General features: G+C 55.1%; 38 protein-coding genes. 11 read left to right on the forward strand and 27 right to left on the reverse strand.

Going from position 1 to position 40,612, the window contains the following annotated elements; translation table 11 throughout:
* On the forward strand, nucleotides 1-1,262 hold a 1,262-nt coding region (locus PKO02S_RS32470), incomplete at its 5' end, for an acyltransferase (protein ID WP_164821555.1).
* Between the two features lie 159 nt (nucleotides 1,263-1,421).
* Here the strand turns inward: PKO02S_RS32470 and PKO02S_RS19445 are convergent.
* From PKO02S_RS19445 to PKO02S_RS19480, 8 genes are all read right to left on the reverse strand, one after another.
* A complete protein-coding gene (locus PKO02S_RS19445; protein ID WP_127585509.1) occupies nucleotides 1,422-2,645 on the reverse strand; it encodes an alpha-helical endospore appendage domain-containing protein in 1,224 nt (407 codons plus the stop codon).
* Nucleotides 2,646-2,780: 135 nt separating this feature from the next.
* Entirely contained in the window at nucleotides 2,781-3,707 is a 927-nt protein-coding gene (locus tag PKO02S_RS19450; protein ID WP_127585510.1) for an MBL fold metallo-hydrolase, read from the reverse strand.
* Nucleotides 3,704-4,537, reverse strand: coding sequence for a hypothetical protein (locus PKO02S_RS19455; RefSeq protein WP_127585511.1), 834 nt, complete (start codon nucleotides 4,535-4,537; stop codon nucleotides 3,704-3,706). The genes PKO02S_RS19450 and PKO02S_RS19455 overlap by 4 nt, the downstream gene beginning before the upstream one ends.
* Nucleotides 4,497-4,964, reverse strand: coding sequence for an alpha-helical endospore appendage domain-containing protein (locus tag PKO02S_RS19460; RefSeq protein WP_127585512.1), 468 nt, complete (start codon nucleotides 4,962-4,964; stop codon nucleotides 4,497-4,499). Before PKO02S_RS19460 ends, PKO02S_RS19455 begins: the two co-directional genes overlap by 41 nt.
* 19 nt (nucleotides 4,965-4,983) lie before the next feature.
* Nucleotides 4,984-5,307: an alpha-helical endospore appendage domain-containing protein gene (locus PKO02S_RS19465; protein ID WP_127585513.1), complete on the reverse strand. Its 324-nt coding sequence runs from the start codon at nucleotides 5,305-5,307 to the stop codon at nucleotides 4,984-4,986.
* Nucleotides 5,308-5,538: 231 nt separating this feature from the next.
* A complete protein-coding gene (locus tag PKO02S_RS19470; RefSeq protein ID WP_127585514.1) occupies nucleotides 5,539-5,838 on the reverse strand; it encodes an alpha-helical endospore appendage domain-containing protein in 300 nt (99 codons plus the stop codon).
* Nucleotides 5,839-5,933: 95 nt separating this feature from the next.
* Complete coding sequence (locus PKO02S_RS19475; RefSeq protein WP_127585515.1) at nucleotides 5,934-7,313, reverse strand: glycosyltransferase family 2 protein; 1,380 nt, start codon at nucleotides 7,311-7,313, stop codon at nucleotides 5,934-5,936.
* Nucleotides 7,314-7,319: 6 nt separating this feature from the next.
* Nucleotides 7,320-8,408, reverse strand: coding sequence for a glycosyltransferase (locus PKO02S_RS19480; RefSeq protein WP_127585516.1), 1,089 nt, complete (start codon nucleotides 8,406-8,408; stop codon nucleotides 7,320-7,322).
* Nucleotides 8,409-8,560: 152 nt separating this feature from the next.
* Here PKO02S_RS19480 and PKO02S_RS19485 point away from each other — a divergent pair, with 152 nt between their 5' ends.
* A complete protein-coding gene (locus PKO02S_RS19485; RefSeq protein WP_246067138.1) occupies nucleotides 8,561-9,733 on the forward strand; it encodes a glycosyltransferase in 1,173 nt (390 codons plus the stop codon).
* Between the two features lie 292 nt (nucleotides 9,734-10,025).
* Here PKO02S_RS19485 and PKO02S_RS19490 read toward each other — a convergent pair whose 3' ends face one another.
* Entirely contained in the window at nucleotides 10,026-10,697 is a 672-nt protein-coding gene (locus PKO02S_RS19490; RefSeq protein WP_127585517.1) for a helix-turn-helix domain-containing protein, read from the reverse strand.
* A 170-nt stretch (nucleotides 10,698-10,867) separates the two neighbouring features.
* A complete protein-coding gene (locus tag PKO02S_RS19495; protein ID WP_373865223.1) occupies nucleotides 10,868-12,343 on the reverse strand; it encodes a SulP family inorganic anion transporter in 1,476 nt (491 codons plus the stop codon).
* A 316-nt stretch (nucleotides 12,344-12,659) separates the two neighbouring features.
* Between PKO02S_RS19495 and PKO02S_RS19500 the strand changes: the two genes are divergently transcribed.
* Nucleotides 12,660-13,814, forward strand: a complete 1,155-nt coding sequence (locus PKO02S_RS19500) for a GGDEF domain-containing protein (RefSeq protein WP_127585518.1) — start codon at nucleotides 12,660-12,662, stop codon at nucleotides 13,812-13,814.
* A gap of 415 nt (nucleotides 13,815-14,229) precedes the next feature.
* Here PKO02S_RS19500 and PKO02S_RS19505 read toward each other — a convergent pair whose 3' ends face one another.
* The 9 genes from PKO02S_RS19505 to PKO02S_RS19545 form a co-directional block, all read right to left on the reverse strand.
* The gene (locus tag PKO02S_RS19505) at nucleotides 14,230-15,642 is read right to left on the reverse strand and encodes a N,N-dimethylformamidase beta subunit family domain-containing protein (RefSeq protein ID WP_127585519.1); all 1,413 of its coding nucleotides are present in this window, start codon (nucleotides 15,640-15,642) and stop codon (nucleotides 14,230-14,232) included.
* 273 nt (nucleotides 15,643-15,915) lie between these two features.
* Complete coding sequence (locus PKO02S_RS19510) at nucleotides 15,916-16,533, reverse strand: TraX family protein (RefSeq protein WP_127585520.1); 618 nt, start codon at nucleotides 16,531-16,533, stop codon at nucleotides 15,916-15,918.
* Nucleotides 16,534-16,553: 20 nt separating this feature from the next.
* Nucleotides 16,554-17,789, reverse strand: coding sequence for a Gfo/Idh/MocA family protein (locus PKO02S_RS19515; RefSeq protein WP_164821556.1), 1,236 nt, complete (start codon nucleotides 17,787-17,789; stop codon nucleotides 16,554-16,556).
* 147 nt (nucleotides 17,790-17,936) lie between these two features.
* Nucleotides 17,937-22,172, reverse strand: a complete 4,236-nt coding sequence (locus tag PKO02S_RS19520; RefSeq protein WP_127585522.1) for a polysaccharide lyase family 8 super-sandwich domain-containing protein — start codon at nucleotides 22,170-22,172, stop codon at nucleotides 17,937-17,939.
* A 32-nt stretch (nucleotides 22,173-22,204) separates the two neighbouring features.
* Nucleotides 22,205-23,215: a Gfo/Idh/MocA family protein gene (locus PKO02S_RS19525; protein ID WP_127585523.1), complete on the reverse strand. Its 1,011-nt coding sequence runs from the start codon at nucleotides 23,213-23,215 to the stop codon at nucleotides 22,205-22,207.
* Nucleotides 23,212-24,246, reverse strand: coding sequence for a Gfo/Idh/MocA family protein (locus PKO02S_RS19530; RefSeq protein WP_127585524.1), 1,035 nt, complete (start codon nucleotides 24,244-24,246; stop codon nucleotides 23,212-23,214). Before PKO02S_RS19530 ends, PKO02S_RS19525 begins: the two co-directional genes overlap by 4 nt.
* Before the next feature lie 65 nt (nucleotides 24,247-24,311).
* A complete protein-coding gene (locus tag PKO02S_RS19535; protein ID WP_127585525.1) occupies nucleotides 24,312-25,169 on the reverse strand; it encodes a carbohydrate ABC transporter permease in 858 nt (285 codons plus the stop codon).
* Entirely contained in the window at nucleotides 25,163-26,119 is a 957-nt protein-coding gene (locus PKO02S_RS19540; protein WP_246067139.1) for an ABC transporter permease, read from the reverse strand. Before PKO02S_RS19540 ends, PKO02S_RS19535 begins: the two co-directional genes overlap by 7 nt.
* 36 nt (nucleotides 26,120-26,155) lie before the next feature.
* Entirely contained in the window at nucleotides 26,156-27,700 is a 1,545-nt protein-coding gene (locus PKO02S_RS19545) for an extracellular solute-binding protein (protein WP_127585526.1), read from the reverse strand.
* Nucleotides 27,701-27,928: 228 nt separating this feature from the next.
* On the opposite strand from PKO02S_RS19545, the gene PKO02S_RS19550 reads away from it, so the two are divergent.
* The 4 genes from PKO02S_RS19550 to PKO02S_RS19565 all read left to right on the forward strand — a co-directional run bounded on the left by PKO02S_RS19550 (nucleotide 27,929) and on the right by PKO02S_RS19565 (nucleotide 32,233).
* Nucleotides 27,929-30,181, forward strand: coding sequence for a helix-turn-helix domain-containing protein (locus PKO02S_RS19550; RefSeq protein ID WP_127585527.1), 2,253 nt, complete (start codon nucleotides 27,929-27,931; stop codon nucleotides 30,179-30,181).
* Nucleotides 30,182-30,265: 84 nt separating this feature from the next.
* Nucleotides 30,266-31,561 carry a sensor histidine kinase gene (locus PKO02S_RS19555; RefSeq protein ID WP_127585528.1) on the forward strand — a complete coding sequence of 432 codons (1,296 nt, stop codon included), beginning with the start codon at nucleotides 30,266-30,268 and terminating at the stop codon, nucleotides 31,559-31,561.
* Nucleotides 31,524-32,108: a response regulator transcription factor gene (locus tag PKO02S_RS19560; protein WP_127585529.1), complete on the forward strand. Its 585-nt coding sequence runs from the start codon at nucleotides 31,524-31,526 to the stop codon at nucleotides 32,106-32,108. The genes PKO02S_RS19555 and PKO02S_RS19560 overlap by 38 nt, the downstream gene beginning before the upstream one ends.
* Nucleotides 32,003-32,233, forward strand: a complete 231-nt coding sequence (locus PKO02S_RS19565; RefSeq protein WP_127585530.1) for a winged helix-turn-helix domain-containing protein — start codon at nucleotides 32,003-32,005, stop codon at nucleotides 32,231-32,233. The genes PKO02S_RS19560 and PKO02S_RS19565 overlap by 106 nt, the downstream gene beginning before the upstream one ends.
* Before the next feature lie 41 nt (nucleotides 32,234-32,274).
* Here the strand turns inward: PKO02S_RS19565 and PKO02S_RS19570 are convergent, their stop codons facing one another.
* From PKO02S_RS19570 to PKO02S_RS33915, 5 genes are all read right to left on the reverse strand, one after another.
* The gene (locus tag PKO02S_RS19570) at nucleotides 32,275-32,676 is read right to left on the reverse strand and encodes a type II toxin-antitoxin system death-on-curing family toxin (protein WP_127585531.1); all 402 of its coding nucleotides are present in this window, start codon (nucleotides 32,674-32,676) and stop codon (nucleotides 32,275-32,277) included.
* Nucleotides 32,673-32,924, reverse strand: coding sequence for an AbrB/MazE/SpoVT family DNA-binding domain-containing protein (locus tag PKO02S_RS32475; RefSeq protein ID WP_164821558.1), 252 nt, complete (start codon nucleotides 32,922-32,924; stop codon nucleotides 32,673-32,675). The genes PKO02S_RS19570 and PKO02S_RS32475 overlap by 4 nt, the downstream gene beginning before the upstream one ends.
* Nucleotides 32,925-33,330: 406 nt before the next feature.
* Entirely contained in the window at nucleotides 33,331-33,561 is a 231-nt protein-coding gene (locus tag PKO02S_RS19580; protein ID WP_307720031.1) for a DUF3977 family protein, read from the reverse strand.
* A complete protein-coding gene (locus PKO02S_RS19585) occupies nucleotides 33,482-33,943 on the reverse strand; it encodes a hypothetical protein (RefSeq protein WP_127585533.1) in 462 nt (153 codons plus the stop codon). Before PKO02S_RS19585 ends, PKO02S_RS19580 begins: the two co-directional genes overlap by 80 nt.
* Nucleotides 33,943-34,326: an RNA polymerase sigma factor gene (locus PKO02S_RS33915; protein ID WP_127585534.1), complete on the reverse strand. Its 384-nt coding sequence runs from the start codon at nucleotides 34,324-34,326 to the stop codon at nucleotides 33,943-33,945. The genes PKO02S_RS19585 and PKO02S_RS33915 overlap by 1 nt, the downstream gene beginning before the upstream one ends.
* 398 nt (nucleotides 34,327-34,724) lie before the next feature.
* On the opposite strand from PKO02S_RS33915, the gene PKO02S_RS19595 reads away from it, so the two are divergent.
* The 4 genes from PKO02S_RS19595 to PKO02S_RS19610 all read left to right on the forward strand — a co-directional run bounded on the left by PKO02S_RS19595 (nucleotide 34,725) and on the right by PKO02S_RS19610 (nucleotide 38,258).
* The gene (locus tag PKO02S_RS19595) at nucleotides 34,725-36,023 is read left to right on the forward strand and encodes an IS110 family RNA-guided transposase (RefSeq protein ID WP_127585535.1); all 1,299 of its coding nucleotides are present in this window, start codon (nucleotides 34,725-34,727) and stop codon (nucleotides 36,021-36,023) included.
* 477 nt (nucleotides 36,024-36,500) lie between these two features.
* On the forward strand, nucleotides 36,501-36,764 hold the full coding sequence (locus tag PKO02S_RS33920; protein WP_127585536.1) for a winged helix-turn-helix domain-containing protein: 264 nt from the start codon (nucleotides 36,501-36,503) through the stop codon (nucleotides 36,762-36,764).
* Between the two features lie 264 nt (nucleotides 36,765-37,028).
* Nucleotides 37,029-37,673: a hypothetical protein gene (locus PKO02S_RS19605; RefSeq protein ID WP_127585537.1), complete on the forward strand. Its 645-nt coding sequence runs from the start codon at nucleotides 37,029-37,031 to the stop codon at nucleotides 37,671-37,673.
* 18 nt (nucleotides 37,674-37,691) lie between these two features.
* Entirely contained in the window at nucleotides 37,692-38,258 is a 567-nt protein-coding gene (locus tag PKO02S_RS19610) for a hypothetical protein (RefSeq protein ID WP_127585538.1), read from the forward strand.
* A 690-nt stretch (nucleotides 38,259-38,948) separates the two neighbouring features.
* Here PKO02S_RS19610 and PKO02S_RS19615 read toward each other — a convergent pair.
* The 3 genes from PKO02S_RS19615 to PKO02S_RS19625 form a co-directional block, all read right to left on the reverse strand.
* Nucleotides 38,949-39,176: a DUF5348 domain-containing protein gene (locus PKO02S_RS19615; RefSeq protein WP_127585539.1), complete on the reverse strand. Its 228-nt coding sequence runs from the start codon at nucleotides 39,174-39,176 to the stop codon at nucleotides 38,949-38,951.
* Entirely contained in the window at nucleotides 39,173-39,892 is a 720-nt protein-coding gene (locus tag PKO02S_RS19620) for an ExeA family protein (protein ID WP_246067141.1), read from the reverse strand. The genes PKO02S_RS19615 and PKO02S_RS19620 overlap by 4 nt, the downstream gene beginning before the upstream one ends.
* Nucleotides 39,893-39,964: 72 nt before the next feature.
* Nucleotides 39,965-40,522 carry a Mu transposase C-terminal domain-containing protein gene (locus PKO02S_RS19625; protein ID WP_164821560.1) on the reverse strand — a complete coding sequence of 186 codons (558 nt, stop codon included), beginning with the start codon at nucleotides 40,520-40,522 and terminating at the stop codon, nucleotides 39,965-39,967.
* Between the last annotated feature and the right edge of the window lie 90 nt (nucleotides 40,523-40,612).

Consider the following 40,612-nt stretch of genomic DNA (forward strand, 5'->3'; position numbering starts at 1 on the left):
GCGGTGCGGACGCTGGCGCTGCAGGCGGGGGCAGCGCCAGCACAGCGGGCGCAAGCGCGACGGGCGGCGCAGACGCAGGCGCTGCAGCCGACGCGGGCACAAGCGCGAGCGGCGCGGACGTAGGCGCTGCAACTGCGGCGGGCGAGCCGTCAGCAGGTCCCGCTGCGACGACCGCTGCCGCCGCCTTGGCCCGGCGCCTCGAGGCGTTCGGCGCCCAGGCGCGCTCCGAGCTGCAGGCGCTGTTCGCGAGCTACCTCGTGCCGGCGGAGACTGAGGGCGGCGAGCCGTATTATATCGACCAGGACGGCTTCCGCCGGTCAGTCCGTGCGTACTGCGATGCGACCGAGATCGCGGGCATGTTCGGCGAGCTTGCGCCGGGCTTCACCCGCGAGCAGATGATCGCCAAGCTGCAGAGCTTCCAGGACCCGCAGACCGGCCTATTGCCCGACCCGTGGGCCGCGCCCGATCCGGAGAACACGGATAACGATCCGTCCTTCATGCCGAACACGCATTCCGGCTATAACATCCTTTCGATCGGCTACGCGCTTGAAGTGCTCGGCTCCCACGTCGCGCACCCGATCCACGTCGTGGAGCGGATGACGACGGAGTCGCTCTATCGCAAGCTGGACGCGCAGCCGTGGAAGACGAACGCCTGGGGCTCCGGCGCCTGGATCGATCACTATGCAACGGGCTTGTACATGAACGCCCGCTACTTCGGCTCGCAGAAGCGGCCCGATGATCTGTTCGGTTGGCTGCATACGCATGCCGATCCGACGACCGGCCTATGGGGCCGACCTACGCCTGAGGACAGTCTCAAGCTGCCGGTCAACGGCTTCTACCGACTGACGCGCTCCACGTACGCGCAGTTCAACATGCCGTTGCCTTACGCGCAGACGACGATCGACACCGTGCTGACGCATACACGGAACCGCGACTTCTTCCGCGACGACCGCGGCAACGCCTGCAACGTGCTCGACGTCATTCACCCGCTGTGGCTGTGCATGAAGCAGACCGACTATCGCCGCGACGAGATCGTCGCCTGGTCGCTGCAGCAGATCGAGCGCGTGCTCGGCCGCTGGCAGCCGGGCCGCGGCTTCAGCTTCGAGCTCGAGACGCATCACAAGCCGGGGCTGCAGGGCACCGAGATGTGGCTTAGCATCCTGTACCTGCTCGCCGACGCCTGCGGGATTGCCGGGTCGCTCGGCTACCGGCCGCAAGGCGTACACCGGCTAGAGCCCGCGTTGTACTTTTCGGGCGTATAATGGATTCCTAATAAGATTCTGCCATGACGCTATTCTCCCGAATTCACTGCCGAACGAGCCTTCTTTAAGGCTTGAATCCTCGAACCAAATTGCAAAAAGCCTTCCAAGCTGCTCCAACGAGCAGATGGAAGGCTTTTTGGGCACGAACGCGATGCCTTATTAGGACAACCGAATGACATTCAGCGTAGCGCCCGGGGTCTGGAACGCTACAACACCGGCCAGCGCCAGCAGTTGGAATTGCAGAGTGGATCCGCCCGTGACGTTGATAATCATCGAGTTCTGCAGCACGCCCGGCACCGATACAAGCGAGGAAGCGACGGATCCGGCAACCGGTGAGCCGTTCAATACGAGCCGCGCTTGTGCGCCAACCCCGAGAGTGAGGAAGATGCTGTAGGACACAAAATAGCGGCCGGCGTTCGTGATCGTAAGCGTCGTATTGGCCAAGTTATACGCCATTCCGCCACCTAGATTCTGGTTATTCGGCAACGGAATCGGAGTACCCGACAACAAGATCAAGAACGAATCCGATTCGTTCTGGGCGAACGACGAGTTGGTGGTAACCGAAGTACCTGTCGTCCCAGTCGCACCGGTTGCACCAGTGGCTCCGGTTGCTCCGGATCCTGTTGCACCTGTCACGCCGGTAAGCCCGGTGGCACCTGTGGCACCCAAGGCTCCGGTACCACCTGTCGCGCCTGTGGCGCCGGTCACTCCTGCGCCAGTAGCCCCGGTAGCACCTGTGGAGCCGACCAAGCCCGTGGCGCCTGTAGCGCCTGTGGCACCGGTGACACCGGTCGGTCCGGTTGGTCCGCCTGCCGGCCCCGGTTCACCGGTCGCGCCCGTAGCGCCGGTCGGTCCAGCCAGGCCCACACCGGTAGCACCGGTTGAACCGGTTGCTCCGGCTACACCGGCGGCGCCGGGATCACCGGTCGCTCCGGTTGGCCCGGTCGGACCCGGCGCGCCAGTCGCACCGGTCGCGCCTGTGGCTCCGGCTGCTCCGGCTTCGCCGGTTGCGCCGGTCGGCCCGGGAGGGCCACCTTCTGGCCCTGTCGCCCCGGTCGGACCCGCAGGACCGGTTGGACCAACGGACATAGGGACGGACAATATGCTGTCAAGCTTGTTTTGCAGCAAAAATTCCTTTTTCGTTAACGCGCTGATCGTATCCCGAACGCTGTCGTTAACCGCCAACAGATCGCTGATCGTCGCCGGAGGCGCCGTAACGCCGGGCAATGTGCCCAAGATGTATTGCAGCTTCTCACCTTCGGCATTGAGAATGTGGCTAAGCCCCAGCTCCTCGAGCGCAATGGACGACAGCAGCAGGTTGACGGCATCGTCGCGTGTAATCGTTATGGAAGGGGTAATATTGGGGATGTTTGATTGTGACACTTATACATCCTCCTTTCATACTACACACAGTATGCGACCCGCGCGCTAGCGTTCCGGTGTTACTAGACAGTCCCCTACAGAAACGCAAAAAAACTTTCGAGAATTCTCTCGAAAGTTGCCTGGATGGATCCAGGGCTAGCAGGGACGCCAGATCAGCCTTCCTTGCTCCACGACAGCGTCGATCCGCCCCGCCCGTCGCAAGGCGCGCAAATAGGCTTGCACGATCGAGACGCAAAGTCCGTACGCCCACACCTCGTCCATCAATCTATGCTTTTCCATCATCAGCTGCACAAGCAACTCTAGCGTATCGGTTCCCGAGCGGATCGAGTCTAGCAAAAAGCCAAGTGTATCGGATAAAAGAGTTCCATGCCTGATAACTAGCGAATTCAAGTCCCGCACCGCGCCGCCGTGATAGCACACATAGCCTTTCAGCCCTGTCGCTTCCCCCAGAGTCTTCATCGTCTGCTGCGCCTGCTCTACATCGGAGTAATACAGCAGCGATTGCCGGCTCAGCGTCCGTTCGCCGAACAAGGCATCTCCGCCATACAGCACACGGTCCTCCGTCAGTACGCCGACCATCCCCGGACTGTGTCCAGGCAGCGACATGATCGTGAACACATGATTGCGAACTTGGAATGACAAGGGACCGTCGCCTTCCGGCAAATACCCCGTCATACCGCCGAACGGCGGCTCCTCATCCGGGGCCGATAGCGGCGCCGGAGCCGGCGGCTCCGTCTCGAGCAACCAGCCTCGCTCCAGGGACGGGTACTCCATGCACACAGCCGCCGACCGCGTCGCATAGCGCCGGATGGAAGGATACCGGCTGATGAAATACGCATCGCCGCCACAGGCGTCTGCATGGCTGTGCGTATGCAGAATGGCAATCGGCGCGCAGCCGCGCCGGATCAGCTCGCGGTCGAGCCGCTCCGCCGTAGCAGCGTCAGGGCCGCTGTCGATCAGGACGGCGGTACCGCTCGTTTCATGCATATGAACGCCGACCGCGTAAGGACCGGACAACATATAGCTGCCCCTCGACACCTGTACGAGCTTCCATCCGTTCATCGTCTTGTCCGCCTCCTACTCTCCCGGGTTTGGCCGGAGGACTGCACATACATCAAAGGCTTTGATGGCCGCACCGGTTTCGGCGATGTCGATGATGCCGATGCTATCGGCGATGTCGGTGATGTCGGCGATATCAGAGCCTCGTCCGCCTGTTCTTCCGTAATCGACGGCTTCCGCCCTCCTACTGGCTCCTGCTCCCCCGTTGCTTCTAACTCGCTGTGAGATCCCAGCTCTCCGCCCTCCACACGAGTCTCTTCAGTCTCTCCCTCATTCACGTCCGGCTGCTCGCCAACCGACTCAACAGCCAGCTCGACAGCCTGCCCCGCAACTCGCTTGACAGCTTGCCCAGCAGCCAACTCAACAACAGGCTCGGAACATTGCTCCAACCCGACTTGCTCCATTCCGGCCGAGAAGCAGCATTCCTGCAAATCCTTAACCTTCGCGAGCCACATGTCCCGCAGCAGAGGATCGCCGGACAGTTCCGCCCATCGCTCGAGCGACGGTAGTGCAGCGGTCAGCGCCTCCCGCACTTCAGCGCGGATCGCAGCCGACGATGCACAGCCACCGCCCCCGGATAGCTCCGGCGCCTGATTCAACCACGTACGGACAAGCCGCAGCCGCTCCGCCACTCGATGCAGCTCTTCGAGCAGCACAAGCATCCGCTCCAGCTGATAGGCGGCACATCTCCGCAGCTCGTCCCCGGCTCCCGCCAGTCGCGCCTCCATCCCCCGGGATAGATGGAGCACCGCGATCGTAAGCGGCGGCAGCGATTCATCCAAAGCCCCGAGCTCAGTAGTCAAACCGATCTTCGTCCAATCGTTCCCATTCATTGGGCTTTCCTTCCCGGTTATCGAACGGTTCCGCCTGTTCCTTTTCTTTTTCCTTAGCCGCCTCTCCCGCATTCCCTCTCACGGGGCCTTGCATCTGAACGACCGCGTCCAATTTTTTGAGCAGCAGCCACTCCGCCATTAAGACGGAATCGAGCAGCCGGATCGCCGTCTGGTTGAACCGGATAATGTCCGCGTTGCTCGGACTGGTGGGGTAGTCGAGCAGCCGACCGACGAACGCCCGCGTCTTATCCGCTTCCGTGCTCAGTAGCAGAGCAAGCGACTGCTCCTCCAGAGCGATCGATTGCAGAAGACTGACAACCGCATCGTCGAAAGACGGCAGTGGAGAAGCGGCAGACCGGCCGTGGCTGCTCATGCTGCTAAGCGTGCTAAGACTGCTGGGGTTTGCACTGCTGCGATGGCGGCTCATAAGCGGTTCCTCCTACTTTCTACTCTTCCATGCAATCGTCGTCGAACAGAATGTCCTCCTCTTCCTCGTCCAAGCGAAGCACATCCGTCATTTTAAACTGCAGCAGCAGCTGGTTGCTGACAATATTTCGCATCATACGCTCGACGCTGTTGTTGATCTTGAGCGCCTCATGAATGGTCAGACATCGGTCCCGAAGCAGGTGCTGGATTTTCTCCGCCTCCGCGTTGATAATATGGGACAGCCCGATCTCTTCCAAAGCAATGGAGGTCAGCAGCAGGTTTACTACTTCTTTGCGCTTCAGGATAATCTCCGGCTTAATATCCGGTACATTCGGCATGGACATCGGCATCAGCTCCCGCTACCAGAAATACGAGCTCGTTCTCCCCCAACCGGAGTCGGGTTTTCTTACCCAATCGTGTACCTTTGGCCCTAACTCGCCTGTTTATCTCAGCATATGACAATCCTTGGTCAAGTATGTGTACAATCCATATCCAGGAAACCTGCAGCGATCACCGCTCGAGAAATGAAAAAGCTCCTGCCTGGCTCGGCAAGAGCTTGCTGACTCAAAATACTATCAGGGAAGGCCGGTAATGATGTTTTCCAGCTTGAATTGCAGCAGCATTTCTTTTTTGATCACATCCTGCATCGTCCGGCGCACGCTGTCGTTGACAAGCAGCAGTTGCGATATGGTAGGTGCCGGCGTAACCCCTGTGCCTAACGTACCCAAGACGAATTGAATTTTCTCGGCTTCGGCGTTCACTATGTGTGCCAGAGCCAGCTCCTCCAGTGCGATCGAAGCCAGCAACAGGTTGACCGCGTCGGTTATTGTGATCGTTATGGATGGCGTTATATTGGGAATGTTCGCTTGGGACATGCAACCACCTCATCCTCTCGTTAAATTTAGTTTGAGTATATGCAGCAGCTTCCGCCCTACGAACTACTTTTTGAGCCAGGTTGTACCTATCCCCGTCAGACGGAGGTTTCGAACTTGCGGTCGGCCAGCACTTGTGCGAAATAAGCCTGATTGTACAAGACGGACGGGTGGTCCGGCTTGAACGAAAACGCGATCGTGTTGTGGCGGTAAGCGTCCTTCAGCATGCCGAGCCGATCATAGCAGAGGCACATCTGCAAATGCGGCAGCCAAGTACGGCTGACGCGCCGCTCCTGGGATTCCCCCGCCGTCTCCTCCGCTTCGGTCGCCGTCCGGTACCAGTACACCGCCTGGCTCCATTCCTTGCGCTCCACGTACATCGCCCCGATCCGACAGCATGTCTCCGGCTGCGGGACGTCGAACTCGAGCGAGCGCAGCATGGCTAGCAGCTGGTTGTCCTTGTCCCCGAGCCGCTCATAACATTCGGACAGACTGAACGCCGCTTCGATCATCGAAGACGGGGAGCCGGCCTCTTCGTCCAAGTAAGCATCCAATTGCTGGACCGCTTGCTCGAATAGGGCTTGGCGTTGCAGCTCCAGGCCGTATGCCAGCTTGTCGCGGGTGTTCGCATATCCTCCGGCGAGATAGGCGTCGACACCCGCCAGGTCGGACTCGCGGTACAAGTGGAACGCCGGGTAATGCGTGTCCACATGCAGCGGGATCCCAAGCGCCGCCGCCCGAATGCAGAAATGCCGGTCCTCCCCAGAGAACGACAAATTCGGTATTTCCTCGAAGCGGACCCCCGCCCGCAATGCTTTGCGGCTGATCAGCGTACAAGCGCCGAGTCCCCCCACTTCGTAGACGCCCGGCGTACGAAGCCGCTCCAGAAACGCAAGCGTCCGGATCGACGATTCCATCGGGGTCAGCGCCTCTTCCCGCCGCTTGTCGAACAGCGTGTATTCGTCCCGCAGCCACACCTGCGGCAGCTCCGCGGCGTCCGGCTTCCATCTCGTCCAGAACACGTTCGAGACAATATCCCGCTCCGCCCGGACGAGCTGCTCCAATGTTTCAGGCTGCAGCAGCAAGTCCGAATCGATGAGAAACAAATAATCGAATTTTTTCGCCAGCGCCTCCCGAATAATGCCGTCCTTCATGGACGCTACTTTCCAGATAAGGTCTTCTTTCCAATAATGCGTCGTCTCGTCCTTCACATACGCCGAGCTGGCCGGCACTCCGCCTACACGTAATTGCTCTTGCTCCACCCGATGCTGTTGTTGAGACACGACAACCGCCCTGCCCGCCGTCTCCCGGAATTTCTGCAATAGCGAGCTTGCAGCCGGATCCTCATTGTCGTCCACGAACAGATAGCTTACCGCCAGCGACTTCTTCTCCAGTCTTCTAAGCGAGTCGAGAAACCGTTCCAGGATGGCCGGGGTTTGTCTGACGGGGCTCCCGATCAGCACGCGTTTTTTCTTCAATGCGGTTCACTCTCCTTGCGGCGACAGTCTATTGGAAAAGTACGTCCTATTGTAAAGAATACTGGGGTGGTCGGGGTTGTATGACGCCGCCAGCTCATTGTGCCGATTCGCCTCTTGGAGGTCGCCCGTCCGATCCAGGCAAACCGCCAGCTGCAGGTGCGGCAGCCAAGTCCATGAGGCATAATCGATCATGCCCATGAAGCCGAAGCTTTCCGGCCGACCAAGCTTGGTTGCGGCGCGATACCAGTGGATCGCCTGCTCCAGCCGTTTCGTCTCGAAGAAATAGTAACCCAGCCGGCAGCACGTCTCGGCCCGTACCGGGCTGTAGACCATCGATCGGAGCAGGGAATGCAGCTGTTTGCGGGGCTCGCCCAGACGGACATAGCAGTCGGACATGCTGAGGCAGGCGGCGTAGCAGTCCTCGATCCAGCCTTGTTTGGTGTGCAGGAACCGCTCGTAGTAGTCGATCGCTTCCCGGTAATGGCCGTTGTCCTTCCACTCGTTGGCAAAATAAAACAAGTCCCGCGCGTTGAACGATTCGCCGGTCTCGGCTCGCTTGCGGTAAATGCGGAGATTGCGGTCGGTATACACCTTTTCCTTGCGGTGGGTGACAGCCGCCTCGCTCGCGTGGACTCGGCCGCTCACCACGAGCACCTCGTGCACCGGCCCTTCCCACCGGAAGCCTCGCGACCGTTTCACGATCCGGTTGCGGCGCAAGCTCACGGTTACATTGCCGTCCTTGTCGAACGCCAGGTTGTACGGCATCGTCACGCTGTCCACGTCCGGATCGAGCGTCCGCTTCAGCTCGAGCAGCTTCCCGCGATCCTCCTCCTCGATCAGATCATCCGCGTCGAGCCACATGATGTACGGTTGGGTCGCCTTCGAGAAGGCGAAGTTGCGAGCGGCGCCGAAGTCATCGATCCATTCGAAGTCGAAGATGCGGGCGTCGAAGGACGCGGCGATCTCCTTCGTCCGGTCGGTCGAGCCGGTATCGACGATGACGATCTCGTCCGCGATGCCGCGGACGGACGACAGGCAGCGCCCCAGCGCGTCCTCTTCATTCTTGACTATCATGCACAGGCTTATCGTGATCACACGCCTCACTCCTCCAGGGGAACGATTTCTGGGAACAGGATATGCGCCCGGAGACCCAAAAGTTCAAACGCCCATCGTTCTGAACAGCAGGACAGCCGCATATCATGAAGCCGTCCGACCAACTGCAGGTACCTTGTCAAAGGAGATGAGCCATGTTGAGCAAGCGGCCCTCTATATCCTTATGCATGATCGTTCGCAATGAAGAATCCGTAATCAGCCGTTGCCTCACCAGCGTGCAATCGATTGTCGATGAAATGATCATCGTGGATACAGGATCGACCGACGGGACGGTTGCGGTATGTGAATCGTTCGGCGCTCGGGTCCACTCGTTCCTCTGGCGGGACGACTTCTCCGCCGCGCGCAATTTCGGCCTGGAGCGGGCGACCGGGGACTGGATCCTGTGGCTCGACGCCGACGAGGTGTGGTCGCCGTCGCCGCATGCGGCGGAAGGCGTCGCGGGTGTCGCAGACGCTGAAGTTGCGCTTGGTTTCGATCTGAAAGCCGCGCTGCTGGACGTCGAGCACGCCCAGCATGCCGTCGCCTCCGTTCGGCTCGTCAATTACATCGGAGCGCTGCCCGATCCGCGGGAGGCCTACATCCTCGCCCAGCCGCGCCTCTTCCGGGGCCGGATGGGCTTCCGGTTCAAATACGCCATCCACGAGACATTGAACGTGGAGGATACTTTGCCTCAGCTGCGCAACCTCCGCTCGATCCCGGTGCTCCCCGTCGACGTGCTCCACTACGGATATATGGACGGCCCCGTCTCGCAGAAAATGAAGTTCGAGCGCAATATCACGCTGCTTCTGAAGGACGCGCAGAGCGAGCAGCCGCATCCATGGATCGAGTATCATTTGGCGAGCGAATATTACCGGAACGGCCAGTTCGAGCGGGCGTTCGAGTTCGTCAACATGTCGATCTCGAAGTTTCTGCAGTCGTTTGCGCTGCCTCCCTCCTACTTGTACCGGCTCAAATATACGATTCTGCTCGCTGGCGGCAGCGCTCAGGGCGCTTGGCCCGGCATTGAGAAGGCGATCGCGCTGTATCCCGACTATGTCGATCTCCATTACTGCAAGGCCGTCGTTCTGTATCTGATGGGCAAACACGACGAAGCGTTATCCGCAATCGACCGCTGCCTCGAGCTGGGCGATGACGATACGCACTACTTGACGCTGAAGGGGGCGGGCAGCTTCCACGCCTTGTACTACCGCGGGCTGATTTACCGCCAGATGGGCAATCCATTCCGCGCCAAGGCGGCTTGGCAGGCGGCGCTTCAGCTGCATCCGGCGTATGAGGCGGCTGAGATCGCTTTGCGCGAGCTGGGGTAAGTACGGGTGAGGATGGAGCAGGCGATCGCAGCTGATGTAGGGCAAATTTGGTCTTCTTGGCGATAAAATCAAGCGGTCGCAGCTGATGTAGGGTAAAATTGGTCTTCTTGGCGATAAAATCGAGCGGGCGCAGCTGATGTAGGGTAAAATTGGTCTTCTTGGCGATAGAATCGAGCGGTCGCAGCTGATGTAGGGTAAAATTGGTCTTCTTGGCGATAAAATCGAGCGGGCGCAGCTGATGTAGGGTAAAATTGGTCTTCTTGGGGGTAGAGCCGAAACTGGAGTTTGTTTCTCACTTTTCGCCGCTGTACGAACGATACTTCATATTTCTCCCCGTCGAAGAAGCAATGACCAGCAATAACCCTTTACTGGAGATGGACTTCAGGTGTTTGGCTGCTGTCTTGCGATCCATGCCTAGAGCTTTTGCAGCCTTACTCGGGCTAGTCGCTTCATCCTGGCAACAAAACCATTTCCATACCCGATACTCGGCTGGCGTTAAGTCCGGGTGTTCCGCTGCATCCTCCAATCCCCACTTAGCCAAAGCAGACATAATCGTTTGTTGGCATTTCTTAGGATGGTTCTTGATCATATCCAAAGAAAACCGTAAAATCTTCCACTCGTCCACCTGCAGGTCATTATGTCGCCACAAGTTATCATCGTACTTATGTCGATCGATGTTCCGAAAATGCGTGCCGAACGGATCGACTTCGATACAGATTCGAACGTTATTAATCACATATACAAAGTCCAAGTATCGCCATCCGTCCTTGAAGTCTCGAACCTCATACTCGGCAACCAACCGGCGAAATCCGCCAAAAGACGGCCACCAAACCTGATAAAGGAACATGGCTTCTGCGTATCGTTTCGGATCCAGCAATTTTCGTTTTCTTTCGCCGGAACTATCTTTGATCTGCTCCATCATATAGCGGTTATAGGCTTCGGTGAAACTCTCATTCGCCTTCAAGAGCTCCTCTAGTGACTTCATCTGGTCCTCTTCACTCCCAACTGAACAAAAATAGCCGTCTGTCCGGACACAGGGTCCAGAACAGACGGCGCGTGCTTCGCGACCTAATCTACAATTCCAATATTATCCCAAGACTGGATGAATGGCAATCCTATCTTGTTCCTTCAATCCTAATGCCCGCCTCCCGAACTGGCTCCGGCTCCGGCTCCGGCAAGACCGACCTGGTGGACCAGTTGACGGCTCTCCTCGTTCAGGCCGACGATCGTCGCTTTTTTGCCATATTGCTCGTAACGGGCGAGCGTTTTGGAAATGGCGGTCACAGCCGAGTGATCCCACACATGCGAGGCGCTGAAGTCGATCGCGACGGCAGCCGGATCGCCCTTCACGTCGAACAGATCGGCGAAGTGGGTCATCGTGCCGAAGAACAGCTGGCCGGACAACCGGTATACTTTCGTGCCGTCCGCAGCCACCGCGATTGTCGCCCGCAGCTTCGCCGACCGCCAGCCGAAGATGAGCGCGCTCATCACAACACCGGACACGACGCCGATCGCCAAGTTCGAGGTCGCCACGACGATACCGACCGTCACGATCATCACCAAGGCGTCGCTGCGCGGGATTCTCGCTATCGTCCTAATGGAGCCCCAGTCAAAGGTGCTGACGGACACCATGATCATGACGCCGACAAGCGCGGCCATCGGAATTTGTTTCACGACCGGACCGAGCGCCAAGATCAGAATGAGCAGGAACACGCCTACCACAAACGTCGACAATCTCGAGCGTCCACCCGACTTCACGTTGATCACCGTCTGCCCGATCATCGCGCAGCCCGCCATCCCGCCGAAAAAGCCGGATACGATATTGGCCAGGCCTTGCCCTTTCACTTCCCGGTTTTTGTCGCTCTTCGTCTCCGTCATTTCATCCACGATCGAAGCGGTCATCAGCGACTCCGTGATCCCGACTACCGCCAGCGCCAGCGAAATCGGAAGCAGACTCCACACTACCGGCAGCGACCACTCCACGTTCGGAATGTGCAAAAACGGCAGCGCCTGCGTAATTTCCCCCATGTCGCCGACCGTGCGCAGATCCAGGTGCAAGCCGATCGAAAGCGCCGTCATGACGATGATCGCCACCAGCGCGGACGGCACCGCCTTCGTCGCCAGCGGCAACAAGTACACAACCGCCAGCGTCGCCGCCACCATGGCGTACATTTGCCAGTTCGCGCCTCTGAAGTTGGGCAACTGCGCCATGAAGATGATGATCGCCAGCGCGTTGACGAATCCGGTGACGACCGAGTGCGGGATAAACGTGATGAATTTACCGAATTTCAGCAAGCCCATTATATATTGGATCACGCCCGTCATGATCGATGCGAGGAACAAGTATTCGACGCCATGTTTCACAATGATCGGCCCCATCAGCGAAGCCATTGCCCCGGTCGCTGCGGAGATCATCCCCATCCGTCCCCCGACGATCGAGATCGTCACCGCGATGCAGAAAGAAGCATACAGCCCTACCATCGGGTCGACGCCGGCCAAGATCGAGAAGGCGATCGCCTCCGGAATAAGCGCAAGCGCCACCGTCAGCCCGGACAGCACATCCCGCCGCGTGTTGAAAAACCATTCTGTTTTCAATTTGGACAACAACAAAACAAGCTCCACTCCTTCAAACCAATAAATGGGTTGACTTTCCACTATCAGAAAAGCCGGGGCCGATATTCAATGCTACCCATTATACAGCGAATGCGGATGGAGGACTAGCGGATTCTCAAAATAAAAACAAGTAATGTCTACATAGATGGGCATCCCTGGGATACCGAAGCGCGGTAGGTGGAGCGGAGCACTCATGAGCGGGCCGGAGCTTGAAATGGAATTTTATGGTTGACTCAATCAGCTAGGAGTTGACTGCATAATCCGGTATACTTTATGGAGAGCAGAACACTCCCTCCAGAAGCTGGTGGTTCCCTTGAACTTTTTCCTGGATTCGAAAACGATCTTCAGCACGCTCGGCATCGGGCATTTCTTCAGCGTGATCCTGATTCTAGCGTACTGGCGCCAGCAAGCCAAAGATCCTTCGCTCCAAGCTTTCTTCATGGCGAAATGCACACAGACCGCAGCCTGGCTGTTTCAATTGCTGCGCGGCGGCATTCCCGAAGTGGTGGCCGTCTCCGTCTCCAACACCATTCTGTTCGTCGGGGTCGCCCTGGAGATCATCGCCTTGCTAAGTCTGCAAAACGTCTTAAGTGAGCGGATCAAACGGTTCTACCTTTATTATACCGCGCTGTCCATCGTCGGCTTCGTGCTGATTCTTATCCTGAACAATCAAGAAAACATTCGGATCGCCTTCGCTTCCCTGGTCACCGCCGTTATGATTATCCCGGTATACCGGGTCATTCTGGGCAAAGATTCCACCTTGCTGATGAAAATGATGGGCGGCGTCTATTTCCTGATCGTCGCTACATCGGTCGCCCGAGGCGGAGCCGCTCTCCTGAATAGTCCGACCGTGGGGCTGTTCACGCCCGGCGCCTATCAGACCGTTTCCCTGCTGGCCGTCTATTTGGTCATGATTCTAGGGAATACGGGCTTCATCTTGCTGTTAAAAGAGAAAACGGATCGCGAGCTCGTCCGCTTGGCCAGCACGGACGACTTGACCGGCGCCCTCAATCGCCGCACGTTTACGGCCATAGGCAAACAGTCGCTTGCGGACCATGCCGGCAAACGACTGCCTGTCTCCTATATGCTGTTCGACATCGACCGGTTCAAGACGATCAACGATACGTTGGGTCACTCGGCCGGCGACCAAGTGCTCGTTGATCTGACGGCGCAAGTTCGGCGGGTGCTCGGCGCGAAAGATTTGTTCGTTCGTTACGGCGGCGATGAATTCGGCATCCTGCTGCCCGGCCAGAGCGAAGCCGAGGCCGACCGGATGGTCGAACGAATCCGACATGCACTGGAAGGCGCTCTTGGCCGAGGCATATCCGTCGATTATACGATCAGCATCGGAATTTTGACCGTCATCCCGGATCCGAATACGCAGCTGGAAACGCTTTACACGACTTGCGACAAAGCCCTCTATGTCGCCAAGGAGCAAGGGCGGAACCGCGTGCATCGTATCGGTTGACCGTCAGTTGATCGCCAGTCCCGATCCGTTGACCTCATGTTGACCAGTCCCGCCATAACGATATGTCGGGTCGGCAGGTTTAGCGGACAGGAGATCCGTTATTGTGTTCGTTTCCTCGTTTTTTGACTCTTTGGCGGACACACGAGCCCTTATTCGAATTCCCAAGAGTTCAAAACGCCACTTTTCAGCTGAATAAGGTCAGCTGTGTCCGCCAAACTCTCGTAATCGTTCCTTTTGTGCCAAATAAGGTCAGCTGTGTCCGCAAAAAAGTCTGATGTTGGCTTCCTGTACATTCAAAAGACGAGCATGGACCTAAGTAACGATTTCATAACGCTATTGCGAATGCCGCTTGCTGACTGCCAAGCACCGGTTGCCGAGCAGCGAGGCGGATAAGCCCGGGAAAGCCGGCATCCCCTTACTTCAGACATCGCGCCAGCAAGTTCCGCGTGATCTGCTGCACCCGTCGGTCCGGCCCTTGCGTCCGGCCGAGCGCTCCCATCGCCGGAATATGGCCGGGCGGGGCGCTCAGCGCTTCCGCCCACCAGATCGTACCGGCGTTAAACACCCAATTGCCGCGCGGCCCCGGGTAGATGACCGCGGCATGTTTGCCGTCGCCCTTGGCCCGCGGCGCGAAGCCGATATCCGGCTCGCCCGGCTGCAGGCCGATCAATTCGCTGCGGGCCAGCACCTCCAGCCCGTCAACATCCTTGAACGGCTCGCCGTGGTACTCCCAGCCGATCAGGCCCGGGATCCGGTCGCCCGCCTTCATGCCCGTCCCCTCGAACACCCAGTGATCGGGCTTCGCCACCGTCCAATCGCCGTACCCCGGCCCGAAGCTGCTCGCCCCCATCAGCTCCCGTTCGTCCGGGAAGTAGCGCTGACGGGCGAACGAGCGGAACGGCTCCTTCTCCGTCGCGCCATAGGTGACGATCTCGTGGTATAGCGCGTTCCCCGAGAGGAACAGCAGGCTAACCCCGGCGTCACGGGCTCGCGTCACATTCTCGTACATTTCCCGCGTCCAGTACTCGTCGTGTCCGACCGAAATGAACACTTCCGCGTTCATCAGCAGGTCGGGGTCCGCATGCGTGTCCAAGTTGGAGCAGTAGGTCACGTCATATCCTTCCGCCTCCAGCCAATAGGCTAGCGGAAACTCCCACAGCAGAAATTCTCCCGAGCCGCAGGACAACGGCGCATCGACGATTTGGCAATATTTCGCGTAGGGCCGATCGAAGCTCACCCTGACACCTGCTCCTTGGTACCACATCTCCGGCGATCCGTCGTCGTAGATGGAGTTCGTCGCCGGCCATTTGTTGTAGGCTTGCCACGTCAAGTCGCTCACCTGCACCAAGACCTTTGTCTTCCGGCGCGCCTTCACGATGAAGATCGCATAGCTCTGCAGCCGCGGCATCTCCTCGCGCGTCAGCTTCGCCAAATAGACGCCGCTCGTCCAGTCGTCCGGCACCGTCAGCGTCACGCTCGGCTCCCAGCCGCACTCGCGAAGCCGCTCCACCGTCTCCATCGGCATCCGCTGCTTCCGCCCCTCGATCGGGCCCATGTGCAGCATGTGCCGCCCACCGTCGCCGCCGTAGTAGCCTAGCCGGTAAATATCAACCTCGAAGCGGCCCTCGGGCTGAACGCTTACCATGAGCTCAAGCGTCTCCCCTGGGTAGACGCTTGTCCGCGATGCATACCCTTCGATCGCCGACGAGCGCAGCCCACGGATAATCGGACTCGCCTGCAGGTGCTCAGGGTAATCGTATTGGAACTGCGTAATCTGCCAATCCAGCGTGCCGGGGTGTTCGTTCTCGATTCGGGTCTTGTTCGTCATCTGGCAGGACTCCCTCTATCGGATAATGGTGTACGTCGTTACATTTAATATACCAAACGAATGGGCCAACCGTAATGACCTGCGCGAAGAAGAGTAAAAATTGGTCTACTTGGCGGGTTGGGCGGTCAGTTGGGCGGCGATGTAGGGTAATTTTGGTCTACTTGGCAGGATAGGCGGGCAGATGGGAGCGATGTAGGGGAAATTTGGTCTACTTGGCGGGTTAGGCGGGCGGATGGGTGAGCGTTTCGCGGGATGTCCCCATCGCCCGCCAGGTCACACAAGATAGCGAAGCATCGCCAGCGCGGCCAGGTGGGCCGGGTAGAAGCCGCGCCAGAACCACCGAGGCACCCGAACCTCGCTAAGCCGGCGAATCAGCTGCGGGTAGTTGATCAAGAACGTGGCGGCCAGGCTGTAAAGCTGCAGCTCCCAGCCTTTGAACCCCCAGAACGCCAAGTTCAAAACGAAGTGTGTCAGCAGCAACCCATCGACCGGGACAAAGCGAAATACCAATATCAACAACAACGCATACGACCCATAGTCCATCGGAATGATCTCCATCAGGACCACGCCCGCCGCTCCGATCCCAACACGCGCCCACATAAACGGAACTCGATCTACAGCAACCAACACGAACAGCGACAACACGAACGTCACCAGCACATTAAACTGCAGCTTGTCTAGCGCATACATAAAGGGGAACTGCGACACCGCCGCGAGCAAAGACAGCCGCAGCACATATTTCTTCAAGCTGCGTGTGCGCAGGTAGCCCTGCACGATCCCATACGCATACAGCGGAAACGCCAGCCGCCCTATAATACGCCACGCATCTCCCTTAAAGAATATGACGCCGAGATGATCGATCAGCATGGTGATCATGGCCAGAACTTGCATCCGCTCTAACCCTCCACTATTTACTCATAAGCTACAAAAACATCCGGATCCAGCAGCTCCCAGCCCGCCGGCGGAACGCCGAAATCGGGAATAGGCAGCATCTCTCCGTCCCGCTTCGACGATTCGTGAGCGATCAGGCCGGGCACGAGATAGTCGGCGGCGCGCCAGATGTGGTTCGGCGGCAGCTTGCCGGTCTGCACCGACTTACAGAAGTCGTCGACCAGAAATTGATGCGAGCCGAGATGGCCGTTCGGCAGCCCTTTGAACGCAGGCGGCAAACGGAAGCCGTGATGGACCTTCGCTAACGTCGCGTTGAAATCATGCTTCAGCGCCCCGTGCAGGTCGGTCTCGTCCAACCGAACCGTCTCTTCCTTGCACGACAAGTCATTTGTCAGATCCTCGACGGCTCCCCACTCCAGGCTTGACCAAGCCGCCCCGCCGGCGTGCTCCTCGAAGCTGCCGCTCGTTCCGTACATGCTCATGTAGACGCTGTTCGTACCACCCCAGCCGACCCGGCGAAACTCGTTGATCCGCATCATGCCGCCGTCGGACGTGCGCACCAAAGCGCTTTGATTGCTGAACTTGTTGTCCCATAAATTAGCGCCTTCTCGGAAGATGCCGTCCTCATGACGATCTACGAACCCAAGCGCGGAAACATTCGTCGCCTTGGCCCCGGTAACCGAGAGGATCATGCTGACCGTATGGGTCGGATAATACATCGGCGGGATGCCGGCTACTTTTTTCCAATCGTCCGCGCCTGAATATTTGAATGCCTCGTAGAAGCCGTGAAGCATATCGTGCATGTACTGCGCTTCCCCGTACACGAACTGCCCGAACTGTCCGGCCTTGAACCGATTGCGGCACAGCACGGTGCTGGGGTAGTAATAGCTCGTTTCGCCCGTCATATAAATAAGCCCGCTTCGCCGGACCTCTTCCACGATACCGCCGATCTCTTCCAAAGACTGCGCCGCGGGAACCGCCGAGTAAACATGTTTGCCCGCCTGCAGCGCCTGAATCGTCTGCGGACCGTGCAGATGCCGCTGCGTGAACAGCGCCACCGCGTCCACGTCGCTCTTCAATAAAGCCTCGAAAGAATCATACACCTCCGACAGGCGGAACGCCTTCGCAAACTTGTCCCTCCGCTCCGTAACTGTCTCCGCCAACACGACCTCCGTGACGTAAGGATGCGCCTGAAACAGCGGAATGAAGCATCTCGAGAACTGCCCGGCTCCGACAACGCCTAGTCTGAATCCCACAGGAATCCTCCTCTAGATAAAGTTTTCGATCCGATCTCTAGCAGTCTATCGTTAGTTTTAAGTCTAGCTCCCTATAAGTATACCATTCCCCGCACAAAAAAAGCCCGGCTCGCTCCAGTCAAGCTGGAAGCCAAGCCAGGCGAAACATTATTTCAAAGCTCCAGACACGATCAACTGCGGCGGATAGGTCCCGTTCTCTTTGCTATTGATGTCCGTCATCGCGATCGATGTCCCCGTCTGCAGCACAAGGGACAGGATGCCGTCGCCCGACAGCTCCGACTGAGCCAGCGCGGTCAAGTCCAACTGGTAAAACTTGCCGCTGGTAGTCGTCTGGAAGCTGGCCACGGCCGCACCGCTGCTGGACGGCGCATTATTCCAGGTCAACCCGGATTCCGTCCACGAATCGCTCGCCACCCGATAGACGCTAACTTGGGAGGCGACATCCGATAATCCATACAATTGCAGAGCGGCGCCACTAATGGAAGCGAACTGGCTTAGATCGAACTTGAGATACGCCTTCCGCTTCACATTCGCATTGGTCGACTCGTACAGCTTCAGCAGACCGGAGGTCCCGTAATTGTCGTTGCCGGAGGTGCCGCCCCGCACGGTTGCATCCGCCGCCGGCGCCACCCGCGTCAGTTGCGCATTCTGCTCGATGCCTCTCACATACAGAGCAGGCTGTCCGCTGGACGACTCCAAGCTGCGGAACTCCATCAGCAGATCCTCGCTCGCCACCCCTTCCAGCAGGAAGGTAATTGACCCTCGGCCGCTGCCCAATGCCTGCCGAATCGCTTCGGTCACATCGAGCTCGTATACTTGCTCCGTCGTGCCGACGGTAATGCTGTCCAGCATAGAGCCTACGATCGCCGGGGCATTGTTCCAGGTGACCGTCGACTCGGTCCAGCTGTCCGGCGACGCTTCGTACACCTTCAGCGTACCGGGAGAACCGCCGGAGCTTCCCTTCAGCCGTAACACTGCCTCCGCCGCCGTCGCCATGCCGGAGAGATCGAACTTCAAGAGCCCCTTGCGGACCAGATTCGAATTCGTCGTCCCTTTCACCTTCAACAGATCGGAGCTGCCGTAATTGACGCCTGCATCAGTGCCTCCCTTGATGTAGGAATCCGCTACCGGAGGCAGTACATTGCCGTCCGACGGCGGCCCTAAGGTGAAGGCGGCATGGATCGCCCGACCTTTCGCACCGTTGACATTCACTCTTAATTTGAGCGAGGGCTGCATGCGCACAATCGTAATTCTCGAGTCTTTGCTGACCAGCTCCGCGACGCTCTCCTCAATCTCTACCTCAATATTATCCGTATTGAGCTGAGTAGGATCGGACACCGACACCTCCAATGTGGATCCGACCACACGAGTCATCACGGAAGCTTTCTTGTTGCTCGTAATCGGACCGACCGTACGAGTGCCGTCATTCCAGAAGTTGGCGGCGAAAATCCCCAGCTCGCTTTCTCGCACAGCCTGAACGCTGCTGGAATTCTCCACGACCGTAATATCGGCGTTGCTCGCATACTGGCTCACTTGTGTCGCGGTTTGGCCCGGAAGCATGACATAGGCATACTGCCCATTGGTCGGATTCGACCCATGATCGAACCTCAGGCTGAGGTAATTTCTAGTGTGCGGCTGGGCTACGTTAATTCCGCTAGGGTTATGGTAAGGATTGATATCGACCCACGCCCCGGTTCTGGCTTCCCGGATTCCCTTAATGGTAGCGCCGCCCGGAAAATAATACCCGATATCGGCGCCTGCGGTATCGCCCTGCAGATGGACCCAGCTCGTATTACTCATCGTCTCGGTCCAACCGAGGCTGCCGGACTTGATCGTTCCGTTTACCTTCAGGACGTTGTTCCCAGCGCCATTCAGCTTGCGATTCTCTACGACCGTTTCTATGGGGCGACCCGATGTACTGGCGATTCCCGCACCAAGTGCTACAATCTCGTCGTCGAACATGAACCACGATTTTTTCCCGACCAGCGTATTCTGATAGCCATAAATCTGCATGCCTGCCACACCGTACAACCCGCTGATGTCCGTCCCCCCGACCCATGACACCGGGCTCTTGTACTTATTGCCGGAGCCGACCGAACGAGTCTGTTGGTAGTCCACCGTTATGCCCGGCAAACGATGCGCGTCCACGGTCGGCCAGTAGTCTTCGTTAAATTGGCGCACATCGTCGTTGTATAGATAGGTCATGCCGAAGCCCGTGTAGTAGCCCCGGATATTCTCCTGATTCGGCGGCTGCTGATATTCATAGACCCCGATTCGCTGGGAAGACATGCTGATCGCAAATGTGAAGCCCGGCCTATGATGCACGATCCGATCCATTGCCGGGAACTGCTTGTGCCTTACCGGCATTTCGCGTGCGACAACCGCGGGATCGCTCATGATCGATTTGATTGTCTGGATCGTTTGGATCGACAGGTCGGTATAGAAATTGCTGAACAAGCCGGAGTTGGCCCACTTCTTCACTATGCCCTTGAGATTGGCGGCATCCGTCGGGGAGGCGAAGGAAGCGATCGTGGGCAGACTGGTCAGCAAGGTCCGGCCTGCTTGGAGATCCTGGCTCCCCGCCCGCGACATCGCCCGGCCTCTCACCATGTCCATTAAGACACCGCGGAAGAACAACGGCTCATAGGATTCATACACCCAGTCGAAAATGCGGCTTGCTCTAGGGTCGGTCAGCTCCCAGTTCGAATCGTTCAGCAGATCCATGTAGGCGGGCAGTACGCCCACCAGCACCAACCCATAGCTGCCGGTATACGCGATGTCGTTGTGCTGGATGAACGAACCGTCTTCATAAAAGCCGTCTCCGGACGTTACGTAGTCGAACACATCCACAATGCGGTCGCCGGACAGCTCCAAGGCGTCCGTATCCTTGAGCAGAATGCCGATCAAGGCTTCGTTGTAGCTTTTCTCCACGAGATTCGCTCCCGTCATATAACCGATTCGAGGCGCGCTTGTGGCACTGCGGGAATCGGCGGGATCCGGGGAAAAATGGTGTATCGCATTCATTTGCGCTGTAATCAAAGCTTGTTTGCCTTGCGCGATCAAGTCGTCGTACATGAGCACATTCAATTTGAGCAGCGCGCTCGGCACGCCGATTTCAAACTTGTACCATTGCTCATTCTGCGCAATGGAGGCGTTGTACCAGTTCGTGTTGAGGAAGGCCATCCCGTCTATGATGGCTTTACGCACAGCCGTCTTCGTAGCGGGCGACATCGTGGATTCCGGCAACTCATAGGCGCGGGCAAGCGCGAGCAATCGGCCATAAGAGTCCTCCGCATCGAAGATGGAGCCCGTCGTCAGATCCGACCACAAATACAGATTTGCACTCACGTTGGTATTCATGGACGACCATAACGGCTCGGCAAGCGTATTGATTTTGGCGATGGCCGCACTTATATCGCTGTCGCTCGGATTGTAACCGTCCGCGCCGACGAGGGAATCCTTCACCTTCTGGCGCAGCCGGTCATAGTCGTCCTCGAGCGCCGGGTTCCGGACGGTAAGCACAAGCTGGTTTTGCTTCGTCACACCGCCAAGCGTAACGGAGGCTGTAATGGCGGTTTGACCGGGCGAGACTCCCGTCGCGGTCGAGAGAGCGCTTCCAGAGGCTGCAACCGCAACCACCCCGGCATTGCCACTGGACCATGTGAAGGTCGCCCCGATTAGCGGAGCCAGTCCGCCGTCGCTCATCGTCCCTGTCACTTCTACGGCGGTCTGCTTATCGTCGTTCAGCACGAGCTTGGCCGCATGTACGGTTACGGAAGCCAGCGTTCGCGACATCTCGTATACTTCCACTTCCTCCACACGCGGGATGAAGCCGCCGGGGTCAGTTACGAACACGATCGTCATTTTCTTAGCTGTTGATTTGGTGAAGGAGACATCATCCAGCGAGCCGGAGGCGTAATCAGCCAACACGCGGGAAGCAACGGTCGTCCATTTGGCCGGGTTGTCGTCATAGGTGCCGGTAAACGACGGATCGTTCAGCACCTTGATCGTATAGCTGAGAGGCAGCGCGGCCGACGCGCCCGGTACGACAAAATCAAGCTTGACTCGGTCGAAGGCGGTTGCCGCTCCAAAGTTGAGAGCCAGCCACACCTCCCCCGTAGCCACATCCGTGGTCAACGGTCCCCAGCTCGTCCCCGTATCTCCGTCGTTCGTATGTCCCGGCGGGCGATTGCTGGCGGAGGAGCTCGCCGTGGCGATCGTCCCTCGCGAGGAAGCCGCCAGATTGACGGGATCCGTCACGGACGCCGAAACTCTCTCGGTCTTAAACAAAACCCCTTCATAACCAAGCAAGCCTACTAGCATGGCAACTACAAGCGCGAATAACATCCATCCTTTTCTAGTTGAACTTTGGGTTGCTTGCATTCCCTCATCATCCTCTCTTCAGATTCGAAATGCTAGAATACAATTTCTCGAGCCTGCTGCTGCGACTTATAAGCGCCTAGAATGATTTCCAGCGAATGAAGTCCGTCCTTGCCCGAGACGAATGGCGCGCGGTCCTCCAAGATGGCATGAGCCATATCCCGGATTTGGGCCGCATGTCCGTCGGGAAACAAGGAAAACGAAGGCAGAGCCGGGAGCTCGATCGGATCTCCGACAACCTCCAGCGTCGTAATTTCGTCATCGGTCAAAATCAGCGTGCCGTACTCGCCATGAATCGTGATTTGATGAAGAGGCTGCTTATACGCGGTCGTCGTCGCTTCGATCGAGCCAAGCGCGCCGCTGCAGAATTGCAACGAGACGACAGCCGTATCCTCCACCTCGATGCGTCTCAGCACATTCCGCGCGTAAGCTTGCAGCGATACGACCGGACCCGCCAGCCATTGGAGCAGGTCGATCGTGTGGATGCCCTGATTCATCATCGCGCCGCCGCCATCCATCGCCCAAGTACCGCGCCAGCCCGCACGGTCGTAATAGGCCTGCTCCCGATAAAACTTGACGTACCCCGAGCACAAGCTCAGCCGACCCAGACGGCCTTCGTCCAGCAGCTTTTTGGCGAATTGGCTCGTGGGTGTCATCCGCCTTGGGAAAATCGTAGTCAGCTTCACGCCGTTCGCTTCGCACGCTTCGATCATACGATGGGCGTCGTCCAGCACAATCGCCATCGGCTTCTCGCTGACGACATGCTTACCCGCCCGCGCCGCCTGCATCGTCTGCTCGGCATGCATCCCGCTCGGCGTACACAGGCAGACGGCATCGACCTCCTCGTCCGCCAGCAGCTCGGCGTAGTCCGTATAGGCCCGAACCCCATACATGCCGGCGTATTCGGCGGCCCGTCCCGGGTCTGCATCGCAGACGGCCGTCAGCTCCGCGATGTCGGTCATCTCGATTCCGGTCAGGTGACTCTTGGCAATCGCGCCGCAGCCGACTACGGCGAAGCGCACTCGTTTCTTATGCTGTTGATTCATACCGTTGCTCCTTTATCATGAAAAGCGTTGAATTCGACTGCACCCTCGTCCGCCAGTACGGACGCCCGGCAAGTCTCAAGCACGTCCCTAGCGGTCAACACACTCGGCCTGCGATCGATCCGGGCCAGGAAATCCTCGGTAATGTTGACGGCAGGCGCCACGAGCTCCTGTTGTTGGAACGGTTGATCGCTCGTAATCTGGAAGTACAATTCTTCTTGCAGCCCGACCGCCGGATCGCCGCACAAGCGCAGCTCGGCGCAGCCCTGGGTGCCGGTCACGAAGAGCCGGCAATCTCCCCATGTCCAGCTAAGCCTCGGGGTGTGCCAATCCGTGTACAGCTGGGCGAGCAGGCCGCCGCTCATCATCACTTGCGCGGAAGCCGTATCATAGAAATCCGGATGCTCCGGCATGATGTGCTTCGCCTTCTGGCTCTGGATCGCCGCGATCTCCTGCCCGCTCAACCAGCGCAGCAGGTCGAAATCGTGGACGAACAAATCCAGGATGAGCCCTCCGTTCCGCTCCTTGCTGAAATGCCAGGCGTGGCGCGTCTCCGGCCGCAGTCGATGGGGCTTGCGCAGGGTCAAACTAACCGGCTTGCCGAGCTCGCCCGCATCGAGCGCCTGCTTCAGCGTGAAGATCGCCGGGCGGAACCGCTCCGTGAGCAGCATGCCCACTTCAATCTCCCCCCGCCTCATCACAGCCTCGAGCCTTTCCAGACGCGCGCGATCCGTCACGATCGGCTTATCCAGCATCACATGCTTGCGGTTCCGCTCGCACCATTCGATCACATCGAGCTTGCTGCCGTTCACAGCCGAGGAGCCGATCACTCGCACGGACGCTCCCCTCAATTCCGCTTCTTCCCTAAGCAAAGGAATCCCGTACTTCGCCGACAGCAGATGTGCCAGCTCCGGCTCATCGGGATCGTAGATCCCGACACAGGACCAACCAAGCCCCAGCATTTCCATAATGAAGGTTTCAATATGACCGTGCTGGCAGCCGTAAATCCCGAATTGTTGTTGCTTGTCAGCCATTGTCCGTCCCCCGTTGTCTTTTCACTGATCGCCATTGCCTTCCCGCCATCCCGCCAGCGGCCTCGCTACCCTTTCACAGAGCCGATCATGGCGCCTTTCACAAAATATTTCTGCAGGAACGGGTACACGCATATGATCGGCAACGTCCCTACAATGATGGTGGCGAATTTGACCGACTGATCGATCTCCACCTCCGCCCCGTTCTGGCCCGACACATCGATAATGCCGGTCTCCATCAGCATCCGAATGGTCACCTGGAGCGGGAACAAATCCTGGCTTCTCAGGTAGAGCAAAGCATTGTAATAGTTGTTCCAGATCGCCACCGCATAGAACAAGCCGATCGTCGCCATCACGGGTTTGGACAAAGGCACGATAATTCTCAGCAATATCCCCCAATCACCGAGCCCGTCCATCTTCCCGGCCTCCTCCAGCTCCTTGGGCACTCCCTGGAAGAACGTGCGCATGACGAACAAATTCCAGGCGCTGACCGCACTCGGCAGTATCATCGCCCAGATCGTATCGATCAGTCCGAGCGAACGTACGACCAGAAACGTAGGAATCATCCCGCCGTTGAACAGCATCGTGAAGACGATGAACAGGGTGATCGTTTTGCCGAACAGCAAACTCTTGCGAGCCAGCGAATACGCGGCGAAGGAGGTGACGATCATGGAAACGGTTGTCCCCAGCACGACATAGATAATCGTGTTCTTGTAACCCGTCAGCACCGAGGAGCTTTGCAGCACCTTTTCGTACACGCGGGTTGTGAAGCCCTTCGGCCAAATACTTACTTCACCGCGTAAAATATACTCATTGGAGCTAAGCGAAACGGCGAGCATATAGAGAAACGGGTACAGGATCACGACGCAGAACAGGAACAGCACCAGCAGCAAAAACCAATCGAACAGGCTCGCCTTTTTTACCATAAGCTGACTTCACCTACCTTGCGCGCCATCCGGTTGACGCCTACCACGAGCACCAGCCCGATCAACCCCATGAATACGTCGATAGCGGCTCCGTAGCTGAAATTGCTCTGTACGATCCCCATTCGATACACATAGGTCGGAATAATATCCGCCGTCTCGTAAGTTGCGGGATTGTAGAGCAGGTACACCTTCTCGAACCCGGACTCCAAAATATGCCCCACTCGCAAAATGAACAAAATGACGATCGCCGGCAAAATTCCGGGCAGTGTAATATACCATACTTTCTTAATGCGCGATGCCCCATCCATCTCCGCTGCATCATACAGTTGAGGGTCGATAGTCGTCAGAGCGGCCAAATAAATAATCGAGCCCCAGCCGATTTCTTGCCATATCCCAGTCGACACATAGATGGTGCGGAACCAGGACGCTTTCTGGAGAAACGCGATCGGCTCCATGCCGAGCCAGACGAGCGCCTCGTTAATGATGCCGGTAGTCGGAGACAGGAACATCGCGGCCATCCCCGTCACCACAACCGTCGAGATGAAATGGGGCAAATAGCTGACCGTCTGCACGAACCGCTTGACGAACGTTATTCTCACTTCATTCAGCACAAGCGCCAGCAGGATTGGGGCCGGAAACCCGAAGATCAGGTTATATAACCCAAGCAGCAGCGTGTTCCGAAACAACGGCCAGGCGTCCGGGTTTTGGAAAAATTGGATATAGTACTTGACCCCGACCCAGTTGCTCTCCCAGATCCCCTTGAACACCTCGTACTTCTTGAACGTAATGATAATGCCGAACATCGGCGCATATTTGAACAGCACATAGTACAGGACGGCGGGCAGCAGGAGCAGCAGGAACACCCGATCCCGCTTCCACTTGCTTAGGAAACTTCCCGGCGCCGGGGAGCGCCGGGGTGTTGCCGGACGGACATCTACACGTTGTCGCAAAGCTTTCCCTCATTTCTAGGCTGCTGTTCCGCTCGATTACCTTTTGCTCTCGCGTTCCCAGCCCGCCTTGTAAATGTCGAGCACCTTCTGCAAGCCCAGCTTCTGGATTTCCGCCACATAGGCGTCCCAATCGGTCAAGGGGCGATCGCCGAGGATGAATTTGGACAAATTCGCGTCCACTTCTTTGAGAATTTGCTGATAAGTCGTCGCGATCACTTCCTGCTCCGCATCCGTGAAAGCTGGCGGCAGGACGATTTTCGGATACGCGTATTTCAATGCCTCGTTGTAATCGCCGCGGAAGTTCTCCGCAACCAGAGAGAGCGAAGAATCCGGATCATGCCGGCCATAGGAGCCGAAGGTCATCGTCCCGAAGGTCGTCCGATTTTCCAGTTGATTCGCACCGTTCATTTTCTTCTTGCCGCTTACGTTCTGATAGCTCTGCCCTTCGATGCCCCAGCTTACGAGCTCCATCCCTGCATCCGAGTACATGTAATCGATCAGGTGCAGCGTCGCGTCGAGATTTTTCGTCTTCGAGAAGACGGTGAACCCGCCCAGCATGTAGTTGCCGTTCGGCAGCAGCGCTTTGCCGCCCGGTCCGGCCGGCGGAGCCATCAGGGCAAGCGGCTTGCCGCCGCCCGGAATCGCTTGGGAGAGCGACTCGATGCGGCCCACGTAATCGATCGTCATCAATCCTTTGCCCGTCGTCATCATTTCTTGCCACTGCTGCACCGTGCTGGACAGGAAGTCCGTGTTGACCAGCTTCTCTTTGTAAAATTTGTTGTAGTACTCGATCATTTTCTTATACCCGTCGCTGATCGGGCCGAATTTGATAGCGCCGGCCTCGTCCTTGTAGACGTCGGTATGCGTATTGAACGCCGTAGCCAGCGTTTTGATCTTGTTAATGCCGTCGCGCGTGGTGAGCGGGTAGCTGTCCGGGTAAGCTTGCTTGAGCTTTTTCAAGACGTCGTAGAGCTCATCCCATGTTTTCGGCGGGGTCAGGTTGTTCTTCTTGAACAAATCCTCCCGGTACATCCAGGCCATCTGGTTCGTATAACCCGCCCCGTCATGTACAATGAAATAAGTTTCACCCGTAGCGCTCGTTCCCCTGGTTTTCATAGCGGGGTTTTTCTCCCAAAACTTTTTCAAGTTCGGCATCTTGTCCAGATGCTTGTTGAAATCCAGAAGCGCGCCTTGCTGCCCGTACTTGATGGCGCCGGCCTCCCCGTCAATGTAGACGATATCCGGCAGGTCGCCGGAAGCCATCGCAACCGCAAGCGCATCCGGATATTTGCCGGCAGGAATCGTCATCTTCAAGCTGACGTTGGTGGCGTCCTTGATCCATTTCAGAACCGGCAGCGCCTCATCCTTCAGGTTGGCATCCTTCGTCAGCATCGTTACCGTAGCCGGATTATCGAGCTTCACCTTGGGAGCGGCAGCTGTTGACGGAAGCGGCGAGCCAGCCGTCGGCGACGATTGTACCCCGCTCGCTCCTTCGTTGCTGCATGCGGCCAGAAGGGATAGTCCGGAGAGTAAGGCAACCGCTTTCACAAACCTCTTTGATCTTTGCTTCGATGTTCTCATCCTGGGAACCCCGCCTTTGAGTTTAGTAGTGAATGGCTCTAGACAAACGCTTCGAATGGTTCCTATAATGTCGATATGGCTTCAGGAACCGGCCTCCTGCTGCCAACATTACAGAGCGGCACCTCGCTGGGAAAGCCATATTTCCTGCGAATTTCACTAAAATTCGCCCGATCTGAAAAAGTAGCCGAAATCCTAAAGTTTAGCGTTTGACAAAGGGGAGTGGGATAGATGAGCCAATTAGCCAAATGGAAAGCCCTGCTCGGGTCTACATCGTTATTCGCACGATTATTGACCGGCTTTATGGCTGTCATTGTGCTCCTGACCACTTTTTTCCTCATTGCCTTCTATTCTATGAACCGTTCCTATTACGACGAATTGATCGGGTATCATGAAGAAAGCTTGAACTACACCGTGGAGAAGTACGAGCAAAGCTTCACGGCCATCCAGCAAATCCTGACCAACCTTTATCTCAATCAGCAGGTGCAGCGGCTGTATTCGGAGGCGGAAGCCGGCGACGAGGATCGCATCTCCCGGCTTCACCTTCCCTCTATCAGCTCCTATTTGGCTGAGCAAGTCATTACGAACGGCGATTTATTTATAGAGGACATCGTTCTCTATCTGAACAACTTCCCCTTGACCGTCGGAAGAACGGGCAGCACCTCGGCGGAGCTTTTATTTTCCAAATATTTGCGCGCTCAGGGTGCGGACCACAGCTTCTGGCAAAAGCAGTTCGGCGAGTCTTACTATTTCAAGCTTCTCCCCACCACCACCATAGCTCCAAATGCGGTGACCGGGCAACCTCGTTTGGCCGCGATCGTCAAAAATAAATTGGCGCCGAACATGTATTTCATCGCGTCTATCCATTCCGGACAGCTGCTGAACAATACGTATGTGTCGAACCAGAGCAGCGTCTTCTCGATTTACAACGGAGAAACCCCTATCTTCTCCTCGGCAGGCGAGGTCCCTCCTCTCGTTCAAACGGTCGGCGCCGGAGAGAAAGGCTATGTGTTTCAGAAAAAAGCCGACCAATACGTGTTCTATCAAAGAGGCAGTAAAACCGGACTTACTTACACCGCCACGGTCCCGCAATGGGATGTCGAGGCCAAAGCCACTCAGCTGTATGTCGTCTTTTTTACCATCGTAAGCATTGCTCTGTTGATCAGTGTACTCGTCTCGATCTTGATCACCGTTTCGCTCAACAATCCTTTCAAACGGCTGATGAACGGACTGCTGCGCAACCCGGAGGAGCCTCAAGCAATCTATACGAATATCAAGGAGCTTAATGTTATTCATGACCGCCTGCAGCTGCTCTCTACCAAAAGCAAATCCATGATGAGCATCTACACGTTCTCCAACCGTCTGCGCAAAATAAAATCCGCCGGCTCCTTCGACCGGAACCTGGAGCTGCTGGACCGGCCGTATCTGCTCGTCCTGTTGTACTTGCACTATAAGGAGCCGATAGACAAGGAGCCGACCGACAAGGAGAAAATTTCGTATTATATCCGGGAGCTGGTGGAGCTGAAGTGGTCCCATGTAGACCTGCCGACCGTGACGATCCAGACCGAGTCCAACATCGTGATTTCCCTGGTTTACACCGACAGCTTGGAAACGATCCGGCCGAGTCTCGACGCGATCTGCTCCGTCCTGGAGCAAGACACTTCCTATTATACGGTGACTCTTGGGGTGAGCTCGGCCGGCTTGCAAACCGCCGATCCTGCCGTCAGCTACGAAGAGGCGCACGCCATGACGCGTCAACGCCGGCTGGCGGACGGTCCCCAGGTGTTCACGTCGCTTGGCCCTGAGCCGAAGCATACCCAAATTTCGCCTCAGCTCGAGCATCAATACCTCCAGCAGTTGACCGCCGGCAATCATCAGGAGACATTGGCTTTGGTGAGGCGCATGGTGGGGCAGCTGCAGGACGGACAAGCGTACGATTGCCACTATCGGCAGCTCGGTGCGGATCTGGTGCTGCGCACGAAGCAGGTGCTGCGCTCGCTCAACATCGAGGAAGGGACGCTCCCGGAGAAGGAGGCCCGGCTCCCCGGCCTGTTCACTTACGAGCTCTTCCTCGACGGCATCGAGAGCTATGTCGTTACCGCCTTACAGCTTGTGCAGGCTAGGCGAAGTGGCGTCGACCCGACCGTCGAATTCATCGTGCACTATATTCGCGAGCATTACATGGAGGACATCTCGCTGGATCTGATGGCGGATAAGGTGAAGATCTCTCCTACTTATCTATCGAGCTATTTTAAAGAGAAAATGGGATTGAATTTCAAGGAGTATCTGAACGATATTCGGATGGAGCATGCGAAGCGGCTGCTGCTGGAGTCGAATTTGAAGGTGCAGGACGTTGCCGAGCAGGTCGGCTATCGCAGCTTGACCCCGTTCACCCGTATGTTCAAGCTTGCGACCGGGATGTCGCCGAATGAGTATCGCAAGCAGCTGCCGTTGCCGGAAAGGGAGGATAATCGTAGCACATGAGAAAAGTAGCTGCTTGTGCTTGTTTGCTGCTGATGCTGCTGGCTTGCGGTTGCTGGATGACGCTCTCCGCCGAGGCGGGTGGCGTTGCTGGTCCCCTACATCATCGTTTTGCTGCTTCCCGTTTTTTTCTATGTGATGTTCGTCTACATACGCGCCGCCTTGCGCCGAAGAATGGGATCGCGCTTCAACACAGTCGGTTTCCTAGGTTTCTTCGTCACCGTAATTTATGAGATCCTTTATTATACCGGTTTCGTCCCGGTCGGCGGGCTTGTCTCGTTCGGGCTGCTGTTCTTCCTGTTGACCCAGCTGTTGAACTTATCGCTGATGTTCACGAGGGCGGTCACCCAGTCGGAACGATTGTCAGTTGAGCTAAATTTCGTGATTGAGTCGCAGGAAGAGACGATCCGGCAGCGAACGGCCTCCCTGCAGGCGCTGAATTTGCAGCTGGAGCAAGGCAATCAGGAGCTACTCCGCCTCGAAACGATGCGCAGCGCGATGCTTGCGGAAGTGCATCATGATTTGTCCACTCCGATTACGGCCATAAAAGGATTTGCTAAAGCGATCAAAACGGGGGTCCTGTCGGAGAAGGAGGCGCCTGTTTATGCGGGCCGCATCTATGAGCGCAGTCTGATGCTGGAGAAGCTTATCGACAATGTCGTGGAGTTGAGCCAATTGAAGACGGGCGATGTTCGGCTGGAGCTAGTGGAAGTGCCGCTTCTGCCGTTCGTGCGCCAATTATGCGCGCGGTACGCCGCCGAGACGAGTGCGGAGGAGGTTACTTTGATCGAGGAGGAACGGCATGTCTCGCTAGTTGCGTTGCCGCCCGGCGAGGAGCTGCTCGTCCGATTGGACCTGTTCCGGTTCGAGCGGGTATTCGCCAACTTAATCGCTAATGCGGTGAAATATTCCTCCCGTGAAGGAATGATCCGGGTGTGGGTCGAGTTCCGTCAGGCGTCCGTCGCAGATAGCCGTGAAGCGGAAATCGGTGAGGCGGATAGCGCTGAAGCGATTGGCGATGCAGCGGATCGTAGCGATGCGATTAGCAGTGGTGCGATTGGCGGTGGTGCGAGTCGCGGTGAAGCGATCCTGCATGTATCCGATACCGGCATTGGGATTCCGGAATCCGAGCTCACTCGTATTTTCGAGTGGCGGTACCAAAGCCCCGGCGTTCGTCAGGCGGGCAAGGGAAGCGGACTCGGGCTGGCGATTTGCTTGGAAATCGTGCACCTGCATCAAGGGGAGATAAGTGTGAGCAGCAAGCCGGGGGAAGGCAGCGACTTCTTTATCGTGCTCCCCGCTAGAATCGGAACCTCCCCTTTCAGCTCATTAGAAGGAGGAGACTATGGAAACCAACCTATTGCTGATAGAAGACGATCCTGATATTTCCGAGCTGGTCGCCCTTTATTTGCGGAAGGAAGGGTATCGCATAGATGCGGCGAGCTCGGCGGAGCAAGCACTTAGCCTGTTCCAGCGTTCCGCCTACGACATGCTGATCTCGGACATTATGCTGCCCGGTATGGATGGAATGGCGTTCGTGCAGCACATTCGCAACCGGTCGAACATCCCGATCCTTTTCCTTACGATTACGAGCAAAAAAGACCCGCAAGATGTGATTGCCGGCCTCAACATCGGCGGCGACGATTATGTGACGAAGCCGTTCGAGCCGGAGGTGCTCGTGGCGCGCGTGCAGGCAGGTTTGCGGCGTTATCGCTCGGCGCGTCCGAAGACGGCGGAAGTGAATGGCGCCGATGTATGGAAGGACGGACGGCTGACGATCCACAAGAAGCGGCTCGAGGTGCTGATCGACGGCGAGCCGGTGGCTTGTCGGCCAAGGAGCTGCATCTGCTGCTCTATCTGGCGGAGCATCCGAAGCGGGTATTTAGCGTCGGACAGCTGTACGAGCGAATCTGGAGGTTGGACGGGATGAGCGACGAGCGCACGGTCATGGTCCACATCCACCATCTCCGCCGGAAAATCGAGCCGGATCCGGCCAACCCGAGCTACATCTTGACGATCCGCGGGTTCGGCTATAAGTTCGGCATGGAGCCTTAGACAGCGGGGGCTGACACCCATTTTGCTCCCCAAATGAGTATTCAATCATTCTCACTCATTTGATGTGAATGTTCTTCAATAATCATAATCACTTGCTCTAAGCTATATTTGCCGACTACAATATCTACGATAAAATCCTCGATTTCTTTTTGCCCCATTTCAAACATGTATCCATTAAGTGCAAGAAATGTTGTCATGGCCAGCAATGAGGTACGTTTGTTTGCATTTTGGAAGCAATGATTTTTTGCTAATGATTCCAGGAGTGCTCCTGCTTTTTTAAACGGATCATCATAGAGCTCTTTTCCGAATGCAGTCATTTTAGGACGATTTACTGCGGAATCCAGCAAGCCAATATCCTTAACACCTATCATTTCTTTCCCACCATGTTCTTCAATGAGCATCGTGTTAAAGAAAATAATCTCCTCTACGGTCAGATAGATCATCGGTCTTGTAATCCTTTTAGCGCTTCTGAATACTTACCCATGAGCTTGTGTGCCATATTGAGAACTTCTGGTCGCAAGCCTTCCGGCAGAGCTTTCTTTACTGGAGATAGAACGATATTCCCGTTTTCATCAAGTTCTACATTAAATATATCGTCTTTCTTAAATTGTTGTTTTTCAATGATCTCACTTGGAATTGTAATTCCCAAGCTGTTTCCAACCCTTATTATTTTGCGCGTTTTATTGTTCATCTTTGATTCCTCCTGTACTAACGTAAGTACATTATAACACATCTTCATGAGATAATAATGAGCATTTCTTTTGACACTTTGAACCCAATAACTATGGGAGTGACGAAATCGATGGGGATATACATTTGCCTCGACATCGCCCCGATATGCAAGCCGCTTTAGTGCCCACCGGAGCGTTGGAATTTCCATTCGTTTAATTGGATTAGTATCTGTGACAAATAAAGCTTTACAAGAATCCAAACGATTAGCCAAATACTTCTTCAACCAAACTTTACACTCGGTCGTGAAGTAAAAGGTTGATATACTGATAGATTCCACAATCGTTACCCGCTAGGTTAACACCGCGACAAATTACTAGTTATTCCGAAAATAAGCTTAAACGCGTTCCGCGATCTTTTCATTTTTTTTATTGGCTTCTTTGGAGTCCCATATAAGGACGTTCTTTCCTAAATACTTTTGGCTTAACTATACCCTCTTGCTTAGATTCAGACCCATCATCGAGCTCGGTTTCCGTTCGGATTATCCAGGTATTTCCTAGCAAATACAGTCCTGTCACCTCACCACCCCAGCTTCTCATAGGGAATTTCGCTATCTCGGCGAACGTCACGGCAATGCAGCATACGGGTTTCATCATCATACCCGTAGATCACCCCCCATTCGGGTATGAACAAATCCCAGCTTAATGCGTGAATACCCGCATCCGAACTCGTTTGGATCATCTCTAGTGCAATTTCGAGTTCCTCTGGTGTCGGTGCGATATGACTCTGCCTGCCCGTGGTCCTTACCGTAAACCCTAAATTCATCAAGGCTTCCGCATGCCGCAGTTGCCAATCAAAAAAAGAGTAGCTGCCTACTTCTACCTCTTCGCGATCGATAATAATTCGGAATGCATGAGCGGTAAAACCCATGATATCCGTATGGAACAGTTCTTTTTTGTCCGTATATTGCACCATGCTGTAAATACTTTCGGTGTCGGTATTGCAGTTCCATGTGAAATCATTTCTTGGACTTCCAGCCACTATTCATCGTCCTTCCATCCGACCCGAACACAAGGCTGAGCCGGAAGCTTACGCTTCGGTTTGCCAAGTGTCATTCGTTTTTCGATATAAACACTAACGTGAACACGGAGCCTTTCATGCAATACTTTCTGGCGGGAGCGAGAAATACTGTTGTAGATGCTGGCTATTGAGGTATTGAGTAGCGCTGCGATGTCTTGGAGCGGCAGTTGATCCAGAAAAAAACGTTCGAACACTTCCTTCTCCCGACGCGTCAAGCAATGCAGCAGGCATCGGATGACATCGATCAGCTCCTTTCGCAACGAAGCGATACTTGGGTCACTCGACCGTTGCGCGGACTCAAGCGCCTTAGGCCAAGGTGGAATAGGACATTGTCGATGTCCCAATGTTCATCCTTCGAATCCGCGGATAGCACTGGCGTTGCTTGAATCGCATACGAAGGTGGTGTTCCCTGTTGGAGGGATCAACACGACAAAAATCGAAAATCCTTCATTGTCTTGTTACCATATTTTTCTTGATGTATGCTATACTTGGAATTGCGATTTTGATCCTGATCTATTTGTTTGTCGGAATATCTAAAAGGGAGAAGGAGGAGGTCGTCGAGTATCGGGACTACCCAGACACTCTGGCGTTTGATAATTCCGAGAGAATTGCTATTTTCGAACAATGATTAGGAGCCATTCCTGTAATGAAGTAATTTGAGCTTTGAAGAAAAAGAGCGCCTTTAGTACACTGGGAAAGTTCCGGCAAGAACAAAACCCATATACGAAAAGAGGCACTCAACATGAAGCATAAGCTAAAACAGAAACAGAATCAACGAATAACAAGAATGACCGAAACGACGCTTGTGGTAGGCGCGGATATAGCGAAGAAGGTCCACGTAGCTCGAGCTGTAGATTTCCGCGGGATTGAACTCGGGAAAGACTGTGTGTTCCATAACGATCAGGCAGGCCTTACGAAGCTAGCAACGTGGATGAAGGAGCTTGGACAGGCGCATGGGAAATCGGACATCGTGTTTGGCATCGAGCCTACCGGACACTATTGGTTTCCGCTAGCCGCATTTCTGCAAGAACAAGGCATTCAGGTCGTCGTCGTCAATCCGCATCATGTCAACAAGACAAAAGAGCTGGAAGACAATTCGCAAACGAAGAGCGACTATAAGGACGCCAAAGTCATTGCAGATCTCATTCGAAATGGGAAGTACTCCGAGCCGAAGCTGCCGACGAAGGAATACGCAGAACTGCGCATCCTGATGAACCTTCGGGAGAAGGTAGCAGCCAGCCTGACGCAAGTAAAGGGTCGGATCGGCAATTGGTTCGACCGGTTCTTTCCGGAGTACGGCGTTGTCTTTAAAGACTGGGATGGTAAGGCATCGCTTATGACGATGCGAGCGTTCCCGCTGCCGGCGGACATTACCGCCAAGGGAGCCAGAGACGTTCTGGCCCACTGGAAGACGGAGGTGAAGCGCGGCGTAGGTATCAAACGAGCAGAACAGCTGTATGCCGCCGCTACGTCCTCCATCGGGCTGACCGAGGGAGTGATCGCCGCACGCATAGAGCTCAGCACGTTGCTAGCGCAGTTTGACTTATTTAGCGAACAAGTAGAAGCCATCATGAAGCAGGTGATGGGAATCCTGGAGAACATTCCGGGAGCGGCAGAAATGCTGTCGGTGCCGGGAATTGGAGCGATTACGGTAGCCGGGTTCTTGGCAGAAGTCGGGGACTTAAACAACTACGATCATGGTCAGCAAATCATTCGACTGGCCGGGCTGAACCTCAAAGAGAATAGCTCCGGCAAGCGGAAGGGCAAGACAGGGATGAGCAAGCGAGGACGGTCACGCCTACGAGCGCTGCTGTTCCGCGCGGTGATGCCTCTGGTGGCCAAGAACGAAGCGTTCCAAGCGCTCCACAAGCACTACACCACACGAAGCCAGAATCCGCTCAAGAAGAAACAGTCGCTCATCGCACTGTGCGGAAAACTCATTTGTGTCTTGTACACGCTGGGGACGAAACAACGAGTTTACAATGCGATCGACGTCTTGGGCCCCGCTCGGCAACACCAGCTACAGCTAGAGGCTGCATAAATTCAAGAAGCATTCGCCTGTAAAACGACTTATTCACATGTGTATAACCGAGACAACGGAAGCACCGGAGAAGCCGACGGATCAATATCCATAAGGGCAATGACCCCGTTTAGGAGCAAGAGTCGGCCTCCACCCCTTGAGAGGTAGAACGAAGGAATGTAAGGGCATAGACCCGGTGTGACATGGGAGGGTAAACCCCAAGGGAAGATATGGAGATCCACTGTGCGAATCAACCAGTAATCCACAGCTTTGGAAACGAACCATTCCTAAGCTCTGTTCCTGCCTACGTCCTTACAGAAAATCGCAGTGCGGCTACCAGCCCCACCTGAAACCTCTTAAGCTGTCAAAGTTGAAATCGTGAGAATAAGCGAGAAAACGGGCGAAAACATTACTTTTTAGTGGGAGGAGATAATAATAGCTAACGTAAAAGTATTCTTAGCACACAGGCTTTATGTTGATATTAAACGTTGTTGTCTAATGAGGGATGATACCTGCATTCCACTTTCAATGACACAATTTGTGATACTAAGAACGCTCATAGACTCATTTGGAAGTCCAGTAACTAGCAGAGATATAATACAATCAGTATGGACATACGATGAAACAATATCAGATAGTAATTTATACGTATACATCAATAGATTACGCAAAAAAATAGAAGAAAACCCATCAAGACCAAAATATCTTATTACTATTCGGGGCTTAGGATATCTCTTAAATACAATTGTTGCTAATAATTGATAATGCCCACCGGTTGACCGGGTATGTAGTCTTGTGAGAAGCATTTTCGAACACGGTATTCTCCTGCTTGCGTTCTTACCTAATTTGATGCCTTATTCGTAAATTCCCCGAGTGGTCAGTCATGGCATTTGTAAAGCGATCCATCAACATTTTTCGCTATCTATCGAGTGAAACTATCAATGTTAACAAGTTGAAAGGTATTCGACACGACATATACATTAATATAGAATTTGTAATAAATATACAAAGTAGGAGGCGTTTAAATTGAATCACCGTTTTAGAAATGTTTTAGCCGGATCATTATCCGCAGAAAACCGAAGAAAAACAATAATACCAATAGCTTCATTGGTGGTATTAACTTTATTCGGAACTTCAATTAGTAACGCTGACTATGGAACAGCTCACATCAAAATTGGAAGTAATACTAATGGGCCTGGGTTTCAGTATTGGCTGGATTCCTCAGTATCAGCAAATGGCTACACGGACACTGTCGCAAATGCTGCTACAAATTGGAGCGCCGTTTCAAACTCAACTGCAAACCTTTGGCAAATCACAGATGCTTCTCTTGCTCAAATCAAAGTTTACGTTGGATCCTTAGGCAGTGGAGTTTTTGGAGAAACAAGTTATTGGAATCGGTCTGGTAGTAGCCTGACAAATGTAGCTGTCAGCTCTATTACCAGTGGTACAAATTATGACGTTGCAAGAATTGTACTAGATGCCACAAACATGTCAGGGTGGACTTGGGAAGAAAGATGTATGAATACAGGACATGAAATTGGACACGCTCTTGGCCTGAGTCACTTTGAAACTTATCCGGCCCATTCCGGAGACCATTGGATGAAGAGTGGACAATTTAGTTTATCTTCCCCAACTTCAACTGATGCAGATCATTTAGCATATAAATGGTAGTTATAAGGAGACGAAAAGATGAAAAAAAGTATCGTTATTAGCTCAGTTCTTGCCTTAAGTATTATTGGCACAGGATATTATTTCGCAGACCAAAGAATAGTTAAGGAAGAAATTGGTGCTTTATATAACCATGCGGTTTATGAAGATGCTGATCAACTTGCAAAGGACGTTTCTCTAATCATTGAAGCGACGCCAACATCCATCAATAAAGAAACAGTAAAAACCGGAGATTATACCGATTCATATACAGTGACGGAAGTTAAGGTGAATAAAGTTTTTAAAAATACAACAGGAAAAGAACAAAACCCCAAAACAGTCCCAGTAATTGAAAGATTTTTCACTGTTGATAATGGACTAGTACCGGGCAAAACCAAAATTCTCGCAGATGAATATAGTCCTCTATTGTCTGGGCAAAAATATGTACTCTTCTTAAATTGGTCAGAGGAAAACCAAGCTTATTGGATTCATGCATTGAATCAAGGAAAAATCAATATTGATGGTAGTGATTTAGGTGAAAAAAGCTTAGCTGAACAGGATGATAGATTTATGAAACTAAAGGATTCTGCTTTAAAGAAATTTAAGTAGCGCTACCGCTAACGTTAGATTGTCTTCGTAATCTGCTCCTTATAAAATAGAGGTTATCTAATGACCTTCTATTGAAACAGTTTATTTGAGTAGGTAATCATCCTAGGGCCCACCACGAAAGAATCATAAATCCCGCTAGAGGAACGTATTGTGGGAAATATTTATTCCACTATCCTGCCCATATGCAACACAGGCCGCCGGTTACCGCCTGCAGCCTGTTGTACATTGAAGTATTGGTCGCAATAGGTAAGCATTTGATTTTATCTCCAGCTTTCCCCCTGCTTCACACCGGACGCGCCAGTTTCCCAGCATCCGACGTTCCATCTAAATGAAGGTACTAAATCATAAGTTCCACGTTACCCCTAGAAAAAAAGTCATCAGCTTTTGAAACCTGCCCGATAATGTAAGGGTCGACGCCACTCAATACTATAATTTCTCATCCGCAAAACCCACCGATAGACCAGCTTACCCTACAACGCCCGAGTACGACAATTCAGCCCAGTAGAGTAGAGAACTGAAACTTCATTGGATGGCGCAAGCCCTCCTTTTACTGTTCCAGTTCCCCCTTCTGTTACAGCTAATCCAAAGTGTCCAGAAAATGATCGCGTTAGCTGTCCAAGGTCTGATTGTAATCATGTCCATAGATACGATGTGCGGGAAAGCCAAGATGAATTGGCTTTCCCGTATCTGTTAAACGAATCGAATCTGGTAAATGTCGTTGTTTCTCAAGTTAAATCGGGCTTCTCGCAAGATTACGTACCAATGACGGTCAAGCTCGATCCGACACGGGATGCCGTGATCCCCAATGCGAATTTCGAAGCACTCCCCGCAATAAAGGGAATACGCTTTCTCCTCGAACTGGACAAACCAACTATTCACTTCCTGATCGTACGCCATCCGGTTCCAAGGCTCGATCATGACCATTCACCCTGAATCACGTGCTTCACCATATGATCGTCGATAATGCGGCGCTTGATCTGGGCGCCGTAGATGAGGCAGTGGGTACACAACTTGTTGATGAGTCTGGCCGATCCGCCCGAGAAACGGTAAACTTCATTCACCGCCTCATCGGAGAATATCTCATGATTGGTGCCGGCATACGCGAACTGACGCTTCAGATACTCACCGACTTGGGAGCGGTCGAAGTAAGGCAGCTTGCCCTGCAGGTCGATCCGCTGGCGAATCTCGGCGTAGGATTGAAGCCGCAGCTTGTCCCAAAGCTCGCTTTGCCCGACGAGAATCAGGGCCATGGGGCTCTGCGCATCCATCTTGAAATTGAGCAGGAAGCGCACTTCCTCCAGCATCTCCCGATCGAGCAGTTGGGCTTCATCAACGACGACAACCGGGTCCAGTCGGTGAATCCCGCGCATGAGCTCCACTTCGCGATGCAACTGACGCTTCGCATCGCCTCGGTAAAACCTCGACTCGCATCCGAGTTGTTCGAGCAACCCTTTGTAGAAGTGGCGCGGCGTCAGCTTGGAGTCCGACAGGTACAGCAGCTTATACTTCGCGACATCCAGCATGGCGGCGAACCGGCGGACTGTCGTCGTCTTGCCCGTCCCGCAGTCGCCGGTGATGACGGCGAATAATTGGCGCTCAGCCGCGTACTGTAGACGGTCCAGCAGCTCTTCCATCGCACTCGCCGGATAAGCTCGGTCACGGGAATGTCTCGCGCGAATGGCGTACGGGTCATGTCGTAGAAAGGTTCAAACATCCTGGCCAGCCTCCTTCCTCAGCATGCGATAGGAGACGGCCGGCGTCTGGATTTGTGTGCGCTCGTCATGCTTCCGCTCGGCACCGCGCAACAGGCGGGATTCCGCTGCCGGCTGCTTCTGCAGATGCTCCGGAAGGGCTGGCCGCTTGCCTGACCGTTCTTCGATGACGAGCTCCCGTGCTTTCCACGGCGTGCATCCCTCGTATTCGATCGTCACTTCCGTGAGATCTGCCGGGTCATAGACGACTTGTACCGATTGTCCGATGAACAGCAGCCCGACTTCGTACTTCTTGCCGTGGAAGCTAATGCAGCCGGCCTTGTCCACCTTCCGCTGTTCCGCGTGAAGGAAGCTATCTGCAAGGTGCTGGGGATCTACGAACTGCAGCGCTGCCGGGTCGCTTCGAAACGCCGCTTCGGGTGTCTGCTTGTTCGCGAGCGCGGCATGCGGCTTATTCTGGTAACATTCGGTGAGACACACGTGGAACCAGTCGTTAAGCTCGGGGAGCGTCTTGACGTTCTCCAGGGCCACCTCGTCCAGGAAGCTCTGCACGGCGCCATTTAGGCGCTCTACTTTATGAATAGAGAATTATCGAAAGTCGGGCAAAAAATGAGCTCCTTAACAAACAGGAGCTGACTTTGG

The sequence above is a fragment of the Paenibacillus koleovorans NBRC 103111 genome (assembly GCF_004000845.1).
Lineage (GTDB): Bacteria > Bacillota > Bacilli > Paenibacillales > NBRC-103111 > Paenibacillus_AA > Paenibacillus_AA koleovorans.

Bases quoted from the DNA above. Each gene is read 5' to 3' on its own strand.
- PKO02S_RS19620 (WP_246067141.1), bottom strand. From the start codon at position 39,892: ATGGAAGAGCTGCTGGACCGTCTACAGTACGCGGCTGAGCGCCAATTA.
- PKO02S_RS19505 (WP_127585519.1), bottom strand. From the start codon at position 15,642: ATGACGAACAAGACCCGAATCGAGAACGAACACCCCGGCACGCTGGAT.
- PKO02S_RS19570 (WP_127585531.1), bottom strand. From the start codon at position 32,676: ATGATCTATCTGACCGTAGAGGAGATTATTTTCTTTAACACGATGCTC.
- PKO02S_RS19530 (WP_127585524.1), bottom strand. From the start codon at position 24,246: ATGGCTGACAAGCAACAACAATTCGGGATTTACGGCTGCCAGCACGGT.
- PKO02S_RS19595 (WP_127585535.1), top strand. From the start codon at position 34,725: ATGAAGCATAAGCTAAAACAGAAACAGAATCAACGAATAACAAGAATG.
- PKO02S_RS19580 (WP_307720031.1), bottom strand. From the start codon at position 33,561: ATGATGATGAAACCCGTATGCTGCATTGCCGTGACGTTCGCCGAGATA.
- PKO02S_RS19465 (WP_127585513.1), bottom strand. From the start codon at position 5,307: ATGTCCATGCCGAATGTACCGGATATTAAGCCGGAGATTATCCTGAAG.
- PKO02S_RS19460 (WP_127585512.1), bottom strand. From the start codon at position 4,964: ATGAGCCGCCATCGCAGCAGTGCAAACCCCAGCAGTCTTAGCACGCTT.
- PKO02S_RS19455 (WP_127585511.1), bottom strand. From the start codon at position 4,537: ATGAATGGGAACGATTGGACGAAGATCGGTTTGACTACTGAGCTCGGG.
- PKO02S_RS33920 (WP_127585536.1), top strand. From the start codon at position 36,501: ATGAGGGATGATACCTGCATTCCACTTTCAATGACACAATTTGTGATA.
- PKO02S_RS19470 (WP_127585514.1), bottom strand. From the start codon at position 5,838: ATGTCCCAAGCGAACATTCCCAATATAACGCCATCCATAACGATCACA.
- PKO02S_RS19525 (WP_127585523.1), bottom strand. From the start codon at position 23,215: ATGAATCAACAGCATAAGAAACGAGTGCGCTTCGCCGTAGTCGGCTGC.
- PKO02S_RS19545 (WP_127585526.1), bottom strand. From the start codon at position 27,700: ATGAGAACATCGAAGCAAAGATCAAAGAGGTTTGTGAAAGCGGTTGCC.
- PKO02S_RS19520 (WP_127585522.1), bottom strand. From the start codon at position 22,172: ATGCAAGCAACCCAAAGTTCAACTAGAAAAGGATGGATGTTATTCGCG.
- PKO02S_RS19560 (WP_127585529.1), top strand. From the start codon at position 31,524: ATGGAAACCAACCTATTGCTGATAGAAGACGATCCTGATATTTCCGAG.
- PKO02S_RS19550 (WP_127585527.1), top strand. From the start codon at position 27,929: ATGAGCCAATTAGCCAAATGGAAAGCCCTGCTCGGGTCTACATCGTTA.
- PKO02S_RS19450 (WP_127585510.1), bottom strand. From the start codon at position 3,707: ATGAACGGATGGAAGCTCGTACAGGTGTCGAGGGGCAGCTATATGTTG.
- PKO02S_RS19535 (WP_127585525.1), bottom strand. From the start codon at position 25,169: ATGGTAAAAAAGGCGAGCCTGTTCGATTGGTTTTTGCTGCTGGTGCTG.
- PKO02S_RS19610 (WP_127585538.1), top strand. From the start codon at position 37,692: ATGAAAAAAAGTATCGTTATTAGCTCAGTTCTTGCCTTAAGTATTATT.
- PKO02S_RS19485 (WP_246067138.1), top strand. From the start codon at position 8,561: ATGTTGAGCAAGCGGCCCTCTATATCCTTATGCATGATCGTTCGCAAT.
- PKO02S_RS32475 (WP_164821558.1), bottom strand. From the start codon at position 32,924: ATGAACAATAAAACGCGCAAAATAATAAGGGTTGGAAACAGCTTGGGA.
- PKO02S_RS19510 (WP_127585520.1), bottom strand. From the start codon at position 16,533: ATGCAAGTTCTGGCCATGATCACCATGCTGATCGATCATCTCGGCGTC.
- PKO02S_RS19615 (WP_127585539.1), bottom strand. From the start codon at position 39,176: ATGATCGAGCCTTGGAACCGGATGGCGTACGATCAGGAAGTGAATAGT.